Origin of the sequence: Streptomyces endocoffeicus (assembly GCF_016741935.1) — a bacterium.
Classification (GTDB): Bacteria; Actinomycetota; Actinomycetes; order Streptomycetales; family Streptomycetaceae; genus Streptomyces; species Streptomyces endocoffeicus.
In genome coordinates this window covers 1-56,609 of record NZ_JAERRG010000023.1, presented here as the reverse complement: position 1 = coordinate 56,609, position 56,609 = coordinate 1, and the positions used below count along the sequence as shown (strand labels likewise).

Annotated in this window: 52 protein-coding genes and 2 pseudogenes (1 of these 54 running past the window's edge); 22 read left to right on the top strand and 32 right to left on the bottom strand. The window is 69.7% G+C overall.

Annotation, left to right across the window (positions count from 1 at the left end):
* The 5 genes from JK364_RS39585 to JK364_RS39565 all read right to left on the bottom strand — a co-directional run.
* Positions 1-428, bottom strand: partial view of a class-II fumarase/aspartase family protein gene (locus JK364_RS39585; protein ID WP_201856248.1) — the 5' end (the start) only. Its footprint begins 934 nt before the window's first position; the window shows 428 of its 1,362 coding nt (coding positions 1-428); its start codon is at positions 426-428; the stop codon falls past the left edge of the window.
* Positions 429-436: 8 nt separating this feature from the next.
* Entirely contained in the window at positions 437-1,897 is a 1,461-nt protein-coding gene (locus JK364_RS39580; protein ID WP_230993199.1) for a cation:dicarboxylate symporter family transporter, read from the bottom strand.
* Between the two features lie 107 nt (positions 1,898-2,004).
* Complete coding sequence (locus tag JK364_RS57720) at positions 2,005-2,730, bottom strand: GntR family transcriptional regulator (protein ID WP_201856247.1); 726 nt, start codon at positions 2,728-2,730, stop codon at positions 2,005-2,007.
* Positions 2,731-2,884: 154 nt separating this feature from the next.
* Complete coding sequence (locus JK364_RS39570) at positions 2,885-3,580, bottom strand: alpha/beta fold hydrolase (protein ID WP_201856246.1); 696 nt, start codon at positions 3,578-3,580, stop codon at positions 2,885-2,887.
* A 52-nt stretch (positions 3,581-3,632) separates the two neighbouring features.
* Positions 3,633-4,268, bottom strand: a complete 636-nt coding sequence (locus JK364_RS39565) for a CGNR zinc finger domain-containing protein (protein WP_201856245.1) — start codon at positions 4,266-4,268, stop codon at positions 3,633-3,635.
* Positions 4,269-4,373: 105 nt separating this feature from the next.
* On the opposite strand from JK364_RS39565, the gene JK364_RS39560 reads away from it, so the two are divergent.
* Positions 4,374-5,423 carry an EamA family transporter gene (locus tag JK364_RS39560; RefSeq protein ID WP_201856244.1) on the top strand — a complete coding sequence of 350 codons (1,050 nt, stop codon included), beginning with the start codon at positions 4,374-4,376 and terminating at the stop codon, positions 5,421-5,423.
* A 604-nt stretch (positions 5,424-6,027) separates the two neighbouring features.
* On the opposite strand, the gene JK364_RS39555 is transcribed toward JK364_RS39560, so the two are convergent.
* The 4 genes from JK364_RS39555 to JK364_RS39540 form a co-directional block, all read right to left on the bottom strand.
* Positions 6,028-6,588 carry a hypothetical protein gene (locus JK364_RS39555; RefSeq protein ID WP_201856243.1) on the bottom strand — a complete coding sequence of 187 codons (561 nt, stop codon included), beginning with the start codon at positions 6,586-6,588 and terminating at the stop codon, positions 6,028-6,030.
* 46 nt (positions 6,589-6,634) lie between these two features.
* On the bottom strand, positions 6,635-7,699 hold the full coding sequence (locus tag JK364_RS39550; RefSeq protein WP_201856242.1) for an IS110 family RNA-guided transposase: 1,065 nt from the start codon (positions 7,697-7,699) through the stop codon (positions 6,635-6,637).
* A 337-nt stretch (positions 7,700-8,036) separates the two neighbouring features.
* Positions 8,037-8,903, bottom strand: a complete 867-nt coding sequence (locus tag JK364_RS39545) for an NAD(P)H-binding protein (RefSeq protein WP_201856241.1) — start codon at positions 8,901-8,903, stop codon at positions 8,037-8,039.
* Positions 8,900-9,343, bottom strand: a complete 444-nt coding sequence (locus tag JK364_RS39540; RefSeq protein ID WP_307841517.1) for a nuclear transport factor 2 family protein — start codon at positions 9,341-9,343, stop codon at positions 8,900-8,902. Before JK364_RS39540 ends, JK364_RS39545 begins: the two co-directional genes overlap by 4 nt.
* Before the next feature lie 142 nt (positions 9,344-9,485).
* On the opposite strand from JK364_RS39540, the gene JK364_RS39535 reads away from it, so the two are divergent.
* On the top strand, positions 9,486-10,316 hold the full coding sequence (locus JK364_RS39535; protein WP_230993213.1) for a helix-turn-helix transcriptional regulator: 831 nt from the start codon (positions 9,486-9,488) through the stop codon (positions 10,314-10,316).
* 192 nt (positions 10,317-10,508) lie between these two features.
* Here the strand turns inward: JK364_RS39535 and JK364_RS39530 are convergent, their stop codons facing one another.
* A complete protein-coding gene (locus JK364_RS39530) occupies positions 10,509-11,192 on the bottom strand; it encodes a TetR/AcrR family transcriptional regulator (protein ID WP_201856238.1) in 684 nt (227 codons plus the stop codon).
* 226 nt (positions 11,193-11,418) lie between these two features.
* Here JK364_RS39530 and JK364_RS39525 point away from each other — a divergent pair, with 226 nt between their 5' ends.
* The gene (locus JK364_RS39525) at positions 11,419-11,976 is read left to right on the top strand and encodes a hypothetical protein (protein WP_201856237.1); all 558 of its coding nucleotides are present in this window, start codon (positions 11,419-11,421) and stop codon (positions 11,974-11,976) included.
* A 283-nt stretch (positions 11,977-12,259) separates the two neighbouring features.
* Here the strand turns inward: JK364_RS39525 and JK364_RS39520 are convergent, their stop codons facing one another.
* Complete coding sequence (locus JK364_RS39520; protein ID WP_201856236.1) at positions 12,260-13,072, bottom strand: acyl carrier protein; 813 nt, start codon at positions 13,070-13,072, stop codon at positions 12,260-12,262.
* A gap of 454 nt (positions 13,073-13,526) precedes the next feature.
* Here JK364_RS39520 and JK364_RS57190 point away from each other — a divergent pair, with 454 nt between their 5' ends.
* The 3 genes from JK364_RS57190 (at position 13,527) to JK364_RS39510 (ending at position 15,345) form a co-directional block, all read left to right on the top strand.
* Positions 13,527-13,649 (top strand): hypothetical protein, encoded by a 123-nt coding sequence (locus JK364_RS57190; protein WP_269146356.1) that lies wholly within the window; start codon positions 13,527-13,529, stop codon positions 13,647-13,649.
* A gap of 74 nt (positions 13,650-13,723) precedes the next feature.
* Positions 13,724-14,020 carry a hypothetical protein gene (locus tag JK364_RS39515; RefSeq protein ID WP_201856235.1) on the top strand — a complete coding sequence of 99 codons (297 nt, stop codon included), beginning with the start codon at positions 13,724-13,726 and terminating at the stop codon, positions 14,018-14,020.
* A 272-nt stretch (positions 14,021-14,292) separates the two neighbouring features.
* Complete coding sequence (locus JK364_RS39510) at positions 14,293-15,345, top strand: fatty acid desaturase family protein (protein WP_201856234.1); 1,053 nt, start codon at positions 14,293-14,295, stop codon at positions 15,343-15,345.
* Positions 15,346-15,474: 129 nt separating this feature from the next.
* Here the strand turns inward: JK364_RS39510 and JK364_RS39505 are convergent, their stop codons facing one another.
* Together JK364_RS39505 and JK364_RS39500 are read right to left on the bottom strand one after the other, a co-directional pair.
* A complete protein-coding gene (locus tag JK364_RS39505) occupies positions 15,475-16,479 on the bottom strand; it encodes a MerR family transcriptional regulator (protein ID WP_201856233.1) in 1,005 nt (334 codons plus the stop codon).
* Positions 16,473-17,156: a HEAT repeat domain-containing protein gene (locus JK364_RS39500; RefSeq protein ID WP_201856232.1), complete on the bottom strand. Its 684-nt coding sequence runs from the start codon at positions 17,154-17,156 to the stop codon at positions 16,473-16,475. The genes JK364_RS39505 and JK364_RS39500 overlap by 7 nt, the downstream gene beginning before the upstream one ends.
* Positions 17,157-17,489: 333 nt before the next feature.
* On the opposite strand from JK364_RS39500, the gene JK364_RS39495 reads away from it, so the two are divergent.
* The 5 genes from JK364_RS39495 to JK364_RS39475 all read left to right on the top strand — a co-directional run bounded on the left by JK364_RS39495 (position 17,490) and on the right by JK364_RS39475 (position 24,003).
* A complete protein-coding gene (locus JK364_RS39495; RefSeq protein ID WP_201856231.1) occupies positions 17,490-18,497 on the top strand; it encodes an Lrp/AsnC family transcriptional regulator in 1,008 nt (335 codons plus the stop codon).
* 94 nt (positions 18,498-18,591) lie between these two features.
* The gene (locus tag JK364_RS39490) at positions 18,592-19,548 is read left to right on the top strand and encodes a polysaccharide deacetylase family protein (RefSeq protein ID WP_201856230.1); all 957 of its coding nucleotides are present in this window, start codon (positions 18,592-18,594) and stop codon (positions 19,546-19,548) included.
* Entirely contained in the window at positions 19,545-20,873 is a 1,329-nt protein-coding gene (locus tag JK364_RS39485; RefSeq protein ID WP_201856229.1) for an MFS transporter, read from the top strand. The genes JK364_RS39490 and JK364_RS39485 overlap by 4 nt, the downstream gene beginning before the upstream one ends.
* Positions 20,873-21,694, top strand: a complete 822-nt coding sequence (locus JK364_RS39480; protein WP_201856228.1) for an SDR family NAD(P)-dependent oxidoreductase — start codon at positions 20,873-20,875, stop codon at positions 21,692-21,694. The genes JK364_RS39485 and JK364_RS39480 overlap by 1 nt, the downstream gene beginning before the upstream one ends.
* 32 nt (positions 21,695-21,726) lie before the next feature.
* A complete protein-coding gene (locus tag JK364_RS39475; protein WP_201856342.1) occupies positions 21,727-24,003 on the top strand; it encodes a 2-dehydropantoate 2-reductase in 2,277 nt (758 codons plus the stop codon).
* A gap of 31 nt (positions 24,004-24,034) precedes the next feature.
* Here JK364_RS39475 and JK364_RS39470 read toward each other — a convergent pair.
* Positions 24,035-24,244, bottom strand: a pseudogene (locus JK364_RS39470) (transposase); the annotation flags it as partial.
* A gap of 370 nt (positions 24,245-24,614) precedes the next feature.
* Between JK364_RS39470 and JK364_RS39465 the strand changes: the two are divergent.
* Both JK364_RS39465 and JK364_RS39460 read left to right on the top strand, forming a co-directional pair.
* Positions 24,615-26,987 carry a YyaL domain-containing protein gene (locus tag JK364_RS39465; protein WP_201856227.1) on the top strand — a complete coding sequence of 791 codons (2,373 nt, stop codon included), beginning with the start codon at positions 24,615-24,617 and terminating at the stop codon, positions 26,985-26,987.
* A gap of 205 nt (positions 26,988-27,192) precedes the next feature.
* Complete coding sequence (locus tag JK364_RS39460; protein WP_201856226.1) at positions 27,193-29,559, top strand: glycoside hydrolase family 20 protein; 2,367 nt, start codon at positions 27,193-27,195, stop codon at positions 29,557-29,559.
* 182 nt (positions 29,560-29,741) lie between these two features.
* Here JK364_RS39460 and JK364_RS39455 read toward each other — a convergent pair whose 3' ends face one another.
* On the bottom strand, positions 29,742-32,111 hold the full coding sequence (locus JK364_RS39455; protein WP_201856225.1) for an Ig domain-containing protein: 2,370 nt from the start codon (positions 32,109-32,111) through the stop codon (positions 29,742-29,744).
* Positions 32,112-32,727: 616 nt separating this feature from the next.
* On the opposite strand from JK364_RS39455, the gene JK364_RS39450 reads away from it, so the two are divergent.
* The 3 genes from JK364_RS39450 to JK364_RS39440 are packed head-to-tail and all read left to right on the top strand — an operon-like array spanning position 32,728 to position 35,740.
* Positions 32,728-33,912: an extracellular solute-binding protein gene (locus JK364_RS39450; RefSeq protein ID WP_307841516.1), complete on the top strand. Its 1,185-nt coding sequence runs from the start codon at positions 32,728-32,730 to the stop codon at positions 33,910-33,912.
* Entirely contained in the window at positions 33,912-34,910 is a 999-nt protein-coding gene (locus JK364_RS39445; RefSeq protein ID WP_201856341.1) for a carbohydrate ABC transporter permease, read from the top strand. Before JK364_RS39450 ends, JK364_RS39445 begins: the two co-directional genes overlap by 1 nt.
* Positions 34,907-35,740 (top strand): carbohydrate ABC transporter permease, encoded by an 834-nt coding sequence (locus JK364_RS39440; RefSeq protein ID WP_307841514.1) that lies wholly within the window; start codon positions 34,907-34,909, stop codon positions 35,738-35,740. Before JK364_RS39445 ends, JK364_RS39440 begins: the two co-directional genes overlap by 4 nt.
* 77 nt (positions 35,741-35,817) lie before the next feature.
* Here JK364_RS39440 and JK364_RS39435 read toward each other — a convergent pair whose 3' ends face one another.
* Together JK364_RS39435 and JK364_RS39430 are read right to left on the bottom strand one after the other, a co-directional pair.
* Positions 35,818-37,413: an MFS transporter gene (locus tag JK364_RS39435; protein WP_201856223.1), complete on the bottom strand. Its 1,596-nt coding sequence runs from the start codon at positions 37,411-37,413 to the stop codon at positions 35,818-35,820.
* A 137-nt stretch (positions 37,414-37,550) separates the two neighbouring features.
* The gene (locus JK364_RS39430) at positions 37,551-38,585 is read right to left on the bottom strand and encodes an NAD(P)/FAD-dependent oxidoreductase (RefSeq protein ID WP_201856222.1); all 1,035 of its coding nucleotides are present in this window, start codon (positions 38,583-38,585) and stop codon (positions 37,551-37,553) included.
* 92 nt (positions 38,586-38,677) lie between these two features.
* Here JK364_RS39430 and JK364_RS39425 point away from each other — a divergent pair, with 92 nt between their 5' ends.
* From JK364_RS39425 to JK364_RS39410, 4 genes are all read left to right on the top strand, one after another.
* Positions 38,678-39,283, top strand: coding sequence for a helix-turn-helix domain-containing protein (locus JK364_RS39425; protein WP_201856221.1), 606 nt, complete (start codon positions 38,678-38,680; stop codon positions 39,281-39,283).
* 118 nt (positions 39,284-39,401) lie between these two features.
* Entirely contained in the window at positions 39,402-40,304 is a 903-nt protein-coding gene (locus JK364_RS39420; protein WP_201856220.1) for a class I SAM-dependent methyltransferase, read from the top strand.
* Entirely contained in the window at positions 40,301-41,146 is an 846-nt protein-coding gene (locus JK364_RS39415) for a DUF1684 domain-containing protein (protein WP_201856219.1), read from the top strand. The genes JK364_RS39420 and JK364_RS39415 overlap by 4 nt, the downstream gene beginning before the upstream one ends.
* Positions 41,147-41,198: 52 nt before the next feature.
* The gene (locus tag JK364_RS39410; protein ID WP_201856218.1) at positions 41,199-41,573 is read left to right on the top strand and encodes a nuclear transport factor 2 family protein; all 375 of its coding nucleotides are present in this window, start codon (positions 41,199-41,201) and stop codon (positions 41,571-41,573) included.
* A gap of 177 nt (positions 41,574-41,750) precedes the next feature.
* Here the strand turns inward: JK364_RS39410 and JK364_RS39405 are convergent, their stop codons facing one another.
* From JK364_RS39405 to JK364_RS39350, 12 genes and pseudogenes are all read right to left on the bottom strand, one after another.
* Positions 41,751-42,794 (bottom strand): enolase C-terminal domain-like protein, encoded by a 1,044-nt coding sequence (locus JK364_RS39405; protein WP_201856217.1) that lies wholly within the window; start codon positions 42,792-42,794, stop codon positions 41,751-41,753.
* A 385-nt stretch (positions 42,795-43,179) separates the two neighbouring features.
* Positions 43,180-44,082, bottom strand: a complete 903-nt coding sequence (locus JK364_RS39400) for a DMT family transporter (RefSeq protein WP_201856216.1) — start codon at positions 44,080-44,082, stop codon at positions 43,180-43,182.
* Positions 44,083-44,284: 202 nt separating this feature from the next.
* Complete coding sequence (locus tag JK364_RS39395) at positions 44,285-44,935, bottom strand: LutC/YkgG family protein (protein WP_201856215.1); 651 nt, start codon at positions 44,933-44,935, stop codon at positions 44,285-44,287.
* Positions 44,932-46,407 (bottom strand): LutB/LldF family L-lactate oxidation iron-sulfur protein, encoded by a 1,476-nt coding sequence (locus JK364_RS39390; protein ID WP_201856214.1) that lies wholly within the window; start codon positions 46,405-46,407, stop codon positions 44,932-44,934. The genes JK364_RS39395 and JK364_RS39390 overlap by 4 nt, the downstream gene beginning before the upstream one ends.
* A complete protein-coding gene (locus tag JK364_RS39385) occupies positions 46,407-47,144 on the bottom strand; it encodes a (Fe-S)-binding protein (RefSeq protein WP_201856213.1) in 738 nt (245 codons plus the stop codon). The genes JK364_RS39390 and JK364_RS39385 overlap by 1 nt, the downstream gene beginning before the upstream one ends.
* 136 nt (positions 47,145-47,280) lie before the next feature.
* Complete coding sequence (locus JK364_RS39380) at positions 47,281-48,042, bottom strand: SDR family NAD(P)-dependent oxidoreductase (RefSeq protein WP_201856212.1); 762 nt, start codon at positions 48,040-48,042, stop codon at positions 47,281-47,283.
* Between the two features lie 227 nt (positions 48,043-48,269).
* Positions 48,270-48,491 (bottom strand): annotated as a pseudogene (locus JK364_RS39375) (fuconate dehydratase); the annotation flags it as partial.
* Between the two features lie 11 nt (positions 48,492-48,502).
* Complete coding sequence (locus JK364_RS39370; RefSeq protein WP_201856211.1) at positions 48,503-49,354, bottom strand: fumarylacetoacetate hydrolase family protein; 852 nt, start codon at positions 49,352-49,354, stop codon at positions 48,503-48,505.
* A gap of 139 nt (positions 49,355-49,493) precedes the next feature.
* Positions 49,494-50,339, bottom strand: a complete 846-nt coding sequence (locus JK364_RS39365; protein WP_201856210.1) for a class II fructose-bisphosphate aldolase — start codon at positions 50,337-50,339, stop codon at positions 49,494-49,496.
* A gap of 10 nt (positions 50,340-50,349) precedes the next feature.
* Positions 50,350-51,267, bottom strand: coding sequence for a 1-phosphofructokinase family hexose kinase (locus JK364_RS39360; protein ID WP_201856209.1), 918 nt, complete (start codon positions 51,265-51,267; stop codon positions 50,350-50,352).
* 46 nt (positions 51,268-51,313) lie between these two features.
* On the bottom strand, positions 51,314-52,234 hold the full coding sequence (locus tag JK364_RS39355; RefSeq protein ID WP_307841513.1) for an ROK family protein: 921 nt from the start codon (positions 52,232-52,234) through the stop codon (positions 51,314-51,316).
* Positions 52,231-53,106: an SIS domain-containing protein gene (locus JK364_RS39350; protein WP_201856208.1), complete on the bottom strand. Its 876-nt coding sequence runs from the start codon at positions 53,104-53,106 to the stop codon at positions 52,231-52,233. Before JK364_RS39350 ends, JK364_RS39355 begins: the two co-directional genes overlap by 4 nt.
* Before the next feature lie 573 nt (positions 53,107-53,679).
* Here JK364_RS39350 and JK364_RS39345 point away from each other — a divergent pair.
* On the top strand, positions 53,680-54,687 hold the full coding sequence (locus JK364_RS39345) for an aldo/keto reductase (RefSeq protein WP_201856207.1): 1,008 nt from the start codon (positions 53,680-53,682) through the stop codon (positions 54,685-54,687).
* A gap of 61 nt (positions 54,688-54,748) precedes the next feature.
* Positions 54,749-55,591: an amidohydrolase family protein gene (locus JK364_RS39340; RefSeq protein WP_201856206.1), complete on the top strand. Its 843-nt coding sequence runs from the start codon at positions 54,749-54,751 to the stop codon at positions 55,589-55,591.
* Between the two features lie 19 nt (positions 55,592-55,610).
* On the opposite strand, the gene JK364_RS39335 is transcribed toward JK364_RS39340, so the two are convergent.
* From JK364_RS39335 to JK364_RS39325, 3 genes are all read right to left on the bottom strand, one after another.
* On the bottom strand, positions 55,611-55,940 hold the full coding sequence (locus JK364_RS39335; RefSeq protein ID WP_201856205.1) for an L-rhamnose mutarotase: 330 nt from the start codon (positions 55,938-55,940) through the stop codon (positions 55,611-55,613).
* A gap of 69 nt (positions 55,941-56,009) precedes the next feature.
* Positions 56,010-56,240: a hypothetical protein gene (locus JK364_RS39330; RefSeq protein ID WP_230993196.1), complete on the bottom strand. Its 231-nt coding sequence runs from the start codon at positions 56,238-56,240 to the stop codon at positions 56,010-56,012.
* A gap of 30 nt (positions 56,241-56,270) precedes the next feature.
* A partial coding sequence (locus JK364_RS39325) for an FCD domain-containing protein (RefSeq protein WP_201856204.1) occupies positions 56,271-56,609 on the bottom strand: 339 nt, incomplete at its 5' end.

Genomic DNA, 56,609 nt, shown 5'->3' with positions numbered 1-56,609 from the left:
TCGTCCGCGAGCTGCCGGAGGACGTGGCGTACGCGGTCGAGCTGGTCCTGGAGCAGGGCGACGCCTTGTTTGCACTGGAGCATCATCGCGGTGTCCATGATGTCCTGGGTGGTGGCACCCCAGTGGAGGTAGCGGCCCGCGTCGCCGCACTGCTCGGCCACCTGCTTGACGATCGGCAGGACCGGGTAGCCGACGATCTCCGTCTCGGTTCGCAGCCGCTCCAGGTCCAGGCCGTCGAGACCGGCCTTCGCGGTGATGTCGTCGGCGGCCTCGGCGGGGATGATGCCGACTTTGGCCTGGGCGCGGGCGAGGGCGGTTTCGGTGTCGATGATGCGCTGGACGTAGGCGGTGTCGCTGAAGATCTCGCGCATGGCCGGGGTGCCGAACATGTCGCGGAAGAGGAAGGAGTCGAAGACGGTACTGCTCATGTGCTGTCTCACTTTGCGATGGAGGGGGTGGCACGCGCGGGTTCGGGCGCACGCGATACGTCGTCGGCCTCAGAGCCGGAAGCGGACTCGGACGCGGACTTGGACTCCGACTCCGACTCCGACTCCGACTCCGACTCCGACTCCGACTCGGACTCGGACTGCGCGAGGAACGCGGTGGGGTCGGCCAGGGCTCGCTGGACCTTCTCGACGTCCATTTCCTTGCACCACTTGGCCAGGACGAAGGTGGCGACGACATTGCCGAAGGTGTTGCAGAACGCGGTGGCCATGGACATGAAGCGGTACACGCCGAAGAGGACGGCCGTGCCCTCGACGGGGAGGGTCCCCGTCGCCGCGACCGTGGAGGTGAAGACGACGAACGTCCCGCCGGACACGGTGGCCGCGCCCTTGGAGGTCAGCAGCATGATCAGGAGCAGACCGAGCTGCTCGGGGATGCCCATCGGGATTCCGTACGCGTTGGCGACGAACAGGGTGCAGATGGACATGTACAGGGACGTGCCGTCGAGGTTGAAGGCGTATCCGGTCGGTATCACCAGGCCGACGCTCTGCTTCGAACATCCGATCCTGGTCAGCTTCTTCAGCAGCCCCGGCAGGGCCGCCTCGGAGGAGGCCGTGCCCAGGACGAGCGTCATTTCGACGCGCACGTAGCGCATGATGCGCCAGATGTTGAATCCGGCGATCAGACAGACCAGCCCCAGGACGCCGAACACGAAGACGGCGACGACCAGCCAGTACTGCAGGACGAGTTCGGTCAGGGCCAGGAGCATCTTGCTGCCGCTGGTGCCCACCGAGTAGGCGATGGCGCCGAAGGCCCCGATCGGGGCGAGCTTCATGACGACGTTGACGAAGGCGAAGAACGCCTCCGAGACGACCTCCAGGCCGGAGTTGATCCTCTGCTGCATGAGCGGCTTGAGGGCCAGGAGACCAATGCCGAACAGGACGGCCAGGACGACGACCTGCAGCAGCTGACCGGAGGAGAAGGCTCCGACGAAATTGTCGGGAACGATGTCCTGGAGGAAGGCGATGACCCCGTGTTCGCCCTCCCCGGCGGGGGGCGCCTGAGCGGTGCCGCCGTCCGAGGTGAGGCTCCCCGCGTCCTTGCCCACCCCGAACAGGTTCGCCGCCACGAGACCGAGGAGCAGGGCGAGGGTGGAGACGACCTCGAAGTAGATCAGCGCCAGAAGTCCGAGACGGCTGGCCTTCTTCAGGTCGCCGGCGGACGCGATACCCATGACCACGGTGAAGAAGACCAACGGGGCGACGCCTGCCTTGATCAGCGCCAGGAACAGGTCCCCCATGATTTTCAGATTCACGGCGAAGCCGGGGAAGGCGAAGCCGACCGCGACCCCCAAGGCCATCGCGATGACGACCTGCGTCCCGAGCCCCCGGTACCAGCGTTTGCGGGCGGTCGGGGGTGAGGTGGCGTCCAGTAGCTGCTCTTGGGATCTCATGCGGGCACATCCTTGTCTAGACATGAGGTGTGTCTAGACAAGGATGCTCAGAGAAATATCGGTGTCAAGGGCTGTTCACAAAGTGAGCGGCGGGCGGCTGGTGGCCGTTACCTCCGCTGGAGAACCGTCTCGTAGACGAAGCGGTCACCGGCATGGGTGCTCACGGTGACCTCGAACAGCACGCCCGAGGCGTCGTAGTAGCGGCGTACGAACTCCAGCCCCGGGCTCCCCGGCTCCAGCGCGAGACGTGCCGCCGCCTCCGCGGACACGCTCACCGCCCGCACCTGCTGCACCACCCGCTCCACCGAACGCCCTGTCCGGGCCTCGATCAAGTCGGCGATCAGCTGCCGGCCCTCCTCCAGATCCCCGGCGACCGCCTTGGCGTCCTCCGGGCCCAGATACACCCGCGCCCAGGAGACAACCTCGTCCGAACGCTCAGGGTCCCGCCGGACCGAGGTCACGCACACCTGCCTGGACCCCTCGGCCAGGCCCGTGACCTCGGAGAGCGCCGCGTCCACGGTCACGGACTCGACCGACAGAACCTCCCGCACGGCGGCCTCGCCGTACTGGGTCAGCTCCTCGACGCTCCCCAGCTGCGCGGTGAACGCGGCCACCGGCGCCGAACGCTCCACACGCGTGCCGGTCCCCGGATGCCGGGAAATCAGCCCGCCCAACTCCAGGCGCTTCAACGCCCGCCGCAGGGTTTCGCGTGAGACACGGTACTCGGCCGCCAACTCGGGCTCGGTGGGCAGCAACTCGCCTACGGGCCACTTTCCGGCGGCGATCTTCTGCATGAGGTCGTCGGCGATCACCACGTATCGCGGTTCACCCACGACGAACTCCTTACCTGCTCAGGACCGACCCGGCCACCGAAATCCTAGAACACCGCCGACACCGGCACGGTCCCCGCGGCTGCGGGGCGCACGAGGTGCGGGTCGAGCTGAGGTGCGTTGGCGACGGCCCGCCAGCCGCAGGCCGATCCGCCGATCAGCCGTGGATGGTGTTGAGGACGGTAGCAAGCTTCTCGGGCGCACTGATCATTGCCATGTGACCGGTGTCGAGATCGATGACGTCGGGTCGAAGCAGCGCAATGGATCGTTGCTGGAGTTCCTCGACGTAGCACTGGTCCCGCGTGAGGTGCACGTAGGTCTGGGGGATCCGGCGTCTGTAGCCGCTCAGGTCCACAGTCTCGTTCAGCAGGGCGGCCGAGTCATCGGTCAGCCGGTCCAGGGTGGATGCGGCGGTTGCCTTATCCATGTCGTTGCACAGCATTCCGGCGGCGCCCTGGCGGGTCTGGTGGTAAACGCCGTCGACGATGGACTGCTCAACCAGATCCCGCACACCGGGATCGATCTGGTCAAGCACCCGGGACCTGTCCGCCGGCACTACGGCCGACACGAGGATGACGTGGCGGATCCGGTCAGGTATGAGGTCCAGGACTCGCGGGATCGTGACTCCCGCGAAGGAGTGGCCGACCAGTACCACATCCCGCAGGTTCTTTGCTTCGACGTCCTCCCGGACCGCATCGGCGCAGTCCGTGAGAGTGACCGTGCCCAGGTCGGCTCCGGCCCTGGTCCCACGTCCCGGAAGGTCGACCGCCAGCGCTTCCGCTCTTAGGTGGGGGATCAGCTCGTTCCAGCAGTTAGCGCCGAAGCTTGCGCCGTGGATGAGGACGAACGCCATGGTGACCTCCTCGTCAGTACTTTCCATCGAAGGTTAGTTGAATTCAGTTCTGTTATGGAGTCTCGCGAGGCGGGACATGGGGCAGGGGGCCGGGGGTTGTTCGGGCGGAACGAGGAGCCACGCCATTCGAGCTTTCCGCGCTGTCCAGATGGCGGGTGCGGTATGTGCGGGCCTTGGCCCGGTTGCCGCACTCCGCCATCTGGCACCAGGTGCCGGACCGGTTCTTCGAGTGGTCGTAGAAGGCCCACAGGCAGTCCTCGGCCGGGCAGACCTTGAGCCGCTGCCAGGTGCCGTCCCGGTCGGCCGTGCCGACCACCGCGAGCAGCCGGCCGAGCCCGGCTCGTACTCCGCCGTCCTCCTCCGGGCCCACGTGTCGGGTGCCGTCCTCGCGGAAGCGCAGCCGGACCACGGCTCCGGACGCCAGGCCGTCCAACGTCCGGGCCGCCTCCGGGTCCATCTGCTGACCGGAGTTGGTTCTGGCCAGAGCGCGCAGCGACTCGCGCACTTCGACCGCGTGCCGCAGGTCCTCCTCGCCCACGGGCGTTCCGGGCGGGATCAGCGACCGTTCGGCGAGCCATGACCGCAGCCCCTGCGCCGAGTCCATGCTGTCGCTCGCCAGCTCCAGGTCGCGGGTGTTGATGAAGGCCCGTACCCATTCCAGTTCGCCCGGGGCGTCCTGTCGTTTCATGACGTCACCCTCCGTTGACTAACCGTCTAACCGTTTTGTAGGTTAGTTCTCCCGTGAGACTCTGTGCAACTCTGTTCGAGCGAACAAGCCCAGGGAGGAATGGTCATGGATGCACCGCGGACCGGGTACGCGGGGACGGCCGCCGCCGTCACCGCCGCGGCACTGTGGGGCCTGGGTGGCACCGTGGCAGGCCAGCTGTTCCAGCACGGCGCTGATCCCTTGGAAGTCGTAGCCATACGTACGTGGGTGACCTTGCTCGGACTCGGCATACTGCTCGCCATGCGACGCAACCAGCACGACCGGCTCAAGGCCAGGCCGTCGTTATCGGCCTCGCTACGCGGCTCCTGGCTGCTCGTCATCGGTTTCGGCCTGTCTGTCGCCGTGTCGAACGCCACGCTGTTCCTCTCCATCGACCGACTCCCGGTCGCCGTCGCACTGGTGCTGCAGAACCTGGCCCCCGCGTTCGTCGTGGGCTGGCAGCTCCTGGCAAGCCGCAGGCCGCCCGGCGCCATGACCGTGGTGGGTCTGCTGGCCGCGCTGGCCGGGGTGGCACTCGTCGTGCAGCTGCCCACCTCCCCGCTGGGCGACCTGGATCTTGCCGGCATCGGGCTCGGGCTGCTGACGGCCATGGGTGTCGCCACCTTCTCGCTGCTCAGCGCACAGGCCGCGCGGGCCTGTGGCGCGCTCACCGCCAACGCGGGCGCATTCGCCGTCGGAAGCGCGGTCTGGCTGCTCGTCCGGATCCCGGCCGGTGTACCGGACCTGTTCGACCGTCCCGTCCTGCTGGCGGGCGCCGCCGGAATCGGGATTTTCGGGACGCTCGTCCCCTTCCTCCTCTTCGCCTGGGCCACCGCCAGGGTGGGACCGCAGGCAGGGGCGGTCAACGTCTCCCTGGAGCCGCTGTTCGGCGCGCTCCTGGCCTGGTACTGGCTCGGCCAGACCGTCACTGCGGTGCAGATCCTCGGGGCCGTCGTCCTGATGGCGGCCGTGGTCTACCTCCAGCGCAGCCCTGGCGCGGGATGGCCACTGGCCGGGCACCGACGACGCTCCCGGAGCACCGCGGTCGTACGCCTCGGCAGGCCCGGCGAGGCGGCGCCCGAGCCGCCCGACACGCTTGCGTCCAAGCGACTCGGCCTGGTTCGGCGGTCAACATGATGACCAACGCCCTGGGCCCCGCAATTGACGGAACCGCGTTGGTCGGACGGGCGCCGAGAAGCCGCTGATCAGCGGATAGAGCCCCCGCCGCATGGCTGCCGAGACGGTGTTCGAGAGGCGCCGCGCCGCGGTGACGCGTCGCCCCCGACGCGGCGCTCCTCTCGGCCCGCGTCGGCATGGTGGTGCAGCAGACCACGATGCAACGATGGACGCAATCGACCGACGACCGGTCCCTGCGAAATCACCTTTCCGACGAGACCTGACCACTGCGATGGACCGGCCCGACCGCAGGTCGTCCGGTACGGCAGGTCCATACGGTGGGATCAGGCAGGAATCTGACCGGAGCCATGCCCCCGCCGGCGGCGCGGGCATCTCCGCGCAACGCGAGCAGGGTCCGCAATTCCGTGAGCGCTGGTTCCAGCGGGAACGTCAGAATCCGGACCGGGTGAGCAGTTGCGGTATCGGTCGATCATGGGCAATCGGGCTCAGTCCGAGCGCAGGCGAAAGCCGATTGGGCCGATCCGGGGCGGTGCCGTACAGTCCACCGACACGGCGTCGGGCACATAGGTGCGGCGGTTGTAGCGTCCGGGTGCGTGGCTTGTCTTCACCCCTCCTGTTCCTTGGGCCCCTCCAAGTCCTCGAGTTCGTCCAGCAAGTCGGCGATGATCGAGTCCTCGTCCTCGAATGTCAGCCACCAGTCGCAGAAGGCGCGGCCGTACTCCAGGAGCGTTGCGTCGTAGAGGGCGGCAGGATCCTCGGCGGGCACCAACTCGAAGGTGTGCTTGAGCCATCTGACGTAGGCGTCCCGGGAGGGCACGTCGTCCGCGTCACTGGCATCGTCGACGGCGAGCAGACCAAAGAGCTCACGCAGACTGCGCGCGGCGATGAACAGGTCGCCCTCGTCCCCGCAGAAGATCACCGGCAGGGTGGCGAGGTCCGCCCGATCGTCGCACTTCCACAGTGCGTAGAAGGAGCCGGAGTGGTTGGCCTGGGCGAACGGAATGAGGCGGTCACGCATTTCGGCGGGTGGGTTCCGGCCGAGAGCGGAGACCCTGCCGTACTCGAAGAGCTCGAAACCGTCGGAGAAGGGCTCCCGGCCCATGCGCTCCTCGAACTCCTTGAGGAGGTTGAGTTCCGGTATGAGGGAGTAGGCGCTGTTGCTCACGAAGTCTCCGCGGGTGTCAGCTCGACTCTGAAGCTCCTATAGATCGTCAAGTGGCTGGAATGGTTGATGGGATGACTCTGAAGGCGCCGGTGAGGTGGTGGTAAACCTCGCGCGCGATGAAGCGCTTGAGGCATCTGAAGATGTCCTTCGTCTTGAGCCCTTCGAGGGTCCGTCGTGCCACGTAGTTTCGGGTTCGTGCGTCGTGGCGCATGCGGACCAGCACGATGGTGTGTAGCGCGCGGTTGGCCTGGCGGTCGCCGCCGCGGTTGAGTCGGTGGCGGTCGGTGCGGCCGGAGGAGGCCGGCACGGGTGCGGCGGCGCACAGATGGGCGAAGGATGCCTCCGAGACGAGCCTGTCGGGGTTGTCTCCGGCTGTGACCAGCAGCTGCCCGGCGGTTTCGGTCCCGACGCCCGGTAGCGCGAGCAGGCCGGGCGCGATGCTGGCGATCAGGGCGTGCAGTTCGGTGTCTGCGTCCGCGATCTCCTGGCTAAGGTGCTGGTGGCGCTTGGCCAGGCGCTTGAGCGCGAGTTTGACGGCGACGGCCGGGTCGGTCAGATCGGCGCCGGGACGGATGGCGGACAGGCGCCGTATCAACTCGGTGGTGGTCAGCGAGCGCAGTGCTTCGCGTACCGTGGCGGGCGCGGTGATGATCAGTGATTTGATCTGGTTGGTGGTCTGAGTACGTGCCTTGACGGCGCTGGCGCGGACCACACGCAGCGCACGGATGGCCTCGACCGTGCCGTCGCGGCCCTTCGGGATGCCCTTGGCGCGGCCGGAGAGCACGGCGGTGGCGGCGGCGTAGGCGTCGACAGGGTCGGATTTGCCTGTGGCGCGGCGAGCTCGCCGGTCGGGTCGGTCCACCTCGATCACCGTGATCTGGTTGGCCCGCAGGTGCCGGGCGAGTTCGGCGCCGAAGGATCCGGTGCCCTCCATGCCCACCATCAGTACCTGACCGTGCGAGCGCAGCCACGCCAGCAGGTGCCGATAGCCTTCCGGCGTGGTAGGGAACGCCTCGGTGGCCAGGTGCCGGCCTATGGTGTCGATGACGGCGGCCTGGTGGACGTCGGTGTGGGTGTCGATCCCGCCGATCACTTCGATGGGCTGTGGCATGGCGTCCGCATTCGTCCTTCCGCGCGCGGTGTGGGCTGACACGCACCGGTCCGGCGGACGGACACGACTGTGATGGGACCGCGTCGGTCAAGCTCCTATGAGGTCACGATCGCCGAGCCGGTATGCGCAACGGCACCGCTCGGAAGGTCGACGATTCAGAGTGAGGACAGCCGAAGCGTCAATCGGGGATCGGGTCAGACCCCGAGCGGTGCCTCCCTCATCCTCACAGTCGGGGATCTTGGTAGTCGAGGTTAGCTGCCGAGGGTTCGCCCGGTAAATCCCCAGGTGAGCGACCCAGTTCGAGGCCCGTTTCGGTCTCTTCGGATACGCGACGAGCTCAGCACTCGGACGATCCGACGGGCGCCCACTCGGTTGCGTGATCCTGGACGAATTCGGCGAAGCGGCGGGGCGGGCGGCCGGTCAGGTCCAGCACCGCGGTGCTGACCAGATCTTCCCGGCCGGCCTTGATGCCGTCTTCCACGGCGGCGAGGGCGACGGCGAACTCGCCTGGCATGCCGGCGGCCCGGTAGGTGCCCGCCAGCTCGTCGGCTCCGGTGTGCAGCACTCGGATCGGCCGGCCGGTGCGGGCGGTGATGATGGCCGCCGCTTCCTGGTAGCTCAACGCCTTCGGCCCGGTGAGCAGGTAGTCGCGCTGGTCGCCGGGCTCGACGCCGGGGTCGATCAGCAGCGCGCAGGCGGCGGCCGCGATATCCCGCGTGTCGATCCAGCCCAGTCGACCGGCACCCGCGGCGGTGCGGATCTCGCCGTGCCGCCGGATCCGCTCACCCAGCGGGTGTGGGGCCAGGAAGTTCTGCATGAACCCGGACGCTCGTAGGACGACCCACCCGGGCCGGGCCCGTACCCGCGCGGCCAGCTCCAGCGCGCCGGGGGCATTCGGCAGCACGATGGCGGAGCCGAGGAGCACCACCCGGCGCACGCCTAGCCGTTCCGCCTCGGCCAGGAACGGCTTGACCAGCGGCATTGGATCCGTGGTGTTCGTCGGTGGCACCAGATAAACCCGGTCCATCCCGCTCAGCGCGGCCGGATGGGTGGTCGGATCACCCCAGTCGAAGCGAACCGCGTCAGGATCACCGTCAGAGGGGTTGCGGCTGGCCACTCGGACCGGCACGCCGTTGCCGCGTAGCAGTTCCGCCAGCGCGTTCCCCGTCTTCCCGGTGCCGCCGGTGACCAGTACGCCGGTCATCGGGCGGCCCGTGAGCGCAGCGAGTCGAGCAGCTCGGGCAGTGTCCCGGCCGCCGAAGCGACGGCCAGTGGGTTCCAGTAGTCCCGGTAGTGGGTGATCCGACCGTCCAGGACGGTGATCACCGTGATGTAGTCCAGCCGGTAGGACTCGCCGGTGCGCCGCGTGCGCCCGTGCGCGGTGAACTCCACCACGATGGTGTCCGGCCGTTCCGTGTGATGCACGGTGACCGCGGGGATCGCTCGCACGTCCATCAGTTCCGGGTAGCCGGCCAGGTAGTCGCGGACCTCTGCCCGTCCGGCCAGCCTCTGCGGCGAGTCCCCGGCAGCGAACGGGAACTCCGCGCTGCCGTGCTCCGCCCACAGGCTGGCGACGGCGTCCATGTCCTTGGTCAGCAGTAGGTCCAGCAGCTGACGGAACGTCTCTTCGGGGGTGCGTGGCACGGGTGGTCCTCCGGTGTCTCGTGGGGTGTGACCATGCCAGGCTGGGCGCGGACCCGTCGCCGGGGAACAGACAGTTGAGCCCCGGACCACTGGTCCGTGGCTAGGCCGGGCATCCCGTGCCACCATGAGCGGGGTGAGCAGAATGGAACTGGCCGACTTCCTGCGCCGCCGACGGGAGGCACTGCGCCCGGACCAGATGCCCGCCACCGCCATCCACCCGCCGGGCCGGCGCGCCCGGCGCACTCCCGGACTGCGCCGTGAAGAGGTGGCAGCACTGGCCGGGGTATCAACCAGCTACTACGAACGGCTGGAGCAGGCCCGCGCACCGCGTCCGTCCCCGCAGGTGCTGGCCGCACTGGGTACGGCGCTCCGGCTCACCGCCGTAGAGCGCGAGCACTTGGCGCGGCTGGCCGGGCAGGCCCCGCCCGGCACGGACGCCGATCGGGTGCCGGTGCCCGCCGACGCCCACCGGCTGCTGGACCGGCTCGGACCGGTACCCGCCTACCTGGCCGACGAGCGCCAGGACATCGTGGCCTGGAACGGCGCGGCAGCCGCGTTGATCACCGACTTCGGGCTACTGCCCGCCAAGGAGCGCAACACCGTACGGCTGTCCATCCGGCTGGGCGGCACCCTCTGCTCGGCACCAGCAGGCGCGGAGGGCGAGTTCGCCCGGCAGTCCGCGGCCCAGCTACGCACGGCCAGCGCCCGCTACCCGGCCAACCGCGTCCTCGGCGAGCTCGTCAACGAGTTCGCCGCGCACAGCCCGGACTTCGCCGCCGGGTGGCGCGACCACGACGTACGACCCATACCGACGCTGCGCAAGCACCTGCGCCACCCCGAACTGGACGACCTCGACCTGGACTGCCAAACCCTGCTGCTGCCCGGCACGGACCTGCGGCTGGTGATGTACACCGCGGAACCGGGCAGCTCAAGCGCCGCCGCGCTCGCCCTACTGGGTACCCGCAGTGCCTGACTCCAGCTCAGGGGGCGGTGGGCAGGAGGTGCCCAGCGGGAAACGGCGCGAGCCGCGCCGGGACTGCGGCACGCTGGGCGGCCGGACGTAAACCGACTCGCCATGCGAATCCACGGCCGACGACTGGTGGCGTTGACCGAGCCCGGGTCCGGGTCCGCTCGGTGCTGATCGTGGCTGGTCGCGCTCCGGCCGTTAGGCGCCGGGCGGCGAGCACTCGATGCCGGAGACCGTCGTGGCCGCCGGAGGCGCCTGGTCGGGCGCGGGGGCGGCGCCCTCGTCGAGCCCGCGGGCGGTGTGGATCCGCAGCAGTCCATCGATGCCGCGCAGCAGGGTCTCGCCGGCCAGGACGGGGTCGCCGAGGTAGCCGGCGCTCATCGCGCCGTCGCGGAGCATGACGAAGTGCCGTCCGGCGTGCTCGGCGGACAATTCCGTGATCTCGGCGAACAGCCCGGTGATCGTCTGCAGGAACCATTCGCGGTGTTGCACGACGGCCCGGTGGACCGGGTGGTCGGGGGCGGGGAATTCCGCTGCCGCGTTGAGGAAGGCGCATCCGCGGTAGCCGGGCGAGCGGATCTGTTCGACCAGGGAGCCACCGATGCCCCGCAGGATGCCGTCGGTCGGCGCGTCCGCGGTCATGAGGGAGCCGATCTGGGTGCGGATCGCCTGGTCGACGCTTCCGATGTAGGCGACTGCCAGGTCTTCTTTGCTACGGAAGTGGCGGTAGAAGGTGGCGTTGGTGACCTTCGCCTCGGCGACCAGGCGGTCGACGCCCACCGTGTGGATGCCCTCGGTGTAGAAGAGCTGCCCCGCGGTCCTCAGGAGCCGCTCTCGGGCCTCGGAGACCCTCCTGCCGGTGCCGGCTTCCGTCTGTGTCATATCGCCCACCGTAACAGATAGAACGATCTCTCTATGTCTAAGTAGAACGTTCTCTCTTGTTTTCTGCGGATGAGATATGCCAGGGTGCAGACAAGAGAGATCGTTCTCTCTGCCTCGACCTCTCTGCTTCGAGGTATCCCGCCGCACAGTCCGGGGAAGCCCGCCTGCCCTGGCCCGAGCGGCCGAACCAGTCCCGTAGCCATCCCCGTACTCATTGGAGAACCCCATGGCATCCGTCGCCTCCGCCGACCACGTCGGCGCCAAGCCCGCCCTGCGCCGGCTGTATGTCATCCGTTTCGTCTTCGCCGCCGCGTGGGCGGCGCTCCTGCTGGTGTCCGGTTCCGACCTCACCACCGGGGCCAAGCTGCTGCTGTTCCTCTATCCCGTCTTCGACGTGGCCGCGGCCGTCGTGGATGCCAGGTCGGCGCGCGACGCCGGGCCGGTCAGGGGCCTGTACGCGAACATGGCCGTCAGCGCGCTCGCCGCCGTCGGCGTCGCGGTCGCCAGTACCTCGAGCGTCGCCGACGTGCTGCGCGTCTGGGGCGCGTGGGCGGTCGTCTCCGGCCTGGTCCAGCTCCTCGTCGGCGTCGCGCGCCGAACGATGGGCGGCCAGTGGGCCATGATCGCCAGCGGCGGCATCTCGGTGCTGGCCGGTGCGTCCTTCATCCGAAGCGCCTCACAGGATGACCCCTCGCTGACCACCCTCGCCGGTTACGCCACGCTCGGAGGGATCTTCTTCCTCGTCTCGGCGATCCGCCTGTCCCGCTCGGCCCTCAGGGACTGACCCGTGCCGGCCAGGGATCGCGGAGACCGGTCGCGGCGCGCGAGCCGGGACGTGCCGGACAGGGTCCGGCTCGGCCACCGGCCGGCTGCGGGCTCGATTCGGCTGATGTGTCCAGGAGGCTGCCGCCGGCCTCGTCTCCACCCTGACCGCGCAACCCCGCGGGCCGCGCGAAGGCACAACGGTCACCCCCGCTCGCGCGAGGGTGACCCGTCGCTGGGATCCACGGGCCCCTTCTCCCGGGGCTACGGCCCCCCTTGGGCCCGAAGTCCCGTCGCCCGGAGAGTTACGTGCGGGGGAGCGAGGTGTTGGTGACCGGGAGCGGCTGGTCCGTACCCGCCACGTAGAGGTCCGTCGGAGCCGTGCGCAGCCGGAACGTGCCGTCCTCGCGCGAGACGCGCACGGACAGCACGAAGAAGCCGTCGTCCTCGGCGGTGGTCTTCACGTGGGACTCCTGCTCCCAGTAGGTCTGCAGGAAGACCTCGGTGCCCTGGGGTTCGACCCCTTTGGGGAGGGTGACCTTGCCCTGGACGGTGAGGATGTCGCCCGCCTTCACCTTCTTCTTGTTGACCTGGTAACTGACCGAGCTGGACTTGGCGTTGGCGGCGACGGTGGTGTCCGCGTAGTGGCCGTCCTGCGGGGTGTTGGGGTCGCCGTCCTCGTCGTAGAGGGCCGTGATCTGCACCTGGTGCTGGACGTTGAGCAGGCTGCTGCCGGTCACGTGGTCGATGTTGACGTCGGGGATGGTGAACTTCCCGTTGGCGTCGCTGACCGGCTTGCCCAGGTCGCGCGGCTCGTAGTAGTTGGGGTCGATCGGGTCGCCCCACGGATTCCAGGTGGTGAAGAGGACGACTTCCTGGATGGTGACGGGGATGTTGGGCGCCGGGGTGCCGTCGGCCTTGGTGACGGTGCCGGTGACGTCGACGTGGCGGTTGTCGTAGTCGGTGCTGGTCGGGTTGGTGCTCACGGTCAGCACGTAGGCGTCGCCGGGGGAGGCGTCCGAGGGCTTCGCTGAGGCGGCGGGCGCGGACAGCGCGCCCGCGGCGAGCAGGAGCGCGGCGGTGGCGGCAAGCCGCGTCGGCAGGGACTTCCTGGGCACGGGTCAACTCCAACTCTTGCTGGGACTTGGGACTACGGGAGTCGCGCCGGGCGGCACCGGTTCCGCCGCAGCGCAGGTGTGCGACGCACCAGGTTCGACCGGCGGGGTGGGGCGGGAGTTGTGCCCCGCGCGGCCGCTGTTACGCGGCTGTGGCAGGAGACGGGTTTGTCCGGGTTGCGTGTTCACCTGGACGTCAGCCGCAGGCCGCCCCGCATTGCCCTCGGAGGGTGGATGCCGGGCGAGCCCTCGACGCCTTCCGCGGACTCTCTTAAGAGCTCAGCCCCACGACTCGCGGACGTCCGCGGCATCGGTGGGGTGGAGGGAGGCGAAGGAGGCGCGAATTCGTCCGCGGCCGCGCCAGCGCATGCGGAGAGGTTGGCGAGTTGGGCGAGGACCTGCTCCGGAGTGAGGCCGGCGCGCGGACGCGGACGCGGCCGCGGCCGGAGCAGGCCGGTTGACCAGCAACAGCACGATACGCACGACGACGCTCCGGCTCCTCCTCGAGATCCTCCTGGAGGGCGAACCACAGGACGAGCCGTTGGGTGATCCGGAGCCGCGGGATCCGATGGCGGGCTGAATGACAGCGCGGGCAAGCCCTGGGGTGTTCTGGACAAGCCCGCGTTGTCAGTGGCGGCTGGAACGCTGGGACGGATGAACGGCGACGAGCAGCTGCTGCGCGGCCGGGTCTACGGCTGCGACCACGACGACCCCGACCCGGGCCCGCTCCCGCACCGGACCTACGCCGCGCTCATAGGTGGGCCGCTGGATGGGTTGCTGCTGGACATCACCGGCTGGCGGCCCGGGGAAGTCGACGGCGGCGCGGCCCTGTCCACCGAGCTCGGACAGTTTCCCGGCGGGCGGTCGCTGTACGATCTGCGCTCCGACGAACCTCGCACCCCGGGCCCGGGCGTGAGCTGCCGCCTCTTCTACTCCGGCGACACCCCCTGACCGACACCCCCTGACCGACACCCCATCGGCACGGCGGTCGGCGCGGAGCGGTGATCATGGTGCGGCGCCGCAGGAGCGGTTCCTCCGCGATGTGACCCGGGTGCTCCGGTGTGGTGGTCGTCCGGAGGCCGGGGGTGTCGCTGGCCCCCTTCGGGATCCGGGGGCTGGCCCCCGTACGGCCGGGGTGTTGACGCCATGGTGCCGCATGGCCCCCGATCCGTACGTTTAGGCAGGCCAGAGCCTTGCTGACCGATTCAGGACCGGAGCCCTCCATGTCTCAGACCACTGCGCCGTCCGCACCCACCGCACCCGTCGGCGCCACCGCTCAGCAGGGGAGTGAGTTCACTCCCCTGCTGCGGAAGGTCAGGGGACGAGGGCTGCTGGAACGTCGCAAGGGCTGGTACGCGCGGATGATCACCGTGAACCTCCTCGCCCTGGCCGCCGTGGTGACAGGGTTCGTCCTCGCCGGGGACACCTGGTGGACGCTGCTGCTCGCCGCGCCGCTGGCCATCCTGTCCGCCCGTACCGCCTACGTCGGCCACGACGCCGGGCACGCCCAGATCGCTGTCGGCCGCCGGGCGAACCGTGCCATCGGACTCCTCCACGGCAACCTGCTCCTGGGCATGAGCTACGCGTGGTGGAACGACAAGCACAACCGGCACCACGCCAACCCCAACCACATCGAGAAGGACCCGGACGTCGGCGCCGGCGCACTGGTGTGGACCGCGGAGCAGGCCGCGGTGCGCCGCGGATTCGCCCGGTGGGTCACCCGTCACCAGGCCTGGCTGTTCTTCCCGATGCTGCTGCTCGAAGGCATCGCGCTGAAGGTGAGCAGTGTGCGGGACCTGCGACGGCAGCCGGTGCGCGAGCGGGCCGTCGAGGGCGTGCTGCTGGCGCTGCACACGGCTGGTTACGGCGCCCTGCTGCTCACCTGCCTGCCGGTGGGCAAGGCCGTCGCGTTCGCCCTGCTCCATCAGGCGCTCTTCGGGCTCCACCTGGGAATGGCCTTCGCGCCCAACCACAAGGGTATGGACATGCCCGACCCGGCGGGCGAGCGCTGGGGCCATCTGCGCCGCCAGGTCCTGACCTCGCGGAACGTCCGGGGCGGGCCGGTCACGGACTGGCTTCTCGGCGGGCTGAACTACCAGATCGAACACCACCTCTTCCCGAACATGCCCAGGCCCCACCTCAGGCTCGTACAGCCTCTGGTCCGGGAACACTGCCGCGACCTCGGGCTCCCGTACGCCGAGACCGGGTTGCTCGACTCGTACCGGCAAGGGCTGCGGCACATGCACACGGTCGGCGGTGCGGCCCGGCCAGAATGAGAGCGCCGTCGGCCGCGGGGCCACGGGGCCGCTCCGGGCTCGGAGTCCGTTGCCTTTCCGGGCGCGATCGGCGCGACTCCGCTGGACGGGTACGGGAGTGATGGTTCCGTGAGAATGGTGGCGGATCCATCACCGTGCGTCGCGGAGCTGAAGAAGGTATGCGGCAGTCAGCGCAACAGCCCGGTCCTCGTCATGCGACAGCTCCACGAGGGCACGTGACGACGTCGCGCCCGGAATGCCCGCCAGTGCTTGGGCCAGCCGTCCGCGCACAGGCGTTTCAGTGGTGTCGTGGGCGAGGCGGTCGACGATCCCGGTCGCGATGTGATCGGCCGTCGCGGTGTCGCTCGCCAGACTGCTCAGTGCGTCGGCCGCATCGGTGTCGTTCCTTCCCGCCACGATCATGTCGATGAGGGTCGGGACCGCTTCGGCTACTCCACGTGTCCCGAGTGCCAGAGCCGCGTACCCGCGGACCCCGACGTCGGGGTCCATGAGGGCGTTCCACAGATGCGTGGTCGCCTCACCACCGGGCATCTCGGCGAGGGACTGGACAGCACGTTTCCGCACCGCGGCCACCGGTGAGCCGAGGCCCTTCGCCAGCAGTGCCGGGCCGCGGTCGCCCGATTGCGCCAGCGCCCATCGAAGGGCGCCGGCGACGTTCGGCTCCGTCTCGCTCAGTGCCGCCTCGGCCAGGGCCTCCACCGGCACCGGAACCCCGTCGGCCGAGGAGAGGGCCGCGCGCTGGCGCGCGTCGGCGCTCTGCGACCCCAGTGCCTGGAGGAGCGCGACGACTTGGAGGACGTCCTCCCAGTCGGTGGGGTCCGCGGCGTCGATCCGGCGCAGCCGCGTGAGCAGCTCGGTCTCGGCCGCGATGCGGTCGCGTGTCTTGCGGATGAGGTCGCCGACGAGCGCCGAGGGCGTGAAACCGGGGTCGTCGAGCGCGCGCCCGATCTCACGCAGCGACAGACCCAGCGACCGCAGGCTCTCGATGTGGAAGATCCGCCGGATGTCCTGCGCGGAGTACTCCCGATAACCGGAGCCCGTACGGCCCGATGGCCGCACCAGGCCGAGCGATTCGTAATGCCGGAGCATGCGGGCACTGACCCCGGACCGTCTCGCCACCTCACCGATCAGCACGGTTCTTGTCGTCCGTACTGAGGGGCCCCGGCGAGGGCCACGATGCGCTTGGCCTCCTCGATCGCCAACTCGAATCCGGCGTCCGGGTCGCGTAGCAGCCGTTGTGTGGCGAGCGCGTGCGCACGCACGCCCAGGTCATCAGCCGTCGTCGCGGCACGCAGAACCGGCACGATCACTTCACCCAGCGCGACCAGCGCCTGGCTGAGACTCACCTGTGTCTCCCGCTCACCGCGGCCGAGCTGCGTCGCCAGGGCCGTGGCCAGGAGGGACTCCTCACCTTCCGGCACGAGCACGACCGCGGCCCGCCAGGCGCTCCGCGCCACCTCGTTGTCGGCGTCGGACAGCAGTGCCCGGGTGATCGCCGGCCATGCCCGCCGGTCCCCGATCTTGGACAGTGTGTGCAGCGCCTGGCCGCGGGCCTGCGCACGCTCCGAGCGGACTTCCCGGAGCAGTTCGGGGAGCGTCAGGGACACCGGGTGGCGGGTGAGCGCCCAGGTCAGCATGTCGCGGACGAAGAACTCGGGCTCGATCGCGCATCGTTCGACGAGCTTGTCGACGAAGCACGGGTCAGGCGCCGTACCGACCGCCAGGGCGGCCCGCAGTCGCACAGACGGCCGGCTGTCCTCCAGTCCCTGGAGCGCTCGTATCGCATCCGTGTCCTGTCTCGTCATGGTCATCGGACCACCTCCTTGGGAAGCAGTGAAGACCTTGTCACCGTGTCAAGGTCAACCGGGGTCGGCTGCCCGATCATGAGCCACTGAGTTGACGCGGGCGCGTCCTTGACACCGTTGGACCATGCCAACGCGTGTGGCCGGAACCGCGAGAGTGAACTTTTTCGGATGCTCGTGCGACGTAATCCGTCACGCTCGACGTCATCCGTTCATGCGTACCGGAACTGCGGGCGTTACCCCTTCGTAATCCCGGACGGTGCTGGATCACCTGGCTGTGACCAGGAGCGATGCAGGATTCCGTCATTGACGAGCGGAAAAGCGCTGATTAGCGTCCGCCCCATGACCCACCGAGTCCCCGTGGACACCATCGACGACCTGGACCGCCGTGTCATCGCGGCGCTCCAGCTCAATGGTCGTGCCCCGTGGGGCGCGGTGGCTCGTTGGGTGGGTACGAGCGAGACGACCGCCCAGCGTCGTTACAACGCCATGCGCGAGCGGGGAGTGCTGCGGGTCGTCGGCAGTCTGGAGCTGGACCGCACCCGGGAGGGGTCTTCCATGCTGGTCCGGGTGCAGGCCAGGCCCGGCCGCGGGCTGGACCTCGCGGACCAGCTCGCCGTCAGTCCGGACGTGCGCTTCCTGGCCGTCGTCACCGGTGCCGCCGATCTCATCGTCGATTTCGTTGCCCGCGACAACGAGGAGATGATGCGGATGCTCTTCACCGACCTGCCCGGGGCCGACCTGATCACCAGCACCGAGGCGGTAGCCGTCATCCGTGCGTTCACCTCCGCGTCGATGTGGGACACCGGGCTGCTGCCCGTCGAGGCCGCCGCGGACCTGCGGCCCGCCTCCCTCGCGTCGTCGTGCGACCGCGGCGACTGGGACCAGGCGCCAAAAGCGCTGACCGGTCTGGAGCAGGAGGTCGCCGCGGCCCTCAAGGAGGACGGCCGCGCCCAGGTCAGCACCCTGGCCCGGAACCTGGGCCACACCGAGTCCGCAGTCGCACGGGCCATGGACCGGCTCATCTCCCGCGGCATCCTGCAGTTCCGGACTCTGGTCGAACCGACCCTGCTCGGCTACGACGCGGAGTTCATGGTGTGGCTGTCGATCGAGCCCGACCGGCTCGACGCCGCGGGGCGGCAGCTCGCGCGGCATCCAGGAACCAAGTTCCTGGGCGCGGCGACCGGGCGCTTCAACCTCGTCGGACACATGGTGCTGCCCCGCCGCACCGATCTGTTGCGCTATACCAGCGACATCATCGGGGCACTGCCCGGGCTGATCGCCTCCGACGTGACATTGCACCTGGCCACCCTGAAGTACTCCTGGCACCGGATGGTCCGCCCCGTCTGAGCCCCCGGCCGGTTGCCGGGCACACCGCCCGGTGATGGCCCCGCCGTACCTTCGTCCGCCCTCTTCCCGTCCCCCGATCCTTGTGGAGACCACCATGCCCACAGACGACTTCGGCCTGCCCTCGGAGAGCTGGCGCTGGCCCGAGCACACCTGGCGCGGCCATATCGACGCGGTCCGCGCCGGACGGCGGCTGGTCCCCGACCGCTGGCCCGGCGGTGCCCGGGTCGCGGTCGCCCTCTCCTTCGACTCCGACCACGAGACGATCCCGCTGCGCGACGGCGAGACCAGCCCCGGCCGGCTCGCCCAGGGCGAGTACGGCGCCCGCGTCGGCGCCCCACGGATCCTGGACCTCCTGGCCCGCTACGGCGTCCCGGCGACCTTCTTCATGCCGGCCGTCTCCGCCCTCGTCCACCCCGAGGAGGCCCGCGCCTACACCCGTGACGGGCACGAACTGGCCGTCCACGGATGGATCCACGAGCGCAACATGCTGCTGGGGCGCGAGGACGAGAGGGAACTCACCGCGCGCGCCCTCGACACCCTCACCACGCTGACCGGCCGGCGCCCCGTCGGCATCCGCACCCCGTCCTGGGACTTCTCGGACTCGACCCTCGACATCATGCTCGAGCTGGGCTTCGCCTACGACTCCTCGCTCATGGCCGACGACGAGCCCTACGAGATCGTCACCGAGGGCCGGCCCACCGGCCTGGTGGAGATCCCCGTCGACTGGATCCGGGACGACGCCCCGTACTTCACGATGGACCGCTACGGGTCCGTCCGCCCGCACAGCCGCCCGCGTGACGTACGGGAGATCTGGACCGACGAGTTCGACGCCGCGTACCGGGACGGCGGCGTCTTCCAGCTCACCCTGCATCCGCACGTCATCGGCCACCGCTCGCGCCTCGTGGCATTGCGCGAACTTCTCGACCACATCGCCGCTTACCCCGGCGTCTGGTACGCGACGCACGCCCAACTCGCCGATACGGCCCGCGGCGTGCCGCACGGCCGGACCGCCGCCGGTTCCGCCGCCGACACCCCGGAGCACACACCATGAACACCGGATCCGCCACGCCCACCGGCCCCCTGCGCGAGGACGGCGCCGCCCCCACCACGCTCCGGCTGAGCCGCGCCCAGCGCAAGGCCATCGTCGCCGGCACCATAGGCAACACCGTCGAATGGGTCGACTGGGCGCTGTATTCCATATTCGCCAAGATCATCGCTGATGAGTTCTTCGCCAAAAGCGACGGCGCGGTGGCCCTGCTGTCCACGCTCGCAGTCTTCGCCGTCGGGTTCGTGATGCGTCCGGTCGGTGCCGCCGTGCTCGGTGCCTACGCCGACCGCCACGGACGGAAGAAGGGCATGACCCTCACGGTCGGCCTGATGGCGGGCGCCGGGTTCGTCATCGCGATCACCCCGTCCTACGAGAGCATCGGCATCGTCTCACCGCTGCTCCTGCTGGTCTCCCGGCTTGTGCAGGGTTTCTCCGCGGGCGGCGAGTTCGGCTCCTCCTCCGCGTTCCTCGTCGAGTCGGCGGCGCGCGGCAGGCGCGCGTTCGCCGGGTCCTGGCAGCAGGTGTCGGTCGCCGGCGGCGTGCTCGTCGCCTCCCTCCTGGGCACACTCGCCACCTCGACACTGAGCGACGACGCCCTGCACTCCTGGGGCTGGCGCGTGGCGTTCATCCTCGGCGGCCTGCTCGGACTGGTCGGCCTGTGGCTGCGGGTCTCGGTGGCGGACACCGACTCCTTCGCCCAGGTCCAGGGCGCCGGCCGTACCCGCACCAATCCCGTCAAGGCCATGTTCGTGGAGCACCCCGCGGCCGCCCTGCGCGTCGCCGGCATCACCGTGGCGGGCACCCTCACCTACTACATCTGGGTCAACTACCTTCCCACGTACGCGAATCTGACCACCGGTATCCCGCTGAAGACCGCGCTGCTGTCACAGACCCTCTGCCTGGTCGTCTTCGTCATCGCGTTGCCCCTCGTAGGCGTGGTCTCGGACCGCGTGGGACGCAAGCCGACCATGGCGGCGTTCGCCGGCGGCTTCACCGTCCTGGCCTGGCCCCTGCTGCACCTGCTCGGCAACAGCTTCCTCAGCCTGTTCCTGGTCCAGCTCATCGGCATGCTGCTGATCCTCGGCTACTCCGCCAACTGCGCCGTCATCATGGCCGAGCAGTTCCCGCCGGAGGTGCGCGCCACCGGCATCGCCCTGCCGTACGCCCTGGCGGTCGCGCTCTTCGGCGGTACGGCGCCCTACCTGACGACCTGGCTGCACGAGAGCGGCCACAGCGACCTGCTGTGGGTCTACGTATCGGCGGCCTCACTGATCTCCCTCGTGGTCTACCTCACGATGCCGGAGACCAAGGACAAGGAGTTCAGCTGATGACCCACGTCCTCGTCACCGGCGCCGCGGGCGGCATCGGCGGGGCGATCGCCGAGGAGTTCGCCGCCCAGGGCGCGTTCCTCACCCTCGTCGACCGCGACCCCGCCGCGCTCCAGCGGACCGGGGCACGACTGGGAACCCCTGCCGCGACACGGGCCGCGGACCTGACCGACCCCGACGCGCCCACCGCGGTCGTCGAGGCGGCCTGGGCGGAGCACGGCCCGGTGGACACCCTCGTCAACGCGGCGGGCGTCTACCCCTCCCTCGACATGACCGACGTGGACGCCCCGGCCTGGGACCGGCTGTTCGCCGTCAACCTGCGCGCCCCGGTCCTGGCGACCGCCGCCTTCGCCCGGCTCGCCACCGGGCAAGGGCGGCCCGGTTCGGTCATCAACATCTCCTCGGGTTCCGCGCAGCGCGCCCGCCCCGGCGGGGGTCCCTACGCCAGCTCGAAAGCCGCCCTGGAGATGGCCACCCGCGCCGCCGCCCTGGAACTCGGCGCGCACGGCATCCGCGTCAACGCGGTCAGCCCCGGCTTCGTCCTGGTGGCCAGCGACTGCAACCCCGTCTCCGCCGAGTACGCCGCGGCCATCGGCACCAACCCGCTGGGCCGCCCGGGAACGCCGCAGGACATCGCGCGGGCGGTGCGCTGGCTCGCCGGCCCCGACGCCTCCTGGATCACCGGCGAGGTGCTGCGGGTGGACGGCGGATCCAGCACGGGCGCTCTTCACCTGCCCCGGATCTGGCAGCCCGACGACACCCGCGCCACCTTGTCCGGCCCCGTGCCGGCGGCCGCGACCACGGAAGGACACACCCGGTGAACGACACCCACCCGGTGAACGACACCCACCCGGTGAACGACACCCACCCGGAGCAGCCCGGATACACCGTCGTCGGCGCGGGAGCGATCGGCGGCACTCTCGCCTTCGCCCTCGCCCGCGCCGGCCACCCGGTCACCGTCGTCGACGCCGACCCCACCCACGTGGACGCCATCCGCACGCACGGACTCGTCGTCGCCCGCAGCGGCACCCGCGAGAGCGTGCCGGTCACCGCCACGACCCCGGACGAGTTCGCCGGCCCCCTCGGACGCGTACTGCTGGCAGTGAAGGCACAGGCCACCGGTACCGCGCTCGACTGGATCGCGCCCCGCCTGGCTCCGGACGGCTATGTCGTCTCCCTGCAGAACGGCTTCAACGAGTCCTTGATCGCCCAGCGTGTGGGTGCCGCCCGCACCGTCGCGGCCTTCGTGAACATCTTCGCCGACGTCATCGAACCGGGCGTCATCCAGGACGGCGGCGCCGGAGCCCTCGTCATCGGCGAGCCCGACGGCGCGCCGGTCAGCCCGAGGGTCCGGGACTTGGTGGCCGACCTGCGCAGCTGGGGCCCGGCCGTGGCCAGTGACAACGTCGAGGGATACCTGTGGGCCAAGGCCGGGTTCGGTGCCATGCTCGCCGCCACCGCCCTCGCGGACGCCCCCATGGCCGACCTCATCGACCGGCACCGTCCCGCCATGGCCGCCCTGACGGTCGAGGTCTTCGCCGTATCCGACCGCCTCGGCGTCACCCTGGAGGCGTTCGACGCCTTCGAGCCGCACGCCTTCCGGCCAGGAGCGGACCCCGCTGCCCGGAACGCCGCCTTCGACCGCCTCACCGCATGGCTGCGCACCCAGACGAAGGACCGCAGCGGTATCTGGCGCGACCTCGCCGTACGCCACCGGCCCGTCGAAGCCCCCACCCACTACACCGACGTCTTTCACCACGCGGAACGCGAAGGCCTGCCCACGACCCTGTTGCGCACGGTCGTGAACGGCCTTCGCCAACTGGAGGGTGCCGCGCACGACATGTCGGAGTCACGGCTGGAGGAACTGGACCGCCTGGCCCAGGCCCCCGCACCCTCGCTTCCCGTCAACTCCGCACAGGCCGAAGCGGTCCGCAACTCCGCACAGGCCGAGGTGGTCCTCAGCTCCGCACAGGCCGAAGCGGTCCGGCAATGGCTCGACGCCCACCGCGAGGACATGGTCGCCGACCTCGCCGCCTACACCTCCCAGGGCAGCGCCAGCGACGACCTGGACGCCCTGGACTCCTGCCTGGGCTGGCTGCGCGGCTGGCTCGACCGGCGCCTCGGCGAACCGGACGCCGAGGAGACCCTCGCGCGCGAGGAGACCGGAGACATCCTGGTCCGCCGCTACTCCGCCCGGGACACCACCACCCAGGACAGCCGCCCGGTACTCCTCCTCGGGCACTACGACACCGTATGGCCGACCGGCACCCTCGACACCTGGCCCTTCCAGCGGGACGGTGACCGCATCAGCGGACCCGGTGTCTTCGACATGAAGGCCGGCCTCGTCCAGGCGGTCTGGGCACTGCGCGCTCTCGACGCCCTCGGCCTGCCCCGCCCGGCCTGCACCGTGATGCTGAACGGCGACGAGGAGACCGGTAGCCTCGCCTCCCGCGACGCCCTCGTCGAGGAGGCACGCGGCAGCAGGCTCGCCATGGTCTTCGAGGCCGCCGCCGACGGCGCGATCAAGACCGCCCGCAAGGGCGTCGGACTGTTCACCGTCACGGTCACCGGCAGCGAGGCACACGCCGGACTTGACCCGACCGCCGGAGCCAGCGCCGTGGACGAACTCGCCCACCAGATCCTGCGCCTGGCCGACCTGCGTTCCCCGGACGCGGGCACGTCGCTGAACGTGGGCGTGGTGGCGGGAGGCACCCGCAGCAACGTCACGGCGGGGCAAGCCGTCGGCCGCATCGACGTCCGCGTCGCCACCGCCGCCGAACAGCGACGCGTCGGGGAGGCCCTCGCCGTGCTGCGCCCCGTCGACCCGCGGACCCGCGTGGAGGTCACCGGGGGCTGGAACCGCCCTGTGTTCGAACGGACGGAAAGCGTCGCCGCACTCGCCGACCTGGCACGCCGGTGCGCCGCGCTGCTCGGACACGACCTGCCCGAGGCTACGGTCGGCGGAGCCAGCGACGGCAACTTCGTCGTGGCCGAGGGCACGCCGGTACTGGACGGTATCGGCGCGGTGGGCTCGGGCGCACACGCCCGCTCGGAGAACACCTCGGTGTCGGGCATGGTCACACGTGCGGCGCTGGCCGCCACGGTACTGGCGGCGCTCGCACTGGAGTAGCCGGGGGCAGTTGTGTGGAGGTCCGCTTCCAGGGCTTGATGCCGCGTTTCCACAGCAAGCAGCGGTACTTGTCGAAGTCGTAGCCCCGGTCGGAGTACAGGTGCCGGGGTTCGCGGCGGGGGCGTCCCCGCATACCCCGAATCGGCGGGATAGCGTCCAGGAGTGGCCGGAGCTGGGTGACGTCGTGGCGGTTGGCACCCGTGAGCGTGATGGCGAGCGGAGTTCCGTGACGGTCGACGATGTACAAGCGGGGCCAGACGCCGGCTCAGTCCCATCCCGCAGCTGCCGCCATGCCGTGCTCCCGCGCTGCGGTCAGGCCGTGCGTCGCACAGGGCGGCCTGGGTGAGGCCCGCGGCACCGCCCAACAGGGGCGGCAGGCCTGGCCAGCGCGAACGCTACGGGCAGGCAAATGTTACACACTTATCTCCTCGACCAATGAGCATGAATCTGGTCTAAAGTCTTGACGCCCTGCGCTGCGCGCGCCCAGACTCTTGCCCGTCAATAAGGGGGATGCATCAGATCTATCCTTGCGCCTCTCGCAGACCGTGGTATGGCGCAGGCCCTGATCCAGGCTCCCACCGCAGGCACACACACGCGAGGACAGTTGCAGAATGCTTGACAGGAGACGCTACCTTTCCCTGCTGGCGGCCGCCGGAGTCGGCGCGAAGATCACTCTCGAACCGACGATCTCCCGGGCCCAATCACTCGACGCAGGAGTTGCCGGAGCGGGTGGCCAGGCTGCCGAATTGAGCCGTTCTTTGCGAGAGTTGCATGGCTCCCTCCGGGTGTCGATTCAGAAATATGAGGGCACGACGCTGCGCCAATCCCAAGAATTTAAGGGCGCCACGCTGACCGACGGGCCGCGGCAGTGGCAGCTGGAGCAGAAGACTCGGCGGGTGCCCGATGGTGATGGATGGGAGGTCGCCCTGACCTGCACTCTGGAGAAGGGGGAAGCGGAACAAACCGCGATCTCTGTCGATTTCCCATTCAATGACTGGGAGACCGCGAACTACGTGATGATTCCCGGAATAGTTTACAACGGTAATCGCTATCGCGCCATCGGCAATGGATACAATCCGGACTATCCGGCCGACATGTACTACAATCCTGGGGTACCGCTGACGATATCGAATAACCCGCGACTGGCCTCTGATGTCGCGATGCCTTCGCGGATCGAGCTGGAAACCTGCGGTACTGCTGCCCCGGCTATGAGCTTCTTCTCGCCCAAGTTCAGGAAGGGCTGGATCGTCCTCACGGAGCAAGGAACCCGACTGGGCAATAGCGGACTCTCGGTTGAAGAGAGCGCGAGCAGGGAAAGCTGTGAATTCCGCATTTCGGCGCCCGTTGTGCGCCAGCAGGTGGCCGGTTTCGGCGACTTTCGGCCGAGCGAGGACAGGGCGTCGAACTGGACTCCCGGTGACGCGGTGTCAATTCGCTTCCAGGTCTTCACCTTCGATGCTGACGGAATTCCGGCAGTCCTGCAAAAATTCATGGATGTGCGAAAGTCGCTTACTGGCCCCACCATGCCCCGCAACCTGCTGCCGATGAGTAAGCTGGCGGAGCTTGGCACCGACATCTGCCGGGGCAATTTTACCGAAACCAAGGCCGGCAGATACTATCTGCCGGAAAATTCTAAACACTTTCAATTGGGTTGGGTCAGTGGCATGATCAACACCTATCCCATGTTGGCCCTGAATGACGCGACGGAACGCCGCAGGGTGTCCGAGGAGCTTGACTTCATCTGTTCCCGAATGAAGGGGCGAAGCGGATTCTTCTACGGTTTCATCAGCGAAGATGGCACGATCCGCTCGGAGAAGACTCACCCCCAATTTCCGGCGGTACAGGCGATGGTGCGCAAGAACGGAGACGTACTCTTCTGGCTGATCAAGCATTTGATGCTCCTGAAGGCACAAGGGCATGGCGATGCGATCAAGGAATCCTGGGAATTGGCCGCGGGCGGCCTGGCCACGGCCTTCACCCGGACCTGGCGAAAGCACGGAGAATTCGGTCAGTACATCGTGCCCGAAACAGGCGAAATCGCCGTCTATAACTCGACGGCCGGTGCCATCGTTCCGGCCGGGCTTGCCCTGGCAGCTGAATACTTCCAGCATCCGGACTGGTTGGCCGTAGCCGAGGAAGCGGCCGAATTCTACTATGAGCGCGACATTGAGTCCCGTGGATTCACCAGCGGGGCGTGCGCGGATATTTCACAGGATGCGGATTCCGAATCGGCATTTGGTCTCCTGGAGTCATTCATGGCGCTGCATCAGTACACAGGGAAGAGGGGTTGGCTGAATCGCGCGAAAGTCCAAGCCGCACTGTGCTCGTCCTGGACGCTTGCGTACGATCCTCTATTTCCGGCAGCCAGCGATATCGCGCGACTGAATGGAAGGATGGCCGGCGCCGTTTGGGCAAGCAGCCAAAACAAGCATGCTGCACCCGGCGTCTGTACGTCCTCCGCGGACCACCTGCTCAAGCTATATCGAGCGACTGGGAACAAGAGGTACGCTGAACTCATCAGGGATATCCAGCATGCCCACGCCGAGGCCGTCAACATGCCGGGACATATAACAACCGACTACCTAATCGGTTCGAGCATGGAGCGGATTCAGCCCAGCGATGCCGAGGGCAAGGGGGCCGTCGGCAATTTCATCAGGACGAGAAACTCCTGGACCGAGACCAACGGCATCCTGATGGCACTCGAACTTCCCGGAATCTACGTCCGGCCTGGGGAAGGAGTCCTCTTTCCCTTTGACCACGTCGAGGCTGAATATGTCCGCGAGAGCCGTCATGCCGCCGTAGTCCGCTTGACGAACGACACGGCCTACGCGGCACGGGTGTCGGTGCTGGCGGAAACGGCCCGCCAATCGGCCCGCCCCCTTGGATACACCGCGTTCCTCGGTTGGCCGCGAGTCGAAGTACCGGCCGGCGGGGTGGTCACCGTGAGGGTCACGAGAGATGGCAAGGTCGCACGTCAGGCCTGATCCGGCTGCATCCGACTTCAGGCATCGGGACGACGGCCATGGCGACCGGCGTCCTGGAATTGTTCATATCAATCGTCCGAAGCTTCGGGGCCGCCGCCGCGGGGCCCCGGCGTTTGCCGGGTCCGCCCGGGCTCGGGCTGGTTGATGTCCGTGACATCGAGAACGCTTGGAGCCCGCTGTGCGATGTCAGCACCCGAGACATGTCATGCGCCTGCTCACCGTACTCGTCTCCTTATTCGTCTCCGTGCTCGCCCTCACCGTCGTTCCGGCCAAGGCGGGTCCTGAGGCTGCCGGCGTCAACGAAAAGCCCACCGTGGTCCCCGCCCTGCAGAGGTGGCAGGGCGGTACCGGCTCCTTCGAGCTGCGGCGCACCAGCCGCATCGTGCTCGGCGCGGACCGAGGCGGCGCCGTCCGCCGGCGGACCTCGGCGCTCCCGGAAGAGATCGAGCAAGTGGCGGGGCGGCGCCTGAAGGTGTCGGCCCGGCACCCGAGGGACGGCGACATCGTGCTGTCCCTCGACCCCAAGCTGCACGGGGCCGGGGGAGGCGCCCGGTTCGCGGAGGAGGGGTACGTTCTCACGGTCACCGACCGGAACATTCGGATCACCGCGCGGACCGTGACGGGCGTCTACTACGGCACCCGTACCCTCCTGCAGATTCTGCTGCTCGACGACGGACGTGACTCGGTCCCCGTGGGCACCGCCGTGGACTGGCCGGACTACCAGGTGCGCGGCTTCATGCTGGATGTCGGCCGGCGCTTCTTCACCGCGGACTTCATCCGGGACTACCTGCACCTCATGGGCTGGTTCAAGCTCAACGAGCTCCAACTGCACCTCAACGACAACGGGTTCAAGGGCGACAAGTCCTGGAGCGATGTCCAGGCCGGCTTCCGCCTCAAGAGCGACAACCCCGAACTGGCCGGTCTCGCCTCGAAGGACGGCGCCTACGACCGGCGCGACTGGGACTCCTTCGAGGACACCGCCGCCGCCAACGGGGTCACGATCATCCCCGAGATCGACGCTCCCGCCCACTCGCTGGCGTTCGTCCGGTTCCGGCCGTCACTGGGGCTCAACAACGGCGACTCCGACCACCTGGACCTGTCGAAGCCGGAGACCACCACGTTCATGAAGTCGGTGTTCGACGAGTTCGTGCCCTGGTTCCGCGGTCCGGACGTGCACTTCGGCGCCGACGAGTACACGGTCGACAAACCCCGCTACAAGACCTACTTCAACGAGATGGCGGCCCACCTCCGCGCACTCGGGAAGCACCCACGGGCCTGGGGCAGCCTGTCCGTGATGGCGGCGGACACCGACGGTTACGACCGCGACGTCACCCTCAACAGCTGGAACAACGGGTGGTACGGGCCACAGGCCGCGAAGCGGGACGGTTACTCCTTCATCAACACCAACGACGCACTGCTCTACATCGTCCCGTTCGCGAACTACTACCACGGGCGCGGACTGGACGGTAAGTACCTCTACGACCACTGGAAACCCAACGTCTTCCCCGACGGGCAGAGCGTCTCGCCAGGCGACCCGCACCTGCTCGGCGCCATGTCCGCGGTCTGGAACGACCTGACCCAAGCCACCTACGGCGAACTGGATGTGCACGGCCTTGTCGAGCCCACGTTCGGGGTGCTGGCCCAGAAGATGTGGGGCGGTGCCGACGCGGGCGTGCCGTACGACTCCTTCCTCGCCACCGTGCGCCGGCTCGGTGTGGGTACGGGACTGACGAAGGTCGCCACGACGCTCGCCGCCCCCGCGAACAGCGAGCTGAGCATGGGCAGAACGGCGACCGCGTCGGCGGGCCCGGCCGGTGCCGCGTTCGACGGGGTGGGCACCACCCAATGGCGGAGCGGTCCCGGGGACGACGCCTGGCTCCGCGTGGACCTGGGCCGGCCGGAGACCGTCACCAAGGTCGATCTGGACTGGGCCCCCGCGTACGGGCGCGACTACGAGATCCAGGTGTCGGAGAACGGCACGACCTGGACCACGGTCGCCCGCCGAACGGGCCGTGAGTCCGCCGGGGCGGACACTCTCACCTTCGATCCGGTCACGGCTCGGCATGTACGACTCGTCGGCACCGAGGCGGGCCGCAAGCAGGACGGGTACGCGTTGTGGAGGATGCGCGTCTTCGACGCACCCGACCTCGCTCTGCACCGGCCCACCACGGCCTCGTCGTCCGAGGCGGCGAGCCTGGCACCGGAGAACGCCACTGACGGGGACGCGAAGACCCGGTGGGCCAGTGCCTACCGCGACGACGAGTGGATCCAGGTGGACCTGGGCCGCTCGCAGCCCGTGCGGCGCGTACTGCTCGACTGGGAGCGGGCCTCCGCGCAGGACTACGAGATCCAGGTCTCCGACGATGCGGAGAACTGGCGGACCGCGGCCGAGACCAGGGGCCGCCCGACCGGCGCGCGCGTGGACGAGGTCACCTTCGCGCCGGTGACAGCCCGATTCGTGCGGATCCAGGGGATCAAGCGCACCTCCTCGTTCGGCTACTCGCTCTGGCGGTTCGAGGTCCGGGCCACGAGCCCGGACGCCGCGCCCGCCACTGGTCGGAGACAGCACTGACACAGACAAGACCGTCGGCGCCCGGCCCAAGGAGTTCGACGAGATCGCCGGCCGGCCGGCCACCATGGGGGTAGGTGAGTTGACCCTCTCGGCCATGTGAAAGGCCGCCCTCCCGACATCGGGAGGGCGGCCTTTCGGCTCCCCGGCGGGTCATCGCGAGCGACGCGCCGCCGAGCGCTCGTTCACGACGCCGTCGTCACCCGGTAGGTGATACGCGCGTCTTCGACTCCGCCACTGTTGCGGGCGGTGATCGTGAACTTGCTGGTGCCCTTCCGGGTGGGCACGCCCGTGATGCCGCCGGTGTCCTTGTTGAGCGTCAGTCCGGCGGGGAGGCCGCCGGACGTGATCTCGTAGCGCACCGTGCGCGGCGTGCTCGACGTGACCTTGAACGCGTACAGCGTGCCGACCCGGGCGTCGGGCGGCCGCGGCGTGGTGAAGCCCGGCTTCGGGGCCTTGACCGGCTGGGGCTCGCCGGTCGCCTTCCCCGAGGAGTCCGTCCGCTGCAGCGACCACTCCTGACCCGGTGTCACCTCGCTCAGGTGCCAGTACGAGTCCGGGTCGCCCAGCAGCTTCTTCTGGTCGGCGCTGAACGCACCGGCCCCCCGCGCGGCCTCCCACACCCTGACCGCTTCCAGCAGCGCGGCCGTGTTCGACCCCGAGGCCAGACTTCCCACGCTGGTCTCGAAGTTGACGCCCGCGTTCAGAGACGCGGCGCGCGCCATGGTGACTTCGATCTTCTGCAGGCTGTCGTTGCCGGAGAACCCCTGCTGTCCCATCATCCCGGGCAGATAGTTGGCGCGGTAGAAGGTGTTGCTGCGCAGCAGCTGCGCGTAGTCCGTCCTGCCGATCTCGCCCCAACTGGCGCGGGACTGGGCGTCCCAGGTGTTGGACGCGAGGTTGCTGCACTCCGTGACGAACTCCTTGGAGTCGAGCTGCCGGTAGACGCCGTTGACCAGGCGCGCGAAACCGTAGCCGCCCCAGCCGTTGTAGCCCGCCGACTCCAGACCGTCGTACGACGTGGCCCGTATACCGGTGTCGTTGTACGCCGTGGCCAGCCGGGTCGCTATCTCGTCGGTGATCGGCAGACTGCCGAGCGCGCCGCCGTAGCCGTTCTGGATGAGCCGGGCGACGGTGGTGCCGGCCGGACAGGCCAGTGCGGTCGATCCCCACTGAGCCCGCCCCAGGCCGTTGACCTGCCACTCACTGTCGCTCACCTTCGTGACGGAGCCGTACGTGAGGATCTCGTCGCCGATCCGCAGCCGCTGACCGTCGACGCCGGAGCCGAGCGGGCGGTCGCCGTCCGCGTACAGCGTGGTGTCCGAGGCGCCGAGCGGACGGGTGAGCCTGACGCTGCCGCCCACGGCGAGGCGCGGATCCGCCGGGGCCTTCACATACGGGTCGTGCGCGTCGATGAAGACGGACAGCGTGTGCACGCCGACCTCTGTCTTCTCCTTCGTCGCCGCGGCCACCAGCTGAGCCGCCGCGGTGTCGGAACCGCCGAACGCGCTGTTGAACTGGTAGTGCCCGTGCGAGGCCCAGGGCCCGTCACCGGAGATGGCGTAGATGTTCCTGACCCCGGCCTGCGCCGCGAACCGGCTCGCGGCCGTGACATTGCCCGTGTTGAGGTCGTGCACCCAGAAGTGGGACTGCGACGTGCGCTGCGCCGCCTTCTGCCACTGGCCGTCGAGGGTCGGGTACGCCTGTCCGTGCTGGGTGGCGATGTGGCTCAGCACGGTGAGGGCGAGATCCGGGGCGCTGCCGAACAGAGCGATCTTCGACCCGACGATCCGCCCCTCGGGCGCGGGCAGCGGCCCCAGCGGGATCTCGTACCCGTTGGTGCGCTGCCGGGTCCGCACCTTGCTGTAGTCGTAGGTGGTGGCGCGCAGCACGCTGCCCCAGGTCGTTTTCGCCGCGACGTTGCTCGCCAGCCACTCGTCCTTCTCGCCGGTCTGCAGGCCGTACGGATTCCAGACGAGATCCGGGCCGAACCCGTAGGCCAGATGCTCGTTCGGCCAGCCGCCGACGGTCTTGTCGTTGAGCGGGCGGACCCCCACGACGAAGTCGTCGCCGGCGACCACACCGGCGGTCTCACCGATCGTCCTGTCGAGCTTCGTCGGCAGCGGTCCCCACAGCAAGGTCTGCACATCGACACCGGGAGCGGCGGTCAGACCGACCACCTCGAGCGTGGCGTGGGTGGGGAAGTCGACGACCTTGACCTCGACCGTCACCTTCTCGCCGGTGAACACCAGGACGCGGCGGTCCCGCGGCGAGACCTTCACCTCGGCGGGGACCTCCTGCCGGCCGTCGGCCACCACACTGACCAGCGGTACCGATCGGCCCGCCGCCAGGTGGTCGGTGCCGCTGCGCCGGTCCACCAGGCTGCTCACCCGGCCGGAGCCGGTGAGCCCTACCGACAGAAAGCCCGCGGTGATCCGCTCCGCGCGCGGCGGCTTGCCGGTGGCGGCGTACACCGTCTGAGCGGGGGCGGCCGTGAGTCCTATCGCGGTGATCGAGCTCAGGCCGCTGACGGCCAGGAAGTGGCGTCTGTCCATGTTTCCTCCTCGTGAGGTGAATCTCGGCGAAGCAGGCGTGTGCTGGACGCGCCGTGAGGGGGAGGGCGAACGGCGCCCTCCCGCATAGTTCGTACTCTTGGGTCCGGGATGGGGTGTGAGGGCGATGAGTCGGTGTCCTTCACGGCGCCTTGCCAGGAAGACAAATCCTGTGCCTCTGACGGCTGGACGCCCAGTACAGGCGCGATCCAGCGTGCAGCCGAGCAGGCAACGAGTCAAGATTTAGTTAGGATCTATCTTCGCGGTCATTGATGGATGGTTGTGTTTCATCTCTTGACACTGCCGCGAACCCGATCCGATACTCAGAGCGCTCTCGGCGGGGGAGCGCTCGGAGAGAGCGGGTCCCGCTCGAGAGGGGGAGGACTCGGCCAAGAGTCTGAACCATGTGGCCGATTCGGCGGACGGTCGGGAACGGATCCCCACCTGGTCGTGGCACGACAAGGGACACACCACCGCCTCCGACAGCGACGGGCAGGGACAGACACGCATGACTCGTTATTCGATGGCTCTGAGGGGCGCCGCCCTCGCAGGCGCTCTTCTCCTGACCGGGTGCACGGCCGGCAGCGATGGTGGTGGCAGCGCCTCATCAGGAGGCAAGGTGACCCTGACCTTCCTCACCTTCGAGACGCCCAACCTCGACGCGAAGTACTGGGACGCCGCGATCGCCCGTGCCTCGGCGAAGGTGCCCGGAGTGACGATCAAGAAGCTCGTCTCACCCAGCGCCGACCGCACCGGATATGCGAAGCAGCTGGACAGCACCGGGCAGTTCCCGGACATCATGATCGGGCTCAACCCCGCCGGATTCGCCGAGTCGGGCAAGCTCGAGCCATGGACGGACAAGGAACTCGCGGCGTACGCCGAGCCGCACGCCAACGCGTACGACGGCAAGGTCTACCAGCTGCCCTACGCCGCCCAGGCGACGCTCGTCTACTACAACAAGAAGGAATTCGCCGCGGCCGGTATCGACACCCCGCCGCGTACGTACGCCGAACTGCTCGACGCGAGCGCGAAGTTGAAGAAGAGGGGCATCAATCCGTTCGTGGTCGGCGGTGGCGGCAAGGATTCCTGGGCCGATATGTTCCCGCTGATGTGCACGGTGGCCACCGACGTCTACAAGAAGACACCGGACTGGCTGACCCAACGCGGCGACGGCAAGGTCAAGTTCACCGACAAGGCTTTCGTGACCGCCGCCCAGAAGGTCGCCGATCTGGCCGACAAGGGCTACCTGGACCGAGCGGGACTGTCCCGTTCCTACGCCGACACCGAGCAGGCCTTCCGGGACGGGAAGGGCGCCATGTACCCGATGGGCAGCTGGTTCTCCGCCTCGGCCGACGGGAAGAAGCCGAGCTTCGACACGGGGGTGTTCACCTGGCCCACGGACCAGGGAGCCCGTGCTCTTCCGAGCGGCGTCGGTGGCGGCATGACGGTGAGCTCCAAGGCGCGCGACGTGCGGCTGGCCAAGAAGTGGGCGAAGGCGTTCATGGAGGACCACAAGAGCCTGGACGCCGCCGTCAAGTCCGACGGGCTCATCATCGACATCAAGGGCTACACCCCGCCGGACGACATGGGGCCGGTCTACAAAGCGACCGTGAAGGAATACCGGCAGGCCCAGAAGGACGACGGACTCGTCAACAACTTCTCCACGGAGTCCGGTGACGGCTCCATGCCTCCGGGGCTGGCGGACAAGGCCGCGACAGGCGTCCAGAAGCTCATCAGCGGACGCATGACGGCCGAGCAGTTCGGCGACTATATGGACGAGCAGTGGGACAAGGCCACCCGATGATGCGGCTTCGTACCCCCCACCGACCGGATGTCTCTCCTGTCGAACCCGTGAAACAGGGCGCGGCAGGAGAGCGAGGGCGGGACACGCGTCCGAAGCGGTCCGCGCCGGTGACCCGGCGGGAACGCCCGAAAGGCGACCTGAGCCGCTTCGCCGTCTTCGCGGCCCCAGGGCTGCTGGCCTACCTGGCGCTCGTACTGGTGCCGATCGGCATGACCGTCGGCTACAGCCTCACCAACAAGAACCCGTTCAATCCGCCGACCCGATGGGTGGGCCTGGACAACCTGACGAGCCTGGTCTCCGACGACGAATTCCTCAAGGCGCTGCAGAACACCGTCGTCATCACCGTGATCGTCACCGTCGTGACCAACGCGGGCGGGCTGGCGATCGCCCTGCTCCTCGACCGACGCGGCTGGCTGTACAACGTCCTGCGCAGCGTGTTCTTCGTGCCGGTCGTGCTCAGCGGCGTGGTGGTCAGCGTCATCTGGCAGGCGATCCTCGTCGATGACGGCCTGCTCAACTCCATGCTGGGACGGCTGGGAGTGGGCGATCCGCCGGGGTGGCTGTCCGATCCGAGCCTCGCCCTCTACACGGTCTCGTGGGTCATGGCCTGGCAGGGGCTCGGATTCTGCGTGGTGATCTATCTGGCCGGACTCCAGGGCATCCCGCAGGAGCTGCACGAGGCGGCGGCCATCGACGGCTGTGGCCCGCTGGTGCGGTTTCGCCATGTCACGTGGCCGATGCTGGCGCCTGCCCTGACCATCAACACGGTGATGTCGCTGATCGGCGGGTTCAAGGCCTACGACCAGGTTCAGGTCCTCACCAACGGCGGCCCGGGACCCGGCACCACCTCCACCCTCGCCTTCCAGGTGATCCAGACCGCGTTCACCGGCAACCACGTCGGCTACGCCTGCGCGATGGCCGTGGCGATGCTGGCCCTGGTCGCGGCGGTCTCCGTGATCGCGCTCGGACTGCTGCAGAAACGCGAGGTCTCATCGTGAACGTCCACAGGGCCAAGGCATGGATCCGTCCGATCGTCGCGCTGCTCGTCGGCGCCCTCTTCTTCCTGCCGATCTACCTCGTCCTGGTCAACGTGTTCAAGGACGGTTCGGCGATCGTGTCGAACCCGGTCGGCCTGCCGACCTCACCCACCCTGGACAACATCCAGAAAGTGTTGTCGCGCCCCGACCAGCTCTTCTGGTACGGCCTGGTCAACAGCACGGAGGTCACGGTGATCTCCATTCTCGTCATCACCGCGATCTCCGCCATGCTCGGCCACTATCTGGCCCGGTCGACCGGCATCCTCCCCAAGGTCACCATGGTCGTGCTGCTGTGCGGGCTCATGGTGCCGTCGGCGGTCATCGTCGCCCCGATCACCGAGGTACTGCGGGCACTTGGGCTCATGAGCACCGTGCCGGGCCTGATCCTCGCGTATGTCGGCTACTACATGCCCTTCGGGGTGTTCGTCTTCGCGGGCTTCGTCAAAACGATCCCGAGGGAACTCGAGGAGGCCGCGGCCATCGACGGTGCCGGAGCGTTCCGAGCCTTCTGGCAGGTGGTCTTTCCCCTGATGCGACCGGCGTCGGCCAGCGTGCTGATCTTCCTCGGCGTCTGGATCTGGAACGACTTCCTCAACCCGCTGATCATCCTGGGGCCGGCCGCGGGCACCACCGTGACCGTCGGCATCTACCGGGCCATCGGCGAGCACCAGGCGGACTACGGGTCCGTCTTCGCCTTCATGTTCCTGGCGACCCTGCCCATCCTCGTCTTCTACCTGGCCTTCCAGAAGCAGTTCATCAAGGGCCTCACCGGGGGAGCGACGAAGGGCTGACCGGGCGGCACCGGGGCGGGGACCGCGCACCTTCCCGCCCCGGTGCTTCCCTGATGATCCGCCCAGTTGTTACGCGGTCAGCGGGCGGCGACGGTCTCTGTGGTCTCCGTCTCGTCCGCGACGGCGGGGGCTGAGTCCTTCGGGCCGCGAAGAGCGATGTAGACGAGCAGCACGCCCATGACGGCGGCGCCTGCCCACATGGCCTGCTGCCATCCATCCACGAAGGACTGCTGCGCGGCGCGGATCAGGTCCTGGGAGTGTGTGCCGGTGCCGGGTGCTACCTCGACGGCGTTGGCGATGCCTTCGCGTGCGGTGTCCGCGGCCCCCTGGGGGACGCCGTCGAGCTTGTCGTCGATGGCGCCGCGGTAGCCGGCGGAGAGAAGCGCGCCGAGCAGGGCGACACCGAGCGCGGTGCCGAACTCGCGGGTGACGTCGTTGAGGGCGGAGGCAACGCCCTGCTTGGCGCGGGGCAGCGAGCTGGTGATGGCCTCGGTGGAGGGCGTCATCGACAGACCCATACCGACGCCCATGGCGATCATGCCGGCCAGGATGGAGAGGTATCCGCCGTCGACGGAGACGAAGAGAGCCATCAATGCCAGGCCGAGGGCGGCCAGGGCGACGCCCACGGTCATGGTGGAGCGGGCGCCGACCCGTGCGGCCATCTTGGGGGCCAGGCCGGACGTCATCATCATCATGACGGCCATCGGCATCATCGCCACGGTGGACAGCAGCCCGGACCAGCCCAGGACCGCCTGGAAGAACGGGAAGAGGACCACGGCGATACCCGCCTGGACCCCGAAGACGACCAGCAGCGTGATGGAGCCGCCGGCCAGGCCGCGCTCCCGGAACAGGCGCACGTCCAGCAGGGAGGCATCGCGGCGGTGCAGCTCCCAGGCCACGAACGCGACGGAGGCGATGACACCGACGATCAGGCTGATCAGAGTCACCGGGGCGGTCCAGCCGCGCTCGGGGCCTTCCTGCAGAACAAAGATCAGACCGATCACGGCGACGGCGGACAGCAAGGCGCCCGTGGTGTCGAAGGAATGAGCTGAGTGCTCACGGGAGTTGGGGACCGACTTCAGCGTCATCGCCAGAGCTACGGAGACCAGGACCACGGGCAGGACGAACAGCCAGCGCCAGTCGGCGACATCGACCAGCAGCGCGGACAGGAACATGCCCAGGATGCCGCCGCCCCCGGCGACACCGGTCCACACACCGATCGCCTTGCCCCGCTGCTCCTCGGGGAACGTACTCGTGATGACGGCCAGCGTGATCGGCATGATCATCGCAGCGCTCACACCGGCGGCCACACGCGCGGCGATCATCACCCCGGCCGACGGAGCCAGCCCCGCGACGATGTTGGCGGCACCGAAGACGGTCAGACCGGTGATCAGCATGGGCTTACGGCCCAGCCGGTCACCGACGGCGCCGAGCGGCAGCAGCAGCGCGGCCAGGGCCAGGGTGTAGATATTGATGATCCACAGAACGGTGTTCTGCGAGGCACCGAACTCCACAGCCATGTGGGTCTGGGCGACGTTCAGCCCGGACACCGACGCGATGACGGCCATCAGCGCGATGGAGACGGCGATCAGGATCGTGCGCAGCTGACGCGCATCCGGTGTAGCCTCGCCGCTCGTTGCCGGCGCCGCCTGGGGAGGCTGGTTCGTACTCATGTTTTCCTTCCGAAAGGGCATGCGGGATCAGCGCCGGAGCAGGGCCGGTCGCCGAATTCGATGAGGTGAAGGCCCGTACTCGCTCACCGCGCGGACCGTTGGGTGCGGCCGCGCGGTTCAGCGGCGGAGGCCGGGGTCTAGGCGGCGGTGGTGTTCTCGCTCCGTGCGGCAGCGAGGGCCGCGTCGGTGTCCGCGGCGGCCAGGAGGGCGTTGATGTGGGAGCCGGCCAGGGCTCCGGCTGCGGCGGAGGCGCCGACCTGCGCGGTCAGATCGGTGGCGTTGCCCGCCACCCAGACGCCCGGGATCTCGGTGGTGCCGGCCATGGCGGAGGCGAAGCGGCGACCCATGTTGTCGGGCAGGTCCTCCATCGGCAGCTTCAGCCCCTCCAAGCCCTCCGTGCGGGCCTGCATCTGGGTGGCGACGGCCAGGACGCGCCGCTCCACGAAGCCGCCATCCGTCAGGCGCACGCCTGCCAGGGCGCCGCCCTCGTCGTTGACGACTTCCCGCACGGGGGACTCGATGACGCGGATGTGGCGGGCGGCGAAGCGGGCGCGGGTGTCCGCGTCCAGCTCGGTGCCGCCGGTGAAGTAGATGAGGTCGTCGGTCAGCTGGCGGAACAGCCAGGCGTGGTGGACCGAGGCGGGACCGGTGGCGAGGATGCCGATCGGCTCATCGCGTACTTCCCAGCCGTGGCAGTAGGGGCAGTGCACCACGCTGTGGCCCCAGTGCTCGGCCAGGCCGGGCACCTCGGGCAGCACGTCACGCAGGCCGGTGGCCACCAGCACCCGGCGCGCGGTCACCGTGCGGCCATCCGCCAGGCCGACGGTGAACCGCGGGTCACCCTCGGGAGACGGGGCTGCCGGTTCGGCCGAGGCCACCTCGCCGAACACGATCCGGCCACCGTACTGGCGTACCTGTTGCCGTCCGGACTTGAGGATCTCGGGCGGCGGCGTGCCGTCCAGGACGATGAAGCCGTGCACGGCTGCGGCCGGGGCGTTGCGCGGGGTGCCGCTGTCGATCACGACGACCGAGCGGCGCGAGCGGGCCAGCATCAGGGCCCCGTTCAGGCCCGCGGCGCCGCCGCCGATCACCACCACATCCACGGTCTCAACGGGCAGTTCGTCGCTCTCGTCGCTCTCGTCGCACTCGTTGCGGGAAGTCCGCGCAGACATGTCGCGCCCTTTCGTCGTGCGTGGCCCCTGTGCCCGGACCACCTGCACTGGACGTTAAGCCCGCATTGCGGATAGGGCATAGCATGTTGCCTATGACGCAAGAAGATGGCCAGCTGGACGGCCTCGTACGCAAACGGATCCGCGCCCTGCGGGTCGCCCAGGGCTGGTCCCTGGAAGAGCTGGCCAGCCGCGCCAACCTCAGCCAGTCCTCGCTCAGCCGCATCGAGAACGGCCGGCGCCGCCTCACCCTGGACCAGCTCGTCACCCTCGCCCGCGCCCTTGGCACCACCCTGGACCAGCTGGTGGAGAACGCCGCCGACGATGTCGTCATCAGCCCGATGATCGACGGCACCCACGGTCTGATGCGCTGGCCCATCAAGGGTGACCCCGGCATGAGCGTGATGCGTCAGCGCATGACCGAACCACCGCCCGACAACCCTGCCCGCATGCGCGCCCACCCTGGCCGCGAATGGCTTGTGGTCCTGTCCGGCACCGCCATCCTCATGCTCGGCCACCGCCGATACCGCATCGAGGCCAACCAGGCCGCCGAGTTCCCCACCATGATGCCCCACGCGATCGGCACCGAGGGCGGGCCGTGCGAGATCATGGGCATCTTCGACCGCGACGCCCGCCGAGGCCACCAACGCGATGCCGCCGAGACCGGCGACTACGGCGACGCTCGGACTCCCGGTGAGTGACGGTGTCGGAGGCCCGGCGCGGGCGGGATCTTGCGTGATGGGCAGCGGGCGAAGCGACCTCCTTGCGTAAACAGCAAGCAGCTGTGCCGTAAGCGCATAGGCGTCTTACGGTGTCGCCATGACCCAAGCGCACCAGCACACCCCCCACGGCGAAGGCGGCCACCACCAGGCGCACGATGATGGCGGCCAGGCGGAGATCCTTGACCTGGATGCCGAGGTACTCGCCGAACACATCGCGTTCATCACCGCCTGGCTGCCGTTGAAGGCCGAGCCGCGCCAGATCGTGGATCTGGGCTGCGGCACGGGGGCGGGCACCTTCGCACTCCTCGAGCGTTTCCCCGAGGCGCACGTCACCGCCGTCGACACCTCGGCCGGGCACCTGCAGCACCTGCGCGAGAAGGCGTGCGCCCGTGGAGTGGAGGAGCGCGTGCGCACCGTGCAGGCCGACCTCGACGCTGCTGACTGGCCCGATCTCGGTACGCCGGACCTGGTGTGGGCCTCGGCCTCGATGCACCACATGGCCCACCCCGAGCGCGCCCTGACCAGCGTCCACGACCTGCTCGCCCCGGGCGGCCTGTTCGCCGTCGTCGAGCTGGACGGCTTCCCCCGCTTCCTGCCCGCCGACGCCCCCGGCGATCGGCCCGGTCTCGAAGAACGCTGCCACAGGGCGACCGACAGCTTCCACGCCGAGCACGTCCCGCACCGCGGGGCCGACTGGGGACCGATGCTGTCCGCCGCCGGATTCACCGTCGAAGCCGAGCGCACCATCACCGTGAACATCGAAGGCGACCGCGGCGAAGCCATCGGCCGCTACGCCCACGGCAGCCTGCAGCGCATCCGCGGCGCCGCCGCACCAGCGCTCAGCCCAGAAGACCTCGCCGCACTCGACGAGCTACTCGACACCGACAGCCCGCACAGCATCCTGCGCCGCGACGACCTCGCCGTACGCACCGAGCGCACCGTCTGGGCAGCCCGCCGCGCCCCCATGGCGCGGCGCGGAGGACAGGGAACACCTTCATGACCACACCTCAGACCCCCTCCAACCGGCAGACGGCCGACGCCGTGAACGGCGTGCCCGCCGACTACGAAGCCTGGCGTCAGGGCCGGTGGGAGGAGATCGCCGGAGCGAACGGCAAGGCCAACGTCGTCGCCAACGCCAAGATCAACGACCCGGGCCCCCACACCTTCCCCCGCATCCCCGGCGAGTGGCGCACCACCGAATCAGGCGCCCTGACCGTGACGGTCAAGGCTGCCGACGGTGTGCTGATCGGCGGAGCGGCGGTCGACGGCACGGTGGAAGTGCCCTCCGGCAGCTCGTTTCGGTTCCCCCACCATATGGTCGGCTTCGCCGGCGGCGCGGACGGCTCCTACGGCCTGGTCGTCATGGACCAGGGCCGCGTCGAGCGCACCGGCCTCAGCGGCATCGACACCTTCCCCTACGACCCCGCCTGGGTGTTCGGGGGCCAGTACCGCGCCGCTCCTGAAGGGCGCCGCATCGAGGTGCCCCGGCTGACCGTCCCACGCGGTACCGAGGCCATCCTTGCCCCCGTCGACCTGGTCGTGACCATCGGCGGCACCGAATACGTCCTGGCCGTCCTCCAGGAATTCCCCGGCCACCGGCTGGTGATCTTCACCGACGAGACCAACGGGGACCAGACCCCGGAGATCGGCCGCTGGCTCGTACTGCCCCTCCTGGAGCCCGGCAGCACGCTGACCGTCGACTTCAACCAGGCCGCGCTCTCCTATCACCACCTGAACCCGGAGGTGTTCGTCTGCCCCCTTGCGCCGCCCGGCAACCACCTGCCGATGCGCATCGAGGTCGGCGAGCGCGCCCTGATACACGCCACCACCAACCCAAGCTGACTCGGCCCGCCCCGCCCCTGCCACACCCCATCCGTACAGGAAGAAGACCAGCATGAGCCAGGACCTCAAGGACAAGGCCGTCGCCTACCTCCATGCCCTCGAGTCGCGCGACTGGAAGCGCGCCCGCGCCCTGTGCGCAGAGACGGCCGCCGTCTGGCACAACGACGGCAAGGGCGAGCAGAGCATCGAGGAGAACATCGAGGGGATGGAAGGGCAGGTCGACGCCATCGAGTCGATGCGCTACGACATCACCCGTCAGCTCTCCCAGCGCGGAGAAGTTCTTCAGCAGCACGTCGTGCACGTGGCCACCAAGAACGGCATGCGCGGCGAGGTACACGCCGCGGTGTACTTCCGCTTCGACGACAAGGGGCTGATCACCCGCATCGAGGAATACGCGAACTTCATCCCCGTCGGCCAAGACAGCTGAGACGGCGAAAGTCTCCGTCCACCGTCGTCACCGCGCCACGGAAGCCGATGCGCCGTTCGGCCCTCGTGAGCGGGACACCTGGGCCGCGGACCAGGCATGCGGCTTGACGTCGAGAAGGGCGTGGCGCGCCCGCGCCCGCCCCCTTCTCGACGGCTGTGAAAGGCACCGCCGACCTCGTCACCAGCCCGGCTGGTCGAATCCGATGCCGGGTGCCGTCGGAGCCTGGACAAGGCCGTCGGCACCCACCGAGGGCTCGCGCACCACGGGATTGGTGTACACCAGGGACTCGTAGTACGTGGTGTTCGGTATCGCCATGCACAGATGGGCGTTGACCACGCCGCTGCCGTGCACCTCGGCCCGCAGCTGGTAGCTGTCGGCGAGGTGCGCGATCCGCAGGGCCCCGGTGATCCCACCCTTGTACTGCGCGCTGGTACGGACCCGGCCCGCCGCGCCCGCCATGATGAAGTCGCCGGCGTTGAAGTGCGCGCCGTCGGAGGTCTCCGCGACCAGCAGGGGAACGGTGACCTGCGCGGCCAACCAGCGGTAGGAGGTCACACTGAACTCGCGCATCGGCTCCTCGTACCACAGGTAGTCGGCTTCGCCGAGAGCGCGGCCGAGACGCACCGAGTCCGCGAGGTCGAACCCGGCCGAGCCGTCGTACATCAGGTCGATGTCGTCGCCGACGTGTGCCCGCAGCTTCTGGCACAGCTCCGCGTCCGCCTTCACATCGCCCCAGCCGTGCAGCTTGATGCCGCGGTACCCCAGCTCCAGGCACTGGTCGGCCACATCGAGGTACTCCTCGACACTGCCGAAGGTGACCGTGCTCGCGTAGGCGGGAACGGCCTCGCGATACCCGCCCAGCAGCCGGTGCACCGGCAGCCCGGCCGCCTTGCCCGCCAGGTCCCACAACGCCACGTCGACCAGGCCGAGGGCATAGATCGGCAGCTCCTCGATGCGGTCCAGCTCCCACAGCCGCTGCCACAACAGCTCGCGCATCAGCGGGTCACGGCCGGTCAGATCCGCATGGATGCGACGGTCGACCAGGTCGGAGGCGATCAGCCCGCGCCTCGTGTGCGCCTCGCCCACGAGACCCTCGTCGGTGTGGACGCGCAGGACCCCGCCCACCACCGCGGGCTCTGAGCCGGGCAGCCCGGTCCGCCACCGGAAGGGCGGCTGGGCGGGCAGATCGACCAATTCCACAGTCACATCGGTGATTCGCATGGATGTCCTTCACGGCTGGAGGTCCGGGGAGGGAGACCAGGTGTGCGCGGGTTCCCCCTTGTGCGATTGCTGTACGGCGTGCCCTGACCTGGGCACGGGCGTATGTTTCATATACATGCAGCAATTTCGGCTCAGTGAATCACATCCAAACCCTTTGACGCCAGAATCCGGCACCCCCAGGCTGCCCGTCACGGTCGGCGTCTCCTCCAGGGGGAGTCGTCCCGGGTGAACGGAGGTTGAGCCCTTGTGCGGGTGAGGCTTCGCCAGGGAATCTCCGTGCGGACCGGCGATATGGATGCGGCATGTATCGGATCTATGCCCCTTTCAGCTCGCCGTTCTGGTGCTCGGCCGGCCGCTTGCCGTCGCTGATGCCCCTCGGGCCGGATCAGGGCCTCGGCGTCCTCGCCTGGAGCCCCCTCGGCTGGGCCAGGGTGAGGCGTACGCCGATGCAGCAGGCGATAAGCAGGCCGAGTACGAATGGACTTGGCGGCCCCGCTTGGCCGATTCCCCAGGTGCACACTCGCACGACGAAGGGGACCGTCAGCGCCATGCTGGTGGTGAACAGCGGACCTCGGCGAAGGAGAAGTTCGTGCTGGATGATGTAAGCAGGCACGTAGATCCCGCAGCCCAGCAACAGTAGTCCGCCCCACTGTGCGGGTGTGACCTGCCCGAATGAGTTCAGGGTGAGTGCCGGCAGCAGGAGCATCAGCGCTCCGGCGCCGAAGACCGCGGGTAGTGTCACGAGGGAAGAGCTGCCGGCGGCGAGTCGGTTGTAGTAGTGCGCATACAGGGCCATGCAGCCCACCGCCGCGAGCGCGGTGAGCACGCCGAGCACCGTGCGGCCGCCGGAGGCGTCGCCGCGAATGCCGAGGCCCCTTCCGCTGTCGAGGAAGCCATATGCCACCGCGGCGGTGACCGCCAGGCATGTCCCCGCGAGGGCAACCCGTCCGGGCCGCTGCCGGAACAGGACCGCGCCCAGCAGGAATGTGGCGCAGGGCAGCAAAGCGAGGACCACATTGGTGGTCGTCGCGCCGACGAGCCGGATCGCCCAGATGGAGGCCACGGAGTAGCCGAAAACACCGAGGGAGCCCAATGCCATTGCCGCACGTCGTCCGTGTTTCATCACATCGAGGGCCGGGCGTCTCGTCGCCGTGCGCGCGGCGGCGACCATCAACAGCCCAAGGAAGCTGGTGGTTGCTCGGCCCGCGGCGACAGCGAGTGGATCGGTAGTGGCGACGAGCGCCCCGGACAGCAGCCAGGTAGCGGCGAGCAGCACCACCAGTGCCACGGACAGCGTTGCGCTCCTCCTCCGATTCCCTTTCCGACCTCGGCGACGCCCAAGTGATGCTGGTTCGTTTGTCACGTGCCTTCCCGATGGCATCTCAACTCCGGGTACGGCCGACGCAGGCTGATGCGGGACCAGGTGAATCCAGCACCTGAACTGATCAGGCTTGCGGAAATTTCGCGGACGCGGGTGTGCAGGGCGATCTTCATGGCTTCTCCGGGTGGTTGGGGTCGACGATGATGACGTCCAGGGTGCGGGGTCCGTGCACGCCCTCCACCCGGTCGAGTTCGATGTCGCTGGTGGCCGAGGGCCCGGAGATGAAGGTGAGCGGCCGGGTCGGGTCGAGGCGCGCGAGGGCGTCGGGGACGTCGTCGGCGATCTGCTCGGCGCGTACGACGCACAGGTGGTAGTCGGGGACGAGGGTGAGGGCGCGCCGGCCTTGGCCGGGGCCGGTGTCGAGGACGATGGTCCCGGTAACGGCGATGCCCGCGGCGGCAAGGGTGATGCTGCCGTCCAGGGCGTCCAGGGCGGGGATGTCCAGCGGTTCCGTGTGCCACTCCCAAGAGGCGGAAGCCGGCAGCGCGACGGGGAACGCGCCCGGCAGGGCCAGTTGGCGGACACCGCGCCCGAAGAGGGTGGCGGCGATGGCATCGGTCAGTCCGGCCTGGTCGGTGCGGGTGACGGTGGCGCGGTAGTCGGCGACCCGTTCGGCGAAGAGCGCCACCGGGTCCTGCCCAGGTTCCACATGTGACCTGCGGTACGCCCGGGGCACGGGTACGTCGTCCGGGGTCTCGTCGGCCGGGACATCGACGAGTGCGGCCCGGATTCGGCCGAGGATGGCCTCGCGGCTGCTCATCGCTCCCCTTGCTCCCCTTCCTTGTTCTTGCGCCACCACGTGCGGAAGGACTCCGCGGGCGGCGCGGGGGTGTCGCGGGTGTCGGACCAGCCGTGCAGCGGGCCGGGCAGTCGGCGGATGCGTCCGCGCCGGGCGAGGACGCGGCCGCCGACGCTTGCTGCCTTCTGTGCGGCGGCGAGCAGCTGTGGGGAGTCCAGGACGGTGGCGGCGGCCTTCATCGCCACCGCCTCGGCGGTGGGCAGGCGCTTGGCGGCCCGCTTGGCCTCGACGGCCTCGGCCCGCAGGTGGGCCAGCACCTCCGGAATGTTGATCTTCACGGGACAGGCGTCGTAGCAGGCCCCGCACAGGGTGGAGGCGAACGGCAGGGAGGCGGCGTTCTCCACCCCTACCAGCTGCGGGGTCAGCACCGCGCCGATCGGCCCGGGGTAGACCGAGCCGTAGGCATGGCCGCCGGTCCGTTCGAAGACCGGGCAGACGTTGAGGCAGGCCGAGCAGCGGATGCAGGCGAGGGCTTGGCGGCCGACGGTGTCGGCGAGGGTGTCGGTGCGGCCATTGTCGAGCAGCACCAGGTGGAACTCCTGCGGCCCCTCGCCGTCGTGGGTGCCGGTCCAGGCGGAGGTATAGGGGTTCATCCGCTCGCCGGTGGAGGAGCGGGGCAGTAGCTGCAGGAACACCTCGAGGTCGGACCAGGTGGGGACGACCTTCTCGATGCCCATGACGGTGATCAGGGTGGACGGGAGGGTGAGACACATCCGGCCGTTGCCCTCGGATTCCACCACGACGACGGTGCCGGTGTCGGCGACGGCGAAGTTGGCTCCGGAGACGGCGACCTTGGTGGTGAGGAACTTCTCTCGAAGGTGGCGGCGGGCCGCCTCGGCGAGTTCGGCCGGCTCGTCGCCGAGGCCGTCGGGAGCCGACTGCCCCCAGTTCCCCATCTCGGCGGCGAACAGGTCGCGGATCTCGGTGCGGTTCTTGTGGATCGCCGGGACGAGGATGTGGGAGGGCCGGTCGGCGCCGAGCTGGACGATGAGTTCGGCGAGGTCGGTCTCGTAGGCGGTGATTCCCGCTTCGGCGAGGTGCTCGTTGAGGCCGATCTCCTGGGTCGCCATGGACTTGACCTTCACGACCTCCCGCTCGCCGGTGGCCCGCACCAGCTCGGTGACGATGCGGTTGGCCTCGGCCGCGTCGGCTGCCCAGTGCACGGTGCCGCCCGCCGCGGTGACGGACTGCTCCAACTGGACCAGATAGTGCTCGAGATGGCGCGAGGTGCGTCTCTTGATCGCGGCGGCCGACTCGCGCAGCGCCTCCCAGTCGTCGAGCTCGGCGGAGACGGCGAGGCGCTTGTCGCGGATCGTGGAGGTGGCCCGCTTCAGGTTGCCGCGCAGCTGGGTGTTCTTGAGCGCGCTTCTGGCCGCTTCGGGGAAGGTGGGGGAGCCGAGCCAGACGACGCCGCGGTCACCGTGGTTGCTCATCACGCGGCTCCTTCGGCAGCGGCGAGGATCTCGGCCAGGTGCATGGTCCGTACGGTGCTGCCCTGCCGGGACAGACCGCCGCCGATGTGCATCAGGCAGGAGTTGTCGGCGGCGCACAGGATCTCGGCGCCGCTGTCCAGGACTCCTTGAGTTTTGTCGGCGAGCATCGCGCTGGACGTCTCGGCGTTCTTGACGGCGAAGGTGCCGCCGAATCCGCAGCAGGAGTCGGCGGACGGGAGGCCGACCAGGTCGATGTCCTGGACGGTGCGCAGCAGTCGCAGCGGCCGGTCACCGAGACGCAGCCCGCGCAGGGAGTGGCACGTGGGGTGGTAGGTGACACGGTGGGGGAAGCGGGCGCCGACATCGGTTGTGCCGAGGACGTCGGTGAGGAACTCGGTGAACTCGTACACGCGGGGCACCAGGTCGTCGACCCGCCGGTGGAGTTCGCTGGGGCCGTGGTCCTGGGCCAGCACGGGGTGGTTCTCGCGGATCATGCCGGCGCACGAGGCGGACGGGGTGACCACGGCGTCGTAGTCGGCGAAGGTCCGCGCGAAGCGGGCGACCAGTGGGACGGTGTCCGGGCGGTAGCCGGTGTTGAAGTGCATCTGTCCACAGCAGGTCTGTTCCTGCGGGAACTCCACAGCGTGGCCGAGGCGTTCGAGCACGGTGACCACGGCCCGGCCGGTGCCGGGGAACATGGTGTCATTGAAACAGGTGATGAACAGGGCTATGCGCATCAGCCCGCCTCCCTGAAGGGTCGGGACGTCGACGGGGAGCAGCCCGCGTTCCTTGAGTTCCGCCCACAGCGTGTCCGGGAGGCGGTGATGGACGCGGCCCGCACCGTGCTGTGGCCGAGCGGTCTGTGACGCAGGCTCATGACTTCGGCTCCGGTCGCAGGCGCAGGCCCGCCATGCCGCCGTCGACCGCGAGGGCGGTGCCGGTGGTGCTGCCGGCGGCGGGTGAGGCGAGGTGGGCGATGGCGGCGGCCACCTCCCGGCCGGTGACCAGCCGTCCGGTGGGCTGCCGGCCGCTGAGCGCGGCGCGTTCGGCGGCCGGGTCCGCGGCGGCGTCGAGCAGCCGCCCGACCCACGGGGTGTCGACGGTGCCGGGGTTGACGCAGTTGACCCGGATGCCCTCGCGGACATGGTCGGCGGCCATGGCCAGGGTGAGTGAGAGGACGGCGCCCTTGCTGGCCGAGTACAGCGCGCGCTGCGGCAGGCCGGCGGTGGCGGCGATGGAGCAGGTGTTGACGACCGAGGCGTGGGCCGACCGGCGAAGGTACGGCAGTGCGGCTCGGGTGGTGCGGACGATCCCCAGGACGTTGACGTCCAGGACGCGGTGCCATTGCTCGTCCGGGTTGTCCTCGACCGTTCCGGCGGCCCCGATGCCTGCGTTGTTGACCAGGATGTCGATGCCGCCGAGCGTCTCGGCCGCCCCCTCGACGGCCGAGCGGACGGAGAGGTCGTCGGCGACGTCGGCGGTGAAGGCGCGCAGCGGGGCGGGGGCACCGCTGGGGTCGAGGTCGAGGACGGCGATATCCGCCCCGCGCTCGCTGAGCAGTTGAGCGGTGGCCAGGCCGATGCCGGAGGCACCGCCGGTGACCAGGGCGGTGAGGCCGTGGAGATCAGTGGTCATGCTCGCGCCTCCGGGCGGGTCCGGGACCCCGTGGCGGCCAGGCCCACGCCTCCCGCGTGCGGGCAGACCGGAACGCCGAACTTGGCGGCGGGCAGCGGGATGGTCAGGTCCTCGTTGACGTCGGCCACCCGGGCCGAGTCCAGCTGGAGGACGTCAATGGCGACGGGGTGAGCTTCTCGTCGGAGTAGCCGAGCCGGCCCGGGGATGGTGTAGGCGGGGTAGCCGCGTCGCGGCGAGTCGATGGCCGCGACCTGGACGTCGTTGCCGCGACCGATGGTGAACGTGAACCCGTAGCCCTCATGCCCGCCCGCCGACATGCGCAGGACGACGCAGGCGGCGGAGAAGTCGGGGTCCGGGTTCATCGCGTCGGACCCGGCCGGCTCCCGCGAGGTGGGGAACCGGATGTCGTAGGTGTCGACGGCGGTGATCCGCGCCGTGGTTGCGGACAACTGGGTGCCTTTCACGCGTTGTTGAACGTCTGCCGCTGGGTGCCGAGGCCGTCGATGGACAGCTCGACCATGTCGCCCTCGCGCAGGTACGGGGTGCCGGGCAGGCCTAGCGCCACGCCGGCCGGGGTACCGGTGTTGATGATGTCGCCGGGACGCAGCACCATGTACTGGCTCAGGTACCAGACCAGATAGGCGACCCCGAAGATCATGTTCTTGGTGTTGCCGTCCTGCCGCGTCTCGCCGTTGACGGCCAGCCGCAGGCCCAACGACTGGGGGTCTGCGACCTCGTCCGCCGTGACCAGCCAGGGGCCCAGCGGGTTGAAGGTCTCGCAGGACTTGCCCAGATCCCACTGCGCGGAGTACTCGAGCTGGAACTCCCGCTCCGAGACGTCGTTGCTGACCGCGTAACCGGCGATGTGGCCGGCGGCCTCGGCGGGGCTCGCCAGGTAGCGCGCCTCACGGCCGATGACCACCGCGAGCTCGACCTCCCAGTCCGTCTTGGCCGAACCGCGCGGGATCAGCACCCGGTCGTAGGGCCCCACCACCGTGGAGGGATCCTTCATGAAGACCACCGGCCGCTCGGGAACCGCGGCACCGGTCTCCGCCGCGTGGTCGCGGTAGTTGAGACCGACGCACACCACTTTGCCCGGACGGGCGACCGGAGCACCGATCCGCGGACCGGCGGCCTCCAGCACGGGCAACGCCCCACGGGCGAGCGCGTCCCGCGCCCGCCGGACCCCGCCCGATGCCAGGAAGGCCCCGTCGATCTCCGCAGCCACACCCGACAGCGCGTACACCCGACCGTCATGGGCGAGGACGGCCGGAGTCTCCGCTCCCGGCGCGCCGATCCGCATGAGCTTCATGTCTATCTACCTCCTGGCGATATGGGGCGATGGTCTGACCGAGCAGCGGGCCGAGGACGAACAGCGGGTTGGCGAGGTCGTCCCGGATCCACGGCGACAGGGGCACGTCGTTCGGTGCTGCTGTACGGCTGAACCGCGCTCAGCGTGGTGCGGCGGCACGTAGCACGCCGAGCAGGCGGGTGGCTTCGGCGGTCATCGCGGTGCGGCCGGGGCCGAGGTAGCGGCGGGTGTCGGCCAACTGCGACCGGTCGGCGAGGGCTTGGCGGACGGCGGCGGTGAAGACCTGGTTGAGGTGGGTGGCAATGTTGATCTTGGTTATGCCGTGGGTGACCGCCCGGGTCAGATGCGCGTCGGCGACGCCGGAGGAGCCGTGCAGCACCAGCGGTGCCGGAACGGCGGCGCGAAGTGCGGCGATCAGCTCGAAGTCGAGCTCGGCGTCGCGGGTGAGCATGGCGTGCGAGGTGCCGACGGCCACGGCGAGCGCGTCCACGCCGGTGGCGGCGACGAAGGCGGCGGCCTCGGCCGGGTCGGTACGCGCACCGGGGGAGTGCACACCGTCCTTGCCTCCGACCTCGCCGAGTTCGGCCTCCACCCAGACGCCGGCCGCGTGGCAGTGTTCCACCACCTCCGTGGTGGCCCGCACGTTGTCGTCGTAGTCGAGGGCGGAGGCGTCGAACATGACGGAGGAGAAGCCGAGTTCGACGGCCTCGCCGACCAGACCGGCCGAGGTGGCGTGGTCGAGATGGACGGCGACCGGCACGTCGGCGGCGCGGGCGACGGCGAGCGTCGCCGAGGCTATCGGCGCCAGGGCGCCGTGGTAGCGGACGGCGTTCTCGCTCAGCTGCAGCACCACCGGCGCACCCGCGGCCTCGGCGCCGGCGACGATGGCCTGGACGTGTTCGAGCTGGATGACGTTGAACGCGCCGACTCCGCGCGCGGCATCGGCCGCGGGGGTGACGATGGTGCCGGTACCGGTCAGGGGCATCACGGGCTCCTCAGGGCAGGGGTCGGACGTCCACGCGCTCTCGCAGGCCGGCGTGGGCGGCGCGGTCGAAGTCACCGGCCAGCGGCGCCGCGACCGCGGCGGCGGAGAGGGCCACCGCCTCGGCGAGCCGCTCGGGCCAGGGGGTGCGGGCGACCAGGCCGAGGGCGAGCGCCGCCACCGCGGCGTCGCCCGCGCCGGTGGGGTTGCCGGCCAGTCGCTCCGGCGGCCTGGCCTGCCAGCTGCCGTGCGGGGTGACCGCGATGAGACCGTCGGCGCCGAGGGAGGCGACGACGGCCGCTGCTCCGGCCGCCCGCAGGGCGCCCGCGGCGGCGACCGGGTCGGTCGTGCCGGTGGCGGCGGCGAGCTCGTCCGCGTTCGGTTTGACCAGGGCCGGCCCGGCCACCAGCGCCTCGCGCAGGGCCGCGCCGTCGGCGTCCACGACCGCGGGCACCCGGTGACCGGCGGCGAGGCGGACGAGCTGGGCGTAGGCGTCCTCGGGCAGCCCGGGTGGCAGGCTGCCCGCGAACACGACGGCGGCGGCGGACGGCAGCAGCCGGTCGAGGTGGTCGAGCAGGCGGATCCACTCCTTCGGGCGGACCACCGGACCCGGTTCGAGCAGGATCGTGGTGTCGCCGGCGCTCTCGTCGGCCACGGCGACCGTGCGGCGGGTCTCGCCGGTGATCGGCAGCAGGCGTTCGGGCAGCCGGGCGGCGGCGAGGTCGCGCCGCAGCGCACGGCCGACCGCACCCCCGGCGAGGCCGGTCACGACGGTCCGATGACCGAGGGCGTGCAGCACCCGGGAGACGTTGACGCCCTTGCCGCCGGCCCGTTCGACCACCGTCCGGACCCGGTTGCTGCCCTGCGGGCGCAGCCGGTCCACCCAGTAGGTGAGGTCGAGCGCGGCGTTGAGCGTGACGGTGAGGATCATTCAGGTCTCCGGTGGGCCGGAACGGTCGGGGCGGGCGCGGTGGTGCTCAGCGGCATCGGGCACTCCGAGCGGCCAGCAGGTCCCCGGCGAGCAGCGCGGCGCCCTGGCAGCCGGCCTGGTGGCCGAGTTCGGCCGGGACGATCTCGGGGGCGGTCCGGAAGGCGAGCCGCTCGGCGACGGCCGCGCGCAGTGGTCCGAAGTACGGTTCGCCGGCCCGGGCGAGGCCGCCGCCGATCACGATGCGTTCAGGGTCGAACAGGGTGATGGCGGTGGCGAGGCCGTCGGAGAGCGCCTCGATGGCCGCCTGCCAGACCGCCACCGCGGTTCGGTCACCCGCGGCGGCGCGTTCACCGACGTCCTTCGCCGTGCGGCCGGGCTCGCCGGTGGCGGCGGTGTAGCGGCGGGCGATGGCCGCGGCGGAGGCGACCGTCTCCAGGCAGCCCCGGCCGCCGCATGGGCACGGCTCGTCGCCGGATCGCATGGGCAGATGGCCGAGTTCGCCGGCCATCGCGTGGCTGCCGGCCAGCGCCTGCCCGTCGACCATCAGTGCGGCGGCGATCCCGGTGCCGACCGGGACGAACAGGAAGTTCCGGCTGCCGCGTCCGGCGCCGAGCCGGGCCTCGGCCAGGCCGCCGGCCCGTACGTCGTGCCCGATGGCGACTGGGATGCCCAGCTCCTTGGCGAACCAGTCGCGGACCGGCAGCCGCCGCCAGCCCAGATTGGCGGCCAGCAGCGAGACCCCGGACGCCTCGTCGACGATCCCCGGCACCGCGATGCCCGCGGCCGCCGGCCGACACCGCTCGGCGAGCTCGGCGGCGGCCGCGAGCACGGCGTCCAGCACCGCGTCCGGCCCGCGCTCGGCGCCGGTGGACCAGCGCTCGGTGTTCCGCAGGGTGCCGTCCGGGCCGGCGACACCGCCCTTGATGTAGGTGCCGCCGATGTCCAGTGCGATCGTCGTCGCGGTCACGGCCGGTTCAGCACGATCGAGCGGGTCAGGTTGCGCGGCTGGTCAGGGTCCAGACCACGGACCTTGGCGATCTCCACCGCGAGGCGCTGTGCTCGGACCAGGTCCGCCAGCGGGTCCAGCGTGGTCACCGAGGTCAGCGCGCCGATCGCCCGCACCTCGTCCGGCAGCCCGGCGGGTGGCTCGCCGAAGAACCAGACGACGGTGTCCGGCGCGGTGATGCTGACCGGGCCGTGCCGGTACTCCATCGCCGGGTAGGACTCCGTCCAGCTCCCGGACGCCTCCCGGAGCTTGAGCGCCGCCTCGTTGGCCAGGCCGGTGGTCCAGCCGGCGCCGAGAAAGGTGAACTGCCGGGCGCCCGCCGCCCCTTCGGGCAGCGGCAGGGCCAGCGCCTGCCCGGCCTGCTCGGCCAGGTCGGCCGGCGCCAGGCCGAGCCGGCCGCGCAGCAGGGCCAGCGCGGTGGTGGCGAACCTGCTCTGCACCACCGACTTCTCGTCCGCGAACTCCAGGTCCACGACGGTGTCGGCGGCCGAGGTGATCGGGGTGGCGAGGTCGCCGGTGAGCGCCACCCGGGGCATCCGCGGCGCTGCCCGGCCCAGGGCGTCGAGCACCTCGGTCGTGGTGCCGGAGCGGCTGATCGCCATCAGCCGGTCGTAACCGCGGCCGGCCGGGAACTCGGAGGCGGCGAAGGCGTCCGTTTCCCCCAGCCCGGCTGCCTCGCGCAGCGACGCGTACGCCTGCGCGATATACAGCGAGGTGCCACAGCCGATCACCGCCACCCGCTCGCCACGCTCAGGCAGCCCGCCGGGCGCCAGCTCCAGCGCCCGGCGCCAGCACTCCGGCTGGCTGGCGATCTCCTGTTCCACATGGCTCACAACGGCCTCCCGGCGCAAAGCACCTGCAACATAGTGACTGAAAATGATCTATTTCTGGCTTTATGGCGCAACCTTGAGCAAACTGCTCGGAATATGCGCAGCACTGCGCGGTGAGGGCGGGTACGGGTGGCCGCCCCGAGTCGGGGGCCGACGTCGACGCCGTTGGTCGGCGCCGCGGGGGTCGGCGCCGACCAACGGAGGGCGCTCCGGCCCCATCAAGGATCTGATGAATCAGGCCCCGGATACGCTCAGACCTTAGTCGGCAGCGCCCATGTGAAACAAGCTTTCTGGTAAATGTTTCTGATTCATATTGCAGCAAGCCGTGAGGTAAGGGGTTGGTGGCCTGCGTAAATACCGGTGAGCCGGTCACTTTGGGCGGGAGAATGCATCTGATGTAGTCCTTGCGTCTGCCGGTCATCACTCCTAGGGTCCTGGCACGGCTGTGCTGTGGTGAGAGGTCTAAAGGACGTTGCGCTGGGCCTGCCCGATCGGCCGTACCCGCGCCCCGGCGACCATGAACGGCGGTCTCCGCCGGTCCGGCCGGGCCCTGAGTGAGAGGTAACCCCTGGATCCATGCAAAGCACAACACTCGGGCGCACCGGCACCGCGGTCACCGAACTGTCGCTGGGTGCCGCTCCCCTCGGCAACCTGTTCCACGCGATCAGCGACGATGACGCGGCCGCCACCGTCGAGGCTGCCTGGGCCCGCGGGATCCGCAGCTTCGACACCGCCCCGCACTACGGACTGGGTCTGTCCGAGCGCCGGCTGGGAGGAGCGCTGCGCACCCGGCCACGTGAGCAGTACACGCTCTCCACCAAGGTCGGCCGGCTGCTGCGCCCGCTCTCCGGACCGCGGGGTGACGACCTGGCGAACGGCTTCGCCGTTCCGGCCACCCACGAGCGGGTGTGGGACTTCAGCGCCCGCGGCGTGCGCACCAGCGTCGAGGAGAGCCTCACCCGGCTCGGGCTGGACCGGGTGGACATCGTCTACCTGCACGACCCGGACGACCACGAGCGGGACGCCTTCGACCACGCCTACCCCGAACTGGAGCGGATGCGCGCGGAGGGGACGGTCGGCGCGATCGGCGTCGGCATGAACCAGACCGCGATGCCGGCGCGGTTCGTCCGCGACACCGACGTCGACGTGGTCCTGCTGGCCGGCCGCTACTCCCTGCTCGACCGGAGTGGGCTGTCCGCACTGCTGCCCGAGGCCGCGCGGCGCGGAGTGTCCGTGCTGGTCGGCGGGGTGTTCAACTCGGGCCTGCTGGCCGATCCCAGGCCGGGCGCGACGTTCGACTACGCGCCGGCCTCCCAGCGACTGCTGGACCGGGCCTTGGCCCTGAAGGCCCTGTGCGAAACGTTCGAGGTCCCGCTGCGGGCAGCCGCACTGCGGTTCCCGCTCGGCCATCCCGCGGTCGCCGGTGTCCTGCTCGGGGCGCGCAGCGCCACCGAGGTGGAGGACGCCGCCGCGATGATCCGCCATCCCATCCCCCCGGACATGTGGCTCGCGCTGCGATCCCAGGGCCTCCTGCCCTGGGACGCGCCGCTGCCGGCCCGTCACCACGACGAAGGACGCACCTGATGCAGCCGACACCGTTGCCCATCCCCGGCAAGGACACGCTCTCCCGGCGAGGGAAGCGCCCGTGACCGTCATCGACGCCCACCAGCACGTCTGGGACCTGTCGGTCCGCGACCAGGACTGGCTCAACGGTCCCGCACTCGAGCCGCTGCGACGCGACTTCACGCTCGACGACCTGCGCCCGCAGACCGCGGCCGCCGGCGTCGACGCGACCGTGCTGGTCCAGACGATCTGTGTGCCCGAGGAGACGCCCGAGTTCCTGGCCCTGGCCACCGGCGACCCGCTGGCGGCCGGCGTCGTCGGCTGGACCGACCTGACCTCCCCCGCGGTCACCGACGCCCTGGCCGAACTGCGCGCGCTGCCCGGCGGTGACTACCTGGTCGGCATCCGTCACCAGGTGCAGGGCGAGGCCGACCCGGACTGGCTGCTGCGCCCCGAGGTGGACCGTGGCCTGGCCGCCGTCGCATCCGCCGGTCTGGCCTACGACCTGGTGCTGCGCCCGGAGCAGCTGCCGGCCGCGGTCGAGGCGGCCCGCGCCCGGCCCGAGCTCACCTTCGTCCTGGATCACCTGGGCAAGCCGCCGGTCCGCCCGCGCCGGCCGGACACGTGGGCCAATGACCTGCGCGCCCTGGCGCGGCTTCCCAACACCGTGGCCAAGCTTTCCGGACTGGTCACCGAGGCCAACTGGGACACCTGGAGCATCGCGGACCTGCAGCCGTTCGTCGCGGTGGCCTTGGAGGTCTTCGGCCCGCGGCGGCTGATGTTCGGCTCGGACTGGCCGGTGTGCACGCTTGCGGCCGACTACGGTCAGGTGGTCGCCACCACCCGCGAGCTCCTGGAGGAACTGTCGGCACACGAGCGGGACGAGGTCCTGGGTGGCACGGCCGCGCGGGTCTACCGCCTGTGACGGCAGCACCCGCTTCCTGTCAGTCGAGGTGGAAGACCTCTTCGGCCGACGCCCACCACTGGCCCTCGTCGGTGCTTTCCAAGGGCTGCTGGCAGGGGTCTGTGCGGGCCCACCACTCGCGGGTGACCGGGCACTCGGCGATCAGCGCGGTGTCGGCCGCGTAGTCCTCGCCGGTGTACTCCAGGTAGCTGAACAGCAGGCCGTCCCGCAGGAAGATCGAGTAGTTGCCGATGTTGGCGCGCTTGAGGGTCGCCAGCACCTCGGGCCAGGCCGCCGCGTGCAGGGCACGGTACTCGGCTTCCAGTTCCGGGCGCAGCCGGATGACCGCGGCGAAGCGTTGGACGGGCACGGTGTCGCCTCCTTGTGCGAGGGGGATCGGGGGTCCCGTCGGCCCCTCGAGGGACCGGCGGGGGAGCCATCACCAGCCCGGCCGGCCGAACCCGAGGCCGGGGGCTGTCGGGGCCTGCACCAGGTCGGCGATGATCAGCCCGCGCCTCGCATGGGCCTCGCCCACCAGGCCCTCGTCTGTATGGACACGTAGGACGCCGCCCACCGCTGCCGGCTCGGAGCCCGGCAGTCCGGCCCGCCGGCGGAAGGACAGCTGAGCCGGCAGGTCGACCAGTTCGACGGTCACATCGGTTATTCGCACGGCTGTCCTTGAGGTCCGGGGGCCTGGAATTCAGGTGTTGGTGTCGTCGCCAGGAACGACACGGCGCCAGATCTCCCGTTGGAACTGTTGGGCGGTCATGTCGATGTGCTCGGCCATGAGTGCCTCGGCGCGGCTGGGCTCTCCGGAGGCAATCGCTTCGGCGATGGCCTCGTGCTGTCCGGCGGCCACTTGCAGGGATCCGCCCGCGACTCCGGCCAGTCCGATGGTCGTGACCTGGCGCTGCAGGTGGCGCACCGCGTCGACGGTGGAGGCGAAGAACGTGTTGCCGGCGGCGGCGGCGATTCCAAGGTGGAAGGCCTCGTCCGCGGCGGAGAAGGCGTCGATGTCGCCCTGCTCCGCCGCCTCGGC

Bases quoted from the DNA above. Each gene is read 5' to 3' on its own strand.
- JK364_RS39580 (WP_230993199.1), bottom strand. From the start codon at position 1,897: ATGAGATCCCAAGAGCAGCTACTGGACGCCACCTCACCCCCGACCGCC.
- JK364_RS39570 (WP_201856246.1), bottom strand. From the start codon at position 3,580: ATGGCGTTCGTCCTCATCCACGGCGCAAGCTTCGGCGCTAACTGCTGG.
- JK364_RS39565 (WP_201856245.1), bottom strand. From the start codon at position 4,268: ATGAAACGACAGGACGCCCCGGGCGAACTGGAATGGGTACGGGCCTTC.
- JK364_RS39560 (WP_201856244.1), top strand. From the start codon at position 4,374: ATGGATGCACCGCGGACCGGGTACGCGGGGACGGCCGCCGCCGTCACC.
- JK364_RS39550 (WP_201856242.1), bottom strand. From the start codon at position 7,699: ATGCCACAGCCCATCGAAGTGATCGGCGGGATCGACACCCACACCGAC.
- JK364_RS39545 (WP_201856241.1), bottom strand. From the start codon at position 8,903: ATGACCGGCGTACTGGTCACCGGCGGCACCGGGAAGACGGGGAACGCG.
- JK364_RS39535 (WP_230993213.1), top strand. From the start codon at position 9,486: ATGGAACTGGCCGACTTCCTGCGCCGCCGACGGGAGGCACTGCGCCCG.
- JK364_RS39530 (WP_201856238.1), bottom strand. From the start codon at position 11,192: ATGACACAGACGGAAGCCGGCACCGGCAGGAGGGTCTCCGAGGCCCGA.
- JK364_RS39525 (WP_201856237.1), top strand. From the start codon at position 11,419: ATGGCATCCGTCGCCTCCGCCGACCACGTCGGCGCCAAGCCCGCCCTG.
- JK364_RS39515 (WP_201856235.1), top strand. From the start codon at position 13,724: ATGAACGGCGACGAGCAGCTGCTGCGCGGCCGGGTCTACGGCTGCGAC.
- JK364_RS39510 (WP_201856234.1), top strand. From the start codon at position 14,293: ATGTCTCAGACCACTGCGCCGTCCGCACCCACCGCACCCGTCGGCGCC.
- JK364_RS39500 (WP_201856232.1), bottom strand. From the start codon at position 17,156: ATGACCATGACGAGACAGGACACGGATGCGATACGAGCGCTCCAGGGA.
- JK364_RS39495 (WP_201856231.1), top strand. From the start codon at position 17,490: ATGACCCACCGAGTCCCCGTGGACACCATCGACGACCTGGACCGCCGT.
- JK364_RS39490 (WP_201856230.1), top strand. From the start codon at position 18,592: ATGCCCACAGACGACTTCGGCCTGCCCTCGGAGAGCTGGCGCTGGCCC.
- JK364_RS39485 (WP_201856229.1), top strand. From the start codon at position 19,545: ATGAACACCGGATCCGCCACGCCCACCGGCCCCCTGCGCGAGGACGGC.
- JK364_RS39480 (WP_201856228.1), top strand. From the start codon at position 20,873: ATGACCCACGTCCTCGTCACCGGCGCCGCGGGCGGCATCGGCGGGGCG.
- JK364_RS39465 (WP_201856227.1), top strand. From the start codon at position 24,615: ATGCTTGACAGGAGACGCTACCTTTCCCTGCTGGCGGCCGCCGGAGTC.
- JK364_RS39460 (WP_201856226.1), top strand. From the start codon at position 27,193: ATGCGCCTGCTCACCGTACTCGTCTCCTTATTCGTCTCCGTGCTCGCC.
- JK364_RS39455 (WP_201856225.1), bottom strand. From the start codon at position 32,111: ATGGACAGACGCCACTTCCTGGCCGTCAGCGGCCTGAGCTCGATCACC.
- JK364_RS39445 (WP_201856341.1), top strand. From the start codon at position 33,912: ATGCGGCTTCGTACCCCCCACCGACCGGATGTCTCTCCTGTCGAACCC.
- JK364_RS39435 (WP_201856223.1), bottom strand. From the start codon at position 37,413: ATGAGTACGAACCAGCCTCCCCAGGCGGCGCCGGCAACGAGCGGCGAG.
- JK364_RS39430 (WP_201856222.1), bottom strand. From the start codon at position 38,585: ATGTCTGCGCGGACTTCCCGCAACGAGTGCGACGAGAGCGACGAGAGC.
- JK364_RS39425 (WP_201856221.1), top strand. From the start codon at position 38,678: ATGACGCAAGAAGATGGCCAGCTGGACGGCCTCGTACGCAAACGGATC.
- JK364_RS39420 (WP_201856220.1), top strand. From the start codon at position 39,402: ATGACCCAAGCGCACCAGCACACCCCCCACGGCGAAGGCGGCCACCAC.
- JK364_RS39415 (WP_201856219.1), top strand. From the start codon at position 40,301: ATGACCACACCTCAGACCCCCTCCAACCGGCAGACGGCCGACGCCGTG.
- JK364_RS39410 (WP_201856218.1), top strand. From the start codon at position 41,199: ATGAGCCAGGACCTCAAGGACAAGGCCGTCGCCTACCTCCATGCCCTC.
- JK364_RS39405 (WP_201856217.1), bottom strand. From the start codon at position 42,794: ATGCGAATCACCGATGTGACTGTGGAATTGGTCGATCTGCCCGCCCAG.
- JK364_RS39395 (WP_201856215.1), bottom strand. From the start codon at position 44,935: ATGAGCAGCCGCGAGGCCATCCTCGGCCGAATCCGGGCCGCACTCGTC.
- JK364_RS39390 (WP_201856214.1), bottom strand. From the start codon at position 46,407: ATGAGCAACCACGGTGACCGCGGCGTCGTCTGGCTCGGCTCCCCCACC.
- JK364_RS39385 (WP_201856213.1), bottom strand. From the start codon at position 47,144: ATGCGCATAGCCCTGTTCATCACCTGTTTCAATGACACCATGTTCCCC.
- JK364_RS39380 (WP_201856212.1), bottom strand. From the start codon at position 48,042: ATGACCACTGATCTCCACGGCCTCACCGCCCTGGTCACCGGCGGTGCC.
- JK364_RS39370 (WP_201856211.1), bottom strand. From the start codon at position 49,354: ATGAAGCTCATGCGGATCGGCGCGCCGGGAGCGGAGACTCCGGCCGTC.
- JK364_RS39365 (WP_201856210.1), bottom strand. From the start codon at position 50,339: ATGCCCCTGACCGGTACCGGCACCATCGTCACCCCCGCGGCCGATGCC.
- JK364_RS39360 (WP_201856209.1), bottom strand. From the start codon at position 51,267: ATGATCCTCACCGTCACGCTCAACGCCGCGCTCGACCTCACCTACTGG.
- JK364_RS39345 (WP_201856207.1), top strand. From the start codon at position 53,680: ATGCAAAGCACAACACTCGGGCGCACCGGCACCGCGGTCACCGAACTG.